This is a genomic window from Marinomonas pontica, assembly GCF_026191375.1.
Taxonomy (GTDB): Bacteria; Pseudomonadota; Gammaproteobacteria; order Pseudomonadales; family Marinomonadaceae; genus Marinomonas; species Marinomonas pontica.
The window spans coordinates 115,344-156,229 of record NZ_JAODTL010000033.1 but is presented as its reverse complement, the minus strand read 5'-3'; the positions used below and the strand labels follow the sequence as shown (position 1 = coordinate 156,229).

Sequence of the window (40,886 nt, the reverse complement as noted above, 5' to 3'; positions counted from 1 at the left end):
ACGGCGTATGTGGGGGACGATGTGATAGACCTTCAGGTAATGCCTAAAGTGGGGCTAGCATTGTGCCCATCGGATGCACATATTTTAGTGCAGCGACACTGCTCGATTACGCTCAAAAAAACCGCTGGAGAAGGCGTTGCTCGAGAAGTTGCCGATATGGTATTGGCTTCTCGCATGACCTTGGAGAGTGCGTACGAATTAGCTCAAAAACCGGAGTTTGAGAAATAATGATGATTCAATCTTTACCTGAGTTTCACATCGTAATCCCTGCTCGCTACGCTTCTCAGCGATTTCCGCAAAAGCTGATGGCCGATTTAGGTGGTAAGCCAGTATTGCAATGGGTATATGAGTTAGCACTAAAAGCGGGTGCTAAGTCGGTTATCGTGGCAACGGATCATGAAATAATCCAAAAAGCCGCGTTAGAGTTTGGTGCGACGGTTGTGATGACACGCGACGACCATGAAAATGGTACAGAACGTCTTGCTGAAGTCGCTGCAAAAATGGGGTGGCAGAGCGATGAAATCGTGGTCAACGTACAAGGTGACGAGCCGTTTCTTCCTGTCGATTTAATCCATTCGGCCGTTATGGCGCTTAGCCGAGATCAGGATGCTGAAATGGCCACCGTCGCGTGCCCTATTGAGCAGCTTGAAGACTTTTTTAACCCAAACGTGGTGAAGGTCATTTGTGACGAAAAGCAGCGTGCGCTGTATTTTAGTCGTTCACCAATGCCTTGGGACAGAGATGGTTTTGCCAGTAACTCAGATCGTATAGGCGTGTTGCCAGCAGACTTTCCAGCGCTTCGTCATATTGGCTTGTATGTGTATCGTGCTAGTTTATTGGCTCGATACGCAGATCTGCCAATGTCACCCATGGAACGGTGGGAAAAACTGGAGCAGCTCCGTTTCCTGCATCAAGGGATAAAAGTCCAAGTGGCAATGGCGGAGGGCTTACCGACTCACGGAGTGGATACCCCTGAGGATTTGGAAAAACTTCGTCACCAACTTTCCTTGGCTTGCATGTAGCTTTTTATAAAGATCTTGCCTGCATTATAAAAGCGACCAATCGTCACTGATTAGGTCGTTTTTTTGTGCTTTTTATTTTTACAATTTGGCCTTCTACCTCATTTAGGGTAGGAAAAATGTAAGTAATGCGTATACAATTAATACAAAGGTGATTGTTTTTTGCTATTTGCTTACATTTCGGTTTTCGAAGGACAAAATCATGAAAAAACTTATACTCGTTTCAAGCAGCTTATTCAGTACCGCTGTACTAGCGGCAATGCCAGTAAATCAGCCTGTTGGGTCTAGCTTTACCCTGAGTAGCGCCCCAAATCAGCGCGCCTTGGCCACTGCATTGGCTAACCCAGCAGCACCATTTCTCATGGTCAACCAAGAAGATGACGATAATTTCCGCTTTGGTATTGTCGGTCCTCTCGGTATTGGTATCGAGATGGGAGATGTTAGTGATTTGGATGATCAGGTCGAAGATTTGGAAGATATTCTTGATGCGACTTATGTAGATACAGCAGCAGCAAATACTGGTTTAGCTGAAGCAAATGAGATTTTGGGTGATATTGGTGATTCGGCCTATGTGAAAACATCGTTAAGCATGCAAGTGCCGTTTATGCCTTTGATTTATAAAACAGACAATAATGCTGCTTTTACTCTAGATGCAAGTATTTCTGCTGTAGCGAAAGGAAGCCTGTTGGCTGGAACTGTTTCGGTTAATGGATCTGATGAATTAGAAACAGACACTTCTTTTTATGCGCAAACAGCGACAGACCTTAAGATTGGTTTTGGCTATAGCCAAGCAATGTGGCAGAACTCCCATGGTATGTTGATCGGTGGCGCAAAAGCGAATCTTCATGATATTTCTTTAGGCCGTGCTTTAGTTGAATTAGATGATGAAGATGTTGATGCGGGCGATGCTATTTCGGATTCGATTTCAGATGATGCTGTTAGCAGTACTGGTGTTGGGATCGATTTAGGCGCTGTTTGGGTTTCTCACTATTATCAAGTAGGTGTGACTTTTGCCAATATTAATGAACCAGAGTTCGATGGTGCTGCCGTTACGACTAACACTGCTTCGGATGATTACGGCATTACTGCATCAGATAAATACGTTATGGAAATGCAAACTACCATCGATGCGGCTGTATCGACAAAAGGTAAGCAAGTCACTTTGGGTTTATCCTATGATACAAATGCCGTAAAAGATGCGGTGGGCGATGAATACCAGTGGGCAGCAGCGTCCTTGTCTTATTACGGTGATTCTCATTTCTTACCAGGCATTCGTATCGGCTACCGTCAAAACATAGCAGGTACAGAGCTAAGCTACGCTTCTCTTGGTCTAACGATGTTTAAGCGTTTAAATATCGATTTGGCTGTAGCGCTGGATACGGTAGAAGATGAGGATGGTGATGAGCTACCTCGCGGCGGTTACTTCTCAATCGGTTATGACACTGCATTCTAAAAGTGTAAAGATTTAATAAAAAAAGCCGATAACCTAACAAGGTTTCGGCTTTTTTTATTAATAGGGCTGTTACAAAAGTCCTTTGGTTTATAAGAGCGAATGAATGAACAAGTTTTTGGCGACTTTATGCATCAGTATTGCAAGCTCTTCTGCTGTGGCGAGTATGGCAATTTATCAACCTATAGGGTCTAGCACCGTATTAGGTGGGTATGGAAATCGTCATGCTTTATCCACGTCATTAAGCAATCCCGCTGCCGCGTATTTAATGGCTAATTTGCAAGGTTTTCGTGTCAATTTTCTGGGGCCATTAAGTATTGGACTTGAGGCGGGGGCTGGACCTGATTTGGGGGATAGAGTTGATGCGCTAGAAGCTACCGTTGATGGGGATTTTCCATCTGGATTAGATACCATTGAAGCGGATGCTGAAGCGGTTGCATTAGACGCAATTTATAATTCGACAGAAACGTATGCAGACGCTTATGTTGCCGGAGGGGGCAGTGTTTCTCTTCAAGATTACAATGGTGTGAATTACCGTCTTCCTGATGACAGCTCCGCCGCGTTAAATGCCGCAATTGCTCAGGCAGAGGCTGACGCGACGGCTGCCACCGATGAGTTTGTGGTGGATAAAGTTGCTGAGGTTAAAGCCGAAATAGAGGACCTTATTGATCAAACTAACTCATTGCTCGATGAAGTTGGTGAAACAACTTTTGTGAAATTTTCCACTTCCGTACAAGCGCCTTTTTACCGTTAATTTATAAAACGCGTCGTCGTGGTGTTTTTATGATCGACGCGAGTGCGTCTATAGTCGGTCGGGCCAGTATTTTAGCGGATGACTTAACGGTAACTGGGCTGGATGATTTGGATAGCATAACATCCGCCGAAGATTTAGCAGACTTTGATATTGATGGGCTTGATTACTCATCTGATATGTCTGTGTACATGAAGCGAGCAAGCGATTACCACTTTAGTATCGGCTACAGTGAGATGGTGTCTCGTACGGAAAACAGTGCAGTGATTTATGGCGGGCGTTTAAACTTTCATAAACTGTCGTTAGATCGAAAGCTTACCGTGCTGACAGAAGATGGAGATTCCAGTGTGTCTTACGGTGATTATTTCCTGAGTAGAGACGTCGTAGAAGAGAATATTGGTTTAGATTTAGGGGTTATCTTAGCCAGCAAGTACTATCAAATGGGCGCCACAATTTCCAACATCAATGAGCCTGAATTTGACTATATACCATTGGGGGATTGTACTGGCTTATCTGGAACCGATTTAAATACCTGTAACGCCGCCATAAGGCTAGCGGACAAAGGGTATTTGTCACTAAAAGAATCGTACAAAATGAAAGCTCAGATGACGTTGGATTTTGCCCTTAAGTCAAAAGATCAGGCGTTCTCTCTCGCTACTTCGTTTGATGCGAATTCTATAAAAGACCCTTTAGGTGATAAATATCAATGGGCGACCGCATCGATCTCATTTTTTAGTCCGACCGCGCTTTTTCCAGGAATTCGAGCAGGCTACCGTAAAAACATGGTGGGCTCGGAGTTAAGTTATATCACTGCTGGGGTTACGATTGGGCGACGTCTGGACATCGATATTGCTTATGCCGCTGAAAACGACCAAGGGGCCAGTGGTACATACTTCTCCATTGGCTATGGCTTTATGTTTTAGTGAAAGGTGTGTCGGTTAAATAAACAGCGTTTTTGTTGGCGTAATTATCGCTTCCAATGGCACGTCCCAACCTTCAACAGGTAGGCTTTTTACTTCTTGGCAATCGTGTGCAAGGCCTATTAGGCGCGGTTTCTCTGTGGTTTTTTTATTAGCAAACGTCCTATCGTAAAAGCCTCCCCCCATACCAAGGCGTCCACCTTTTGAGTCAAACCCAACTAATGGCAACAGCACTAAATCTAGCTCTTCACCGGAAACATAGTCCATCGTGACGGGTTCTTTGATGCCGAAGATATTTTCTTGCCAGACTGTTTCTGAGCTATAGCGTGCAAATGTTAGATGCTTGCCTTGCACCACAGGAAGGTAAGTCTCAATGCCTTGTTCCCAAAAATCAGCACACAATACATGAGGTGAAATTTCACCATCATTCGTTAAGTACAAGGCAACACGTTTACCACTTGTGAGATGGAAGTGGTCAGCATGTTCTTTGAAACGAGAAGATAATTGTAGGGCGGCAGACTGTTGCTCTTGCGAAGATAAATTTCGTCTTGTTTGACGTAATTGGCGGCGTAGGATTTGTCTTGGATCAAGATGAGACGTCATAAAAGGGTTTCCCGAGTTGCCGTTTCGGCTATTGGCCTTGAACCCAGTGGTTCAAGGTGGAAAGAACTGTGACTCTTTAGGCTTTCCGACGCACGGACATGCACACCAAACCAACAGGCTCTTTCCGGGGTATTACTCATAGGCTCAAGGGCGTTAAGCCGCTTCGAACAACCCAGGAAACGAAGTGAAGTATAGAGTAATCTAAGGTAGAAATCACGCCATGTACGATTTCGTTTTCTGGACTGTATGAAGAAAATTCGTGTTATATCCTTGCAATCAAAAAAGTAGATCAAAGAATAAACCAACAATGATTATTCATTGACCAACTTTGTTTGATGCGTCAATGCAGCATCCAGCTGAGAGGTCAGTTCTCGCAACTGTTGTTCGTTCGAACGCGCGTATTTTCGGCCAGAAAGCATATCGTGAGTAATATTCAACGCGGCCAATACCGCAATCTTTTCTAGACCGATGATCTTTCCACTGGCTTTGATCTCACGCATCTGACCATTTAAGTATTCTGCCGCTTCTTTCAAATCGGCTTCGTGCCCTTTAGGGCAATTAATCTTGTAATTTTGTCCCAGTATGTCGACTGAAACGGTTGGCTTATCCATATTGACTCCATTTGATAGCAAGGCCCACAAAAAATGGTCTGTTTTTCCATCATTGGGTAGCGAATGGCATTTTATGCTGCGAGTAAATTCGTTACAATTCCGAATTAACTTTATCCACACTGTTTATAGCAAATTGACGCCAATATGGAAATAAACCCGATACTTTCTAAGATAAAAGACCTCTCTGCCCGTGCTTTAACCCTTCGGGGGTATCTTTGACTATGAGTCAAAGAAAGAACGCTTAGAGGAAGTTAACCGTGAACTGGAAGATCCAGCCATTTGGAATGATCCAGAATACGCCCAAAAACTCGGCAAAGAGCGAGCAGCGCTTGAAGCCGTGGTTGAAACACTAGACAGCATGGAATCGGGTGTAAACGATTCTAAAGAGCTGTTAGACATTGCCGTAGAAGAAAACGACGAAGATTCTGTTGAAGCGGTCGAACTCGAACTGGAAGAGCTAGAAAGCTTATTAGCCAAGTTAGAGTTTCGTCGCATGTTTTCCAAAGAAATGGACGAAAACAGTGCTTTCTTGGACATTCAATCTGGTTCTGGCGGCACTGAAGCTCAAGATTGGGCCAACATTCTATTGCGCATGTATTTGCGTTGGGGTGAAGACAAAGGCTTCAAAGTCGAACTGATGGAAGTATCGGCTGGTGATGTGGCGGGTATCAAATCTGCGACGATTCGCTTTGAAGGTGAATACGCTTTTGGTTGGCTACGAACGGAAACGGGTGTACACCGTTTGGTTCGTAAGTCGCCCTTTGACTCAGGTAACCGTCGTCATACTTCCTTTGCGTCTGTCTTTGTGTCCCCTGAGATCGATGACAACGTTGAGATTGAAATCAATCCGGCCGACATTCGTACCGATACTTACCGTTCTTCTGGAGCGGGCGGTCAGCACGTAAATACGACCGATTCTGCGGTACGTATTACTCACGTTCCGACGGGCATAGTGGTGCAGTGTCAGAATCAGCGTTCACAACACGCCAACCGTGATTTCGCTATGAAACAACTTCGTGCCAAATTGTACGAATTTGAAATGTTGAAGCGTACAGAAGCGGCGCAAGCGGTTGAAGACAGCAAATCTGATATCGGTTGGGGCAGCCAGATTCGTTCTTATGTATTGGACGCATCACGCATTAAAGATTTGCGTACGGGCGTAGAAACGTCAAATACGGGTGCTGTGCTAGATGGCAATTTAGACCAGTTTATCGTGGCAAGTTTAAAACAAGGCCTATAAACGCCGTTCCTAATTTAGATAATTTAAAAAGAGTAGATAGCAAATCATGGCTAACGAAAATATTACAGAATCCACAGCACAATCCGATGACAATCGCTTAGTAGCAGAACGCCGCGGTAAATTGTCGGCCATTCGTGCCGAGCGCAATGCTTACCCAAATACCTTTCGTCCAAACGCATACGCTGCGGATCTACAAGCAGAATTTGGTGAATTAGAAAAAGCCGAGTTAGAAGAAAAAGACCATAAAGTGAGTATTGCTGGTCGTATTATTCGTAACCGCGGTGCTTTCATGTTGTTGCAAGACATGACGGGACAAATCCAAGCGTATGTCAACCGCAAAGCCTTGTCTCCTGAATTGCTTGCTGATCAAAAAACGTGGGATTTGGGCGATATTATCGGTATTTCAGGTCCAGTACACAAATCTGGCAAAGGCGACTTGTACATTGATATGCAAGAAGCGCAATTGCTAACCAAATCTCTACGTCCATTGCCAGATAAGCACCACGGTTTATCTGACATGGAAATGCGTTACCGTCAGCGTTACGTTGATTTGATCGTAAACGAAGAGTCTCGCGAGACGTTCCAAATGCGTTCAAAAATCATCTCTACGATTCGTCGCTTCCTAGAAGACCGCCGTTTCATGGAAGTTGAAACGCCAATGCTGCAAACGATTCCAGGTGGTGCGTCAGCGCGTCCGTTTGTTACCCATCACAATGCGATGGACATGAGCATGTACTTGCGTATCGCGCCAGAGCTTTATTTGAAGCGTTTGGTGGTTGGTGGTTTCGAGCGTGTATTCGAGATTAACCGTAACTTCCGTAACGAAGGTACATCGACTCGCCACAATCCAGAATTCACCATGATCGAATTCTACCAAGCGTACGCAGACTACAAAGATCTTATGGATCTAACGGAAGACATGCTTCGCACAGTAGCAGAAAAAGTTCTTGGTACGACGAAAGTGACGTACCAAGGTTCTGAATACGACTTTGGTGCGCCGTTTGTTCGCATGAGCATGTTGGATTCGATTCTGCACTACAACCCAGAATTGACAGCGGTAGACCTAGAAACCGTTGAAGGCGCGACAGCGGTTGCGAAGAAACTAAAAATCGACGTGAAACCAATCTGGGGCTTGGGTAAACTTTGGACAGAAATCTTCGAAGAAACCGCAGAGCACAAATTGGACCAACCGACTTTCATTACCGAATACCCAGCGGAAGTATCACCTCTGGCGCGTCGTAACGATGACAATGATTTCATTACCGACCGTTTTGAATTCTTTGTTGGTGGTCGTGAAATCGCTAATGGTTTCTCGGAGCTTAACGATCCAGAAGACCAAGCCGAGCGTTTCATGCGTCAGGTTGCAGAGAAAGACGCGGGTGATGACGAAGCCATGCATTACGATGCAGACTACATCAATGCACTAGAGTACGGCCTACCACCCACCGCTGGTGAAGGTATTGGTATCGACCGTTTGGTGATGTTGTTTACTAATGCGCCTTCGATCCGTGACGTATTGTTGTTCCCACATATGAAGCCTCAGGACTGATCCTAGGCCGGACAGTGACTGACAAATTCTAATGTATTTATAAGGCCTCAAATGAGGCCTTATTTTGTTTCTATTAAAAGTATTAAAGGGGTCAGATCCCATTAATAGAAACAAAATTTGCCTTATCTAATATCTACTTTTAAAGGGCTCTGACCCCTTTATAAAAAGTAATGGAGAGTTATATGAGTCGTTTTTGGACAGATAAAATTGCTTCTCTTGACCCTTATGTGCCAGGCGAACAACCGCAAGACAAAAAGTACATCAAGCTAAACACCAATGAAAGCCCCTATTCACCGTCGCCTAAAGCCTTAGAGGCAATGGCGCTTGAGGTCAGTGAGCGTTTACGTTTATATCCAGATCCAAACTGCGTGACCTTGAAAAACGCTTTAGCAAAAAGCTACCAATTAGAGGCGAACCAAGTGTTTGTAGGGAATGGCTCGGACGAAGTGTTGGCGTTGGCGTTCATGGGGTATTTTGCTGGTGGCAAACCATTGGCTTTCGCTGACATCACTTATAGCTTCTATAAAGTGTACGCTGGTTTATACAGTATCGAACCAAAGCTAATCCCGCTTAACGAAAGTTTTGATATCGTACCTGCGGATTACAATAACCTAGATGTATCCGGTGTGGTGATCACCAACCCGAACGCGCCAACGGGCAAAGCGTTACCTTTGGTGGATATTGAGACCATTCTAAAAGCGAATCCAGATGTGGTTGTGCTGGTAGACGAAGCCTACGTGGACTTCGGCGCACAAAGTGCTGTGTCTTTGATCAATCAATATCCGAATTTATTAGTGGTGCAAACCTTGTCGAAATCCCGTGCCTTGGCTGGGATTCGTGTTGGCTACGCATTGGGTCATCCTGATTTGATCGAAGGCTTGGAGCGATTGAAGAACTCCTTCAACTCCTACCCAATCGATCGCGTTGCTTTGGCAGGTGCGACAGCGGCTGTACTAGATGAAGCCTACCTAAAAGAGATTTGTGATAAAACCATTGCCACTCGCGAGCAATCTGTTAAAGATCTGGAAGCGTTGGGATTCAGTATTATTCCGTCTGCGACCAACTTTGTATTTGCCACTCATCCAGACAAGGACGCCGAGCAAATTTACTTGGCTCTAAAGGAGCGGGGCATCCTTGTTCGCTTCTTTGGCAGCAACAAAGCACGAATTGGGAACTACCTTCGTATTACGATCGGCACGGACGACGAAATGGCTTCGCTTACGGCTGCGTTGAAAACACTGTAATTGCCTATTTAAAGCTTCTACTAAAAGCTGTATCTAAAAACCGCTCCTTGATGAGCGGTTTTTTATTGGCTTTAGTGAGTTTGTTGTTTTTAAATAATGCGAAACGCTTCGAGTGCGCTTAAAGAAAATAGCGCTTAAATGGTTCATTGAGGTTATGCTTTCTTGGATTGGGTTTGGTTAAAAATAGTGCAATACTGGTACTCTATGAAATGGATACTTAACCGATGCGAGCCTTATGACGTCACCTTTATTATCGGAACAACCCACTACAGAATCCCTCGCAAATTTGCTTATTCGCGTGGCAAAAGAAGATCGTCTTGCCTTTTCTGAATTGTATGAGGCTACCCATCGGAAACTTTTTGGCATTGTTTATCGTATCTTGAAGAATCAAGCGGTATCCGAAGAGGTGCTGCAAGAGGTTTATCTTAGAATATGGGATAAAGCATCTAGCTTTGATGCGAACGTCGCGTCTCCCATTACTTGGATGGCAACGATTGCGCGAAACCGTACGATCGATGAGATACGGAAAAATACGCTGCCAGACAGTGAGGTCGATGTGGATTTTGATTTAATCGCTGACGACTCTATGACGCCAGATGACTCATTTGCTAAAAGCCGAGATTTATTAAAACTGGAAGCGTGTTTAGATGGCCTTGAATCGCCTCGTGCAGAAATGATTAAAGCGGCGTATCTGGACGGGTTTTCTCGTCAAGAACTTGCAGAACGTTTTGGGCAGCCGTTGGGCACCATTAAAACTTGGCTTCATCGCAGCATTAAGCAGCTGCAAGGTTGTATGAATTTATGAATAACGACGAAGAAACATCCATTCAAACAGTGGCGGCCGAGTACGTACTCGGTACCTTGGATAAAGACGAGCGCGACGCGGTAGAAGCTCGCCGTGTGAATGAGCCTTTGCTTGAGCGAGCCATTGTACAATGGCAGGCTCATTTTTCTGGGTTGAACGATTATGTGCAAGATGCAGAACCAAGAGCAGGCTTGTTTGACGAGGTTTTGGCCAAACTCGATCAGCAAACGAATAATAACCCCCTGAGTAAGAAGGCACTAAACTCAGCAACCTCCTCTGTTGTGGTTGAAATGGAAGCGATGCGAGTCAAGTTGAAACGTTGGCGATTTGGTGCGTTTGGCGCATCGGCTATGGCGGCTTGTCTTGCCATCGTTATGGTGGTTAAAGCACCCGTCGCGCCAGTGGCTCAGGCTAATGCGCCTTTTGTTGCCGTGTTTCAAGCAGATGATAAGCAGCCAGCTTTTATTATGTCGCTGGATATAGAAACTCGACAACTTACTGTTCGACCAATTACCGCACAAGGGCAAGAAGCAGGTAAAACGTATCAGTTGTGGATTAAAGCAGATGAGATTGGCCCAGTGCCACGTTCTTTAGGGTTATTGGCGAATGTTTCTGCACCCATTCAAAAGCAAATCAATTATGACCCAGCGGTGATTCGTCATGCGACGTTTGGTATCAGTGTGGAACCCGCTGGCGGTTCTCCAACCGGTGTGCCAACTGGTCCTGCTATTCATGGTCGACTCTACTCTACGTCTTTATAATTTAGACATCATGATCGTCAAAGCCAATCTAAACAGGTTGGCTTTTTTATGTTTTAACCCTTATTTTGAGGTTTTAGAAAAATAATTAAAAAAACATTTATTTGCTGAAACCTTTTTTAATTGTGCTCGTAGCTATGAGTGTAAAAGGAAAATATTACTCAATAAGACACAATGTAGAGGTTTATTATGAAAAATACATTTTCACGTATTGCGCTTGGTTTAGGTATTTTGACAATGACTGGTGCTGCGTTAGCGGGTGGAATGAGCGGTAAACTTGCGGTTAAAGGCAGTGATCAGGATGTTTCGGGTGGAACCGTCAGTGCTGATATGGTTATGGCTGATAGCAACGGTTGGTTAGTTGTACATCGTACGGATAAGGCGATGAAGCCCGGTCCTGTGGTGGCTTACGCGCCACTTAAAAAAGGCGAAAATCATGATGTGGCAGCAATTCTTACCGAATCTGTTAAGCCTGGTGAAATGCTAATGCTGATGTTGCATGGCGAAGCTGGTGGCATGAAAACGGGTATTTTTGAATATACCTTAGGTGCGAAAGAAGATGGGCCGATCAAGGTGGACGGCAAGCTAGTGATGGATGTGATTATAGCAAAATAATATAGAAGATTATTCATTAAGGGGTCGATGAATTTTTCTCGCCCCCTTATTTTTATGTTTTTTGTTTATCCCAGTAAGGGTGTGAACGGCCAAAAAAGTCAGACATAAAGTCGAGAAAATACACAACTTTTGATGACTTCATCCGATTTCCAGGATAGAGGGCGTAAATACTTTGTTGAGTATCTTTTTCTGAGCCTTCCCAGTTCTCTAGCAAGGCGACCAATTCCCCAGACGCCAAATATTGAAATACCAACCAGCGTGGAAATAAGATAACTCCTTGGCCAGCTAAAGCGGCTTGTACCAATATATCCGCGTTATTGCTGCATAAGTTTCCGGTGACTTCAATACATTCGAATAAAGTTTTGTCTTCTTGGCGAAAGTACCAATTACGCCGTCCGTTATTGCCCTTATAAACCAAACAATTTAAGTCGAGCAGTTGCTTGGGTTGGGACAGATGGCCGATTTTATCTTTTATGCTTTCAAGATAACTGGGTGCTGCACACAGTACGAATTGCTCATCTGCAATGGCTTGGTAATTTAAGCTAGAGTCTTCAAAACCACCAATTCTAATAACAATATCAGAGCCATTCGCTACGGGATCAACATAGGCATCGGTAAGCATCAGCTCGACGTTGATGTCTGGGTAGCGCTGTTGGAATTGACAGATTAATTTTGACAAGTGTAAACGGCCAAATGAAACAGGTGCATTAATGTTTAAGTTGCCTTGTGGTGTTAGAAGAGAGCCTTTGGCGTGCTCTGTCGCTAAATCTAAACTTGTTAATGCCTCTCTTACTTCGGCGAAATAATAGGTGCCCACTTCTGTAAGTTTTACTGCGCGGGTGTTCCTATAAAATAGGCGCTGGCCAAGGTCTTCTTCCAAGGATGAAATGTATCGAGAGATAGAAGAGGGCGGTAAATCCAACTCGCGTGCTGCAGCAACAAAGCTACCTGTTTTGACAACGGAAAGAAAAACCCTAAGAGGTTTGATGCTCATAATGCAATTATCACTTGTTATCTGTGTTATTGATTTAATTTAAGCACTAATGAAGAATGCCCGCAACGTAAACGAGTGGAATAAAACGTATGCAAATAATTATTTATCTCTTGGTGTTAGCAGCGGGCATGGGATTGTCTATTGAGGCTGGACTCTTAGGGCCTTTAGGTGAGTTGGTCGGGCACTTTTCAGCCACCCTAGCGATTTTTATGATTGGGTCGATATTGCTGTCATTGATTATGATTTTCTTTGCCAAGCCTAATTTGCCTGAGTTATTCAAACAGCCTAAATGGTTACTCACTGGTGGCGTCTTAGGCCCTGTTTATGTGGTATTCCTCACCATAGCCACACCGATTATTGGTGTCGGTATGACAATGACCAGTGTTTTATTAGGGCAAATCGGCATGAGTCTGGTGATTGATCATTATGGTTTGTTGGGCAGTGAAAAACGCGGTATTGATCCGTATCGAATTTTGGCCGTGGTGATGATTGTTGTCGCCCTTTGGCTTTTGAGTTAGGAGCAAATAGTATGAGCGTATTTTTCGCTGTTTTTATGTTGATATTGGGCGGTGTTGCCCTGTCTGTGCAATCTTCCATTAATGGACGTCTTGGTAATAGTGTTGGCGTGATAGCCAGTGCTTGGCTGACTTTTGTGATTGGTTTCGCTATCTCGTTCTTATTGTTTTTCTTCTTTGAACCAAATCATGAAGTCACTCTTTTTAGTGCGCCTAAATGGCAGATTATCGGGGCCTTATTTGGCGTAATGTACATGTTGATCGTGGTATTTGCTGTGCCTAGAATCGGTATCGCAGCGGCGACAGTGTGTACCATTTCTGGTCAGTTGATCATGAGTTTGATCATCGATCATTTTGGTTGGTTAGAAAACAATATTATTTCATTAGACAGTAATCGATATGTTGCCATTTTATTATTAATTGGTGCCATCACAATGATTTATCTGAGCAATAAACGCATCGCAAAAGTCGCTTAATAAACCATCATTTCATTTTTAATGGCCTAGTCGATCTGTAATAAATAGATTGGCTAGGCCATTTTTGTCTTTACTCTTCAAATACAACCGTCTCAATAGAATTGTCTCGAGAAAAGTCACTGAACAACGTTCTGTATTGTTCACTTTGCTTGTAAACTGACCTTTTTTGGTAAAATACAGTCGACTTTATAGTTAGTACTTATGGAATAGAAATGGAGATTCAGAAAGTTGATTTTACGGATTTAGACGATGCTAAGCGCTTTGTTAGCCAAGTGTCTGAAGTAGATGTGTTGCCTCATTTTAATGATCAGGGAAAAGCTGAATACAAGGCGCGAGTCTTGGCAGATATCGTAACAACGTTTGATATAGAACGTTTTCAGACTATTAAAGCCGTTTGTGCAGGAAAAATTGTTGGTTTTGGTGCGTTACGCGATGGCAATTATCTTACTCACTTATTTGTGTCTAAATCGCTGCAACGCCAGGGAATAGGAAAGCGACTCCTTAGTGCTTTATTAAATATGACAGAAGCTAATGAAATCAGCCTGCGCTCGTCGGTGAATGCGATTGGCTTTTATGAATCTTACGGGTTTAAAGCAACAGGGAGTGAGGCTGATTTTAATGGCATCCGCTTTGTGTCTATGTGTTTAACGCGTTGATTAAATTATTAGAAGGAAAGTTCTTTTGCCTGAGTTAAAAACAATAGGTCTTTTTATGGTGACAGCACTGGCAGAAATTGTCGGCTGTTATCTACCTTACCTTTGGCTGCGTGAGGACAAAACAATCTGGTTGTTAGTACCAGCGGCGTTAAGTTTAGCTGTATTTGCATGGCTGCTGACTTTGCATCCAACGGCATCAGGCAGAGTGTATGCGGCTTATGGCGGTGTTTATATCTTCGTGGCGGTTTTGTGGTTATGGGTTGTTGACGGTATTCGTCCAAGCACTTGGGATATAGTTGGTTCGGCGGTGGCTATTATGGGGATGGCCATAATCATGTTTGCGCCAAGAGAATCATAAATCGAAAGGCTCGGTGGTTGAATGTCATCGAGCCATCAATAGGTCGCTTAACTCAAAGCCTGTTAATAAGCCCCTTCACTGTATATCAATTCATAACTGTGACTGTAAATTTCTAAGATATTACCAAATGGGTCTTCCATGTAAATCATGCGATAAGGCTTGCTGCCCGGATAATAGTAGCGTGGTTCTTTCATGCGCTTTTTCCCACCGGCGGCGACAATTTTTTCTGCCAGCTCTTCTACATTTGGATCTTGTACGCAAAAGTGGAATATTCCTGTTTTCCAGTATTCGAAATTATTTTCTGGGTTCTCTTGTCCTTTAAATTCGAATATTTCCACCCCAATTCGATCACCTGTTGATAGGTGTGCAATGCGAAATTTCTCCCAGCCTTCACCAAAAACGTCGGTACACATTTCACCAATTGGGCTATTGTCTTCAACGATGTCGGTGGGTTTCATAATTAAATACCAACCCATGACCTGAGTGTAAAACTCGACTGCTTTGTCTAAGTCGGGTACGGAAATGCCAATGTGTGAAAAATTGCGTGGGTAAACATTACTCATAATTTCTTCCAATGTTGAGGTTTTAAGTAGGTTACAAACCCACAATCATTAAGTAAAATTATCATTTGAAATATTTATGAGTATATTTTGTAATGATTAATCCTCATTGGCTGCGCAGCTTTTGTTCTTTAGTGGAAATAGCGCATTTTACTCGAACTGCTGAGCAACTAAACATGACGCAATCGGGTGTGAGTCAGCACATTCGAAAGCTCGAAGAGCAGCTTGGGAAGCCGTTGTTAATCCGTCATGGAAAGCAGTTCACTTTGACAGATGCCGGTGAGTGCTTGTATCAAGAGGGGCGGCATGTTCTTAACAGCCTAGAGCAGCTTGAAAAACAAGTGGGTGAGGATTCGGCATTTGAAGGCGTGGTGCGAGTGGTGTCGCCAGGCAGTGTTGGTCTTAAGTTGTATCGCCAGCTGTTACTTCTGCAAAAAAAACACCCTAATCTGATCATCGATTATCGTTTTGCGCCCAATCGAGAAGTGGAGCGGTTTATTTTAGAGCACAAAGCCGATATTGGTTTTATGACCAGCTCGTCTGTAATGAATGATGTTCATATGCAAGCCATCGCGGAAGAAGAATTGCTTTTGGTGACGCCCAATACCCTTCAGTCGCCGAGTTGGCGGGAATTGCAGGCGCTGGGTTTTATTGATCATCCAGATGGTGCCTACCATGCTGGATTGTTGCTGGGGGCGAATTACCCTGAGTTTGAAGCGGGTCAAACCTTTAGAAAATCGGGTTTTTCGAACCAGATTAGTTTGATTTTAGAACCGGTTGCTATGGGGCTAGGATTTACCGTATTACCACGTCACGCGATTTCTGCGTTTAATAATCCAGATCGCATTTTTGTCAATTCCTTGGCGAATTCGGTGTCAGAGACTCTTTATCTCGGTGTTCATCGTCACAAGCGTTTGTCGAACCGAATGCACACTGTGATCGAAGAGGCGAAGCGTTGCTTGCGATAAAAAAGCCACGTAGATGGTATTAAACTGCGTGGCTTTGCATACGTTGCTTTCTACAAAGAGGGTAATATTAGAGACTGTTTTGCTTTTTTTCGATGCTTTGCAAAATCCCTTCCGCATCCAATCCAACGCGTTTTAGCATAGCTGCATGACTAGCGTGTTCTTCATATTGATCCGGTAAACCTAGGTGAAGCGTTGGGATGGTGATGTTGTTCGCCAATAAAAATTCGCTTACTGCGGAACCCGCACCGCCCATGATGGCGTTCTCTTCAATGGTCACGATCAGTTTTGCACTGCGCTGAGCCAGTAACGCCTCTTCATCAATCGGTTTCACAAAGCGCATATCGAGCAAAGTAGCGTCTAACTTATCTGCCGCTTGCAATGCATCGTAAGTAGGGCGGCCAAAACCACAGATAACAATACCTGATTGCCCCGTTCGTAGTGTGCGAGATTTACCGATTACAAGGGAGCTTAAGTTCGACTCAATGTCCACACCTTGACCCGTTCCACGCGGGTAACGCACTGCTGCAGGGCCTTGGTATTCGTAGCCTGTTTGCAGCATTTTACGACATTCGTCTTCGTCCGATGGGGCCATCACTACCATGTTGGGAATGCAACGCAGGTAACTTAAATCGTAAACACCTGCGTGTGTTGGACCGTCTTCGCCCACTAACCCAGCTCGGTCAATGGCGAATAAAACATCAAGGTTTTGCAGTGCCACATCGTGAATAAGCTGGTCATAAGCACGTTGCAGAAACGTAGAGTAGATAGCAACTACTGGTTTGATGCCATCGCATGCCATGCCTGCGGCTAGCGTTACGGCATGTTGTTCGGCGATCGCGACATCGAAATATCGAGTTGGGAAACGATCCGCAAAATCAATTAGGTCAGAACCTTCTTTCATGGCTGGCGTAATCGCAACCAGTCTGTCGTCTTGTTCTGCGGCATCGCAAACCCATTTCCCAAAGACATTGCAGTATTTTGGTCGTTTGCTTTTTTCTGTATTGGGTTTCGGGTCTGGTTCGATCTTGTTAATGGCATGATAGCCAATAGGATCCCCTTCGGCGGGTTCAAAGCCTTTGCCTTTTTTCGTGATAACGTGCAAAAACTGCGGTCCAGAGCGGTCTTTTAAGTTTGAAATGGTGGTGAGCAAGTGGTCTATGTCATGACCATCAATGGGACCAATGTAGTTAAACCCTAGCTCTTCAAACATCATGCCTGGTGAAACCATGCCTTTCATGTGCTCTTCGGCTTTGCGCGCTAATTCAAGAGCAGAGGGCAGTCCAGAAAAGACTTTTTGGCCACTTTTACGAATATTGTCGTACGTTTTGCTGGCCCAAATGCGGGCAAAATAACTGGATAACGCACCGACAGGTTTTGAAATCGACATTTCATTGTCATTCAAAATAACCAACATATCTGCTTTAACGTCGCCTGCATGGTTAAGGGCTTCGAATGCCATGCCTGCTGACATTGCGCCGTCACCGATAATCGCTACCGCTTTACGCCCAGTGTTCAGTTGTCGTGCTGCGAGAGACATACCCAATGCTGCGCCAATAGACGTACTAGAGTGACCAACGCCAAACGTGTCGTAATCGCTTTCGTCCCGTTTTGGGAAGCCTGAGATACCGTTTTCTTGGCGAATATTTAACAGGGCATCACGACGTCCAGTTAAAATTTTATGAGGGTAAGCTTGATGACCTACGTCCCAAACAATGCGGTCTTCAGGCGTATTGTACAAATAATGAAGCGCAACGGTGAGTTCTACAACACCCAGTCCGGCACCAAAATGTCCGCCTGTTTGCCCGACACTGTAGAGCATGAATTCTCGGAGTTCGCGGACGAGCGCTGGCAATTGCTCTTTTTTAAAGGCACGCAAGTCAGCAGGAGAGTTGACTTGATCAAGTAGCGGTGTGTTAGGTCGCGCTGTTGGTATCTCTTCGAACATGGGCACAGGTTTAGTCACATTTGGTTAATCTAAAAAGCGGGTAAGTATATCAGTGGTTGCGGTCAATAATATAGTTCGCAAGCTCAACTAACGGTTGTGCCGCATCACCAAAGGGCGAAATGGCAGCAAGCGCTTGCTGACGAAGCGTTTGAGCGAGTGCTTGAGCCCCTTCTAAACCGAGCAGTTTAGGGTACGTCGGCTTATTTGCTTCTTCGTCCGAAAATTGTGTTTTACCAAGAGTGGCGGTGTCACTGGTGATGTCAATGATGTCGTCTTGTACCTGAAAAGCAAGGCCTATTGCTGCGGCATAAGCATCTAATGCCGACAGATCTTGTTCGCTTATTGCACCAGTGCTGATGGCACCCATACGAACACTTGCCCGAATGAGTGCGCCAGTTTTATGTTGGTGCATTTGCTCTAGCGCTTCGATGTTTATTTGTTTGCCTACGTTGGCAAGGTCGATCATTTGGCCTGTTACCATGCCATATCGGCCAGACGCATGTACTAATTCTTGAATGAGTTGCAGTTGCGTTGCTGTATTTTTGTGTTTAGGGTGGCTCAATAATTCAAAAGCAAAGGTTTGCAGTGCGTCGCCAGCAAGAATAGCGGTCGCTTCATCGTATTGAATATGGCAAGTGGGTTTGCCTCTTCGCAAATCGTCATCGTCCATGGCTGGAAGGTCGTCGTGTATTAATGAGTAAGCATGAATTGATTCGATTGCTGCCGCGCTGGCGTCGGTAAGTTCGTTGACCTCGCCAAATAAAGAGGCCGATGCGTACGTCAGCATGGGGCGAACGCGTTTGCCTCCATTGAATAGGCTATAGGTCATTGCATCCTGTAAATGACGAGCAGGCTGATACTGGCCTAAATTTTGCGTAAGATAGTCATCGACTCGGTGACGAGCGTATTGAGAGAAATCATCTAAAGTCACGAATTTAATTCCGGATCAAAAGTTTCTAGGTGTTCACCATCTTGTTTTTCTAACAAAATTTGAACTTTTTGTTCAGCTTGGGTGAGAACAGATTGACAATCTTGGCTCAGTTTTACACCTTTCTCGAAGGCCTTTAAGGCTTCTTCAAGAGAAAGCTGATTTGACTCAAGCTGAGTGACAAGGGTGTCTAATTCGGTGAGATTTTCTTCAAAATGACGGACGGTTGTTTTTCGGGACATGATGACTACTCTTAGTTTAACCCACGTTTTGTAACAGAAAATGCGCTACTGTTCGAGGGCGTGTTAATGAAAATTACAAAAATCATGTAAGAAGATGTCATTCTTAGTCTTTGTTTCGTATAGAATCACAGGAATGTATCGATAACATTATAGCTTTTTTGTTAGGAGACGTGTGTGGATATCGCAACGTTAATAGGACTCATTGGGTCATTTATAGTAATTATCTCAGCCATTTTTGTTGGTGGTTCGGCGGGGATGTTCATAGACACCGCATCCACACTGATCGTGTTAGTTGGGTCTTTGCTTGTTCTTTTAATGACTTATCCTCTCAGTCAGTTTCTTGGTGCCATTAAAGTCGCTGCGAAAGCGTTCATGTTCAAAAGTATCCCGCTAGATACATTGATAGATGAAATTTATGGTTTAGCGGACGAAGCGCGTAAGGGAGGATTGCTGTCTTTGGAAGGCAAAGAGGTGAGCCACCCGTTTTTGTCGAAAGGGATTCAGATGCTCGTTGATGGGCATGATGGAACCGTTGTGAGAAATTTGCTCTCGAAAGATATGAATCAATCCTATTACCGCCACAGTAGTGGCGCGAAAGTGTTTAAAACATTAGGTGACATCGGCCCCGCCATGGGGATGATCGGTACCTTGGTTGGTCTGGTACAGATGTTGGCAAACATGTCCGACCCAAAAGCCATTGGCCCTGCAATGGCGGTGGCATTGTTGACCACTTTGTATGGCGCCATGTTAGCGAATATGGTGTGTTTGCCTATTTCAGCCAAGCTAAACACTCGAGCAGACGAAGAGCTTACTTGTCAGAAATTGATTCTTGATGCTTTGCTGGCGATTCAATCTGGACAAAACCCTCGCATTCTGGATGGTGCATTGAAAACCTACCTACCAGAAGGCAAGCGTGTTGAGCGTGAATAACATTACAGTTTAAACGGATTCGATAATGAGTGATGAAGAAGAGCAAGATTGTCCGGAATGTGTAGAAGGTTTGCCCGCTTACATGGGAACCTTTGCGGACCTTATGTCCTTGCTGATGTGCTTTTTTGTGCTGTTGTTGTCCTTTGCCGAAATGGACGTCATCAAATTCAAACAAATTGCAGGCTCCTTAAAAGTGGCGTTTGGTGTACAGCGAGAGGTGGAAGCGGAATCCATTCCAATGGGCACCTCGGTTATTGCCCAGGAGTTTAGCCCCGGCAGACCGGAGCCTACGCCGATTAATGAAGTAAAACAGAAGGCAGACACAACCCCTGAAAATACCTTGGAAGTGATTTGTAAGCCCGGCGATGCGGCATTAAAAGAGCAAAGCAACTCGGGTTCGCCTTCGCCGGTCACCTTTGTGGATAAATCCCATGCGGATCTGGATCGTGAGAAAAAAATCCAAGAAACCGAAGGCGATGCACAGATGATTGCCTCGGTCATGCGTGAAGAAGTGTCGAAAGGTTTGGTGGAAATTGAAACGCAAGAAGAGACCATAACGATTCGAATTAAAGATCAGGGGTCATTTGAATCGGGCTCGGCAGAATTGAACTACGATTTTATTCCGGTGATCGATGCCATTCGTGATGTTTTGGTGGGAATACAAGGGACTATTTCGGTTGAGGGGAATACTGACAATATTCCAATAGTAAGCGGTCGTTTCCGGTCAAATTGGCAGCTGTCTTCAGCGCGGGCGATTTCGGTAGCGGAAGAGCTTTTTGCGACAGGGCAACTTGATCAAAGTCGATTTGCCGTTACGGGCTATGCTGATACGCGACCTTTGGTGCCGAATGATACACCAGCGCATCGAGCAACCAATAGACGAGTAGAGATCGTCATTAAGCAAAACGACACGTCTCGCCCTAAAATGCGTAATACAGTGGACGAAATTCCTACCGATGGTGTGATTGAGTTCGACCGAGATGCGGTGGATGAGCTTAAACCGGATGAGATTTTTAAAAATCTTTAATACGTTAGAAAAAGAGAGCCTCGGCTCTCTTTTTTGTGTTTGGTCTTTAGCGTTGTGCATTTTTAATGCTGAGATTCAGGTGAATTTTTGCTATGGTTTGCGCAGACCAAATTGAGGAAGAAGTGATAATGCGAGTAGCAGTTATTGGCGCGTCCGGGCGCATGGGGAAAAAATTTGATTACCGCCATTCATGATGCCAGTGGCGTTACCTTGGGTGCGGCTATTTTAAAGCCAGGCAGCAGCTTGATTGGTGCCGATGCTGGTGAGATCGCAGGTGTTGGTAAACTGGGGGTGGCCGCTGTTGCCTCTCTGGCTGATTGTGTTAATGATTTTGATGTATTGATCGATTTCACCACGCCTGTATTAACGTTAGAAAATGCGGCTTTTTGCGCAAAATATCAAAAGGCCATTGTGGTGGGCACAACCGGTTTGAACGACGCAGAGAAATCGGCGTTGGCTGAGTTTGCAACACAATCCCCCGTTGTTTTTGCACCAAACATGAGTGTTGGTGTGAACTTGACACTGAAGCTATTGGCAACGGCTGCTCAGATCTTGGGTGACGATTACGATGTGGAAATTGTCGAAGCGCATCATCGCCATAAAGTAGACTCTCCTTCCGGTACGGCATTGCGAATGGGTGAAGTGGTTGCCGAAGCCTTGGGTCGTGATTTAAAAGAGTGTGCTGTTTACGGGCGTGAGGGACAGACGGGCGCTCGTACGCAAAAAGAGATCGGGTTTGAAACTATCCGTGCAGGTGACGTCGTTGGCGAGCACAGTGTTTGGTTTGCTACTGAAGGTGAGCGTATTGAGATTGTTCATAAAGCAAGCAGCCGTATGACTTTTGCGAAAGGCGCAGTGCGTGCAGCGGGCTGGTTACAAGGTAAAGCCGCTGGTATGTATGATATGCAAGATGTTCTCGACTTAAAATAACGGCATGATACTGAAAATATGAGTTAAAAAATGGCCGCTAATCTGCGGCCATTTTTTATGCGCTAAGGTGTAACAGAGAGTGCTAAAGTTAGGGGAGAGCACCTTGGCAAGTTTGCTTGATTCCAATCGTCCTTTCAGCTCGCCTTTCTTATTGATTACTGGTAAGTCGAACTGGGTGTTTAAGCACATCGGGATGACTTTTTGCAGTAGATTTGTTTGCCGTACGGGTTCTACATACGTAAGAACAGGTTCTAATAGGTCGTCGTCTTTTAGCTGACAGAATTGTCGCTTCGTTAGAACGCCTTGATAATTGCCATCATGGAATACAAAAGCATAATCTTTGTCCATAGGGAATTGGTCTTTGACGTCGTTTGCTGTAAGGCCTTCGACTTTGTCTGTATCCGTTGTCATCACCGTATGAACGGTCAGTGCTCGTGCGCGGTTCACGTCTTTTGCAAAGGCTTTGACATAGTCGTCGGCAGGATTAAGTACGATGTCCACAGGACTGCCCACTTGCACCAATTTGCCATCTTTTAGAACCGCAATGCGATCCCCGAGTCTAAGGGCTTCATCTAAATCATGAGTAATGAAAATGATGGTTTTCTGAAGGTTCTCTTGCAGCTCCATTAGTTGCTCTTGCATCTCGCTTCGAATCAGAGGGTCAAGCGCAGAAAAGGCTTCGTCCATCAACAGTATCTCGGCATCGGTACAAAGCGCTCGAGCCAGCCCAACGCGCTGTTGTTGTCCGCCTGATAGCTGGGAGGGAAATTGGTCTTCGTAACCCGCGAGACCGACAGTTTCTAACCATGACACCGCCTTGGGTTTCCATTCAGCACGTTTTTCACCTTTGATCAGAAGACCATAGCCTACATTGTCCAGCACGCAGCGATGGGGCATGAGCCCAAAGTGCTGAAAGACCATGGCCATTTTATGACGTCTAAACGTGATCAAATCCTTTGGCGATAGCGCCATGATATTTTCGCCATCCACTTTTATTTTACCTGCCGTTGGGTCTATAAGGCGGTTAAAATGGCGTATCAGTGTGGACTTTCCTGAGCCTGATAACCCCATGATGACAAAAATTTCACCGCGTTTAACGCTTAAGTTAATGTCTTGCAGGCCAATGGTATGACTGGTTTCGGCGAGTATGTCTTCTTTCGAAGCACCGGCTTTGACTTTGGGCAAAACCTCTTCAGCTTTGGGGCCAAAAATTTGGTACAGACCTTCAATTTCAATGAGTGTTTCGCGTGGATTATCCATTCTCTGTCCCCTCAAGGTGTTTTTGTGCTCGTTTTGCGTAGCTTTGAGAGACACGATCAAAAATAATGGCCAGTGCGACAATGGCCAGACCGTTTAATAAACCCAGTGTAAAATATTGATTAGTAATGGATTTCAATACAGGTTGTCCCAAACCTTTAACGCCGATCATTGACGCCACAACAACCATAGCGAGCGCCATCATAATGGTTTGGTTAATGCCTGCCATGATAGTTGGCATAGCAAGGGGGATTTGTACGCCAAACAATCGCTGGGTGGGCGTTGCGCCATAAGCCGTTGCTGCTTCCAAGGTTTCGCGATTGACTAGTCGAATGCCTAAATTGGTCAAACGGATGACGGGCGGAATAGCGTAAATGACCACGGCGATAACGCCTGGAATTCGTCCAATACCTAGCAGCATAACAACAGGAATCAAGTAAACAAAAGCGGGCATGGTCTGCATAATATCAAGCAATGGCGTGATGATGGACTTAGCTCGGTCGGATCTTGCCATCAAGATACCGATGGGGATGCCAATACAAATAGATAAGATGGTACACACGGTAATGATGCTTAGCGTCCGCATCGTGTCTTCCCACATGCCAAAATAACCGATGGCCAGAAAAGACACCAAAACGCCAGCACAGAGCTTCCAAGAGCGTGTAGCGGCGTAAACAAGTCCTATGATGATGGACAGAACAATCCACCAAGGTGTTTGTATTAGAAGGTTTTCAAACCAGATTAAAAAATGCAAAAGGGGATTGAAGAAGTTTTCTATGGATTCGCCATAGGCGCGTGAAAAGGAACGATAAGCGCCGTCTAGCGTTTGTCGAATCGCAAGTAAATCTCGACGACTCATGTCCGGAAATTCAGTTAACCAAGAGGTGTCTGACATAAATGAGTTCTCAAAGAGTAAAGCAAAGGAATAGTCGCCGCGCAGGAGGTGTTCGTTGCGCGGCTCGAAAAGTGAAACGTTTTTAAAGCGACTTATAGGTTATCAAGAGCTTTTTCTATGTTTGCTTTTACGTCCTTGCTGACCCATTTCGACCACACATCCTCGTGATTAAACATGAAATTTTCTGCCGCGTATTGACCGTCTGCTTGGTTGTCTTCCATCCAAGCCAATAACGCGTTCATTTGCGCATTTGTAAAGGCACGCTTTTCTGTATAGGCATACGCTTCAGGCGCTCTTTTCTTGAAGTCTGCGGTGGTCACTGTGAATACTGGGGAAGGTGGGTACATGGTCACTTTTGGGTTCAAACAGCTGTCTTCGGCAATGCATTTGATATAGTGCTCGGTGTCGACACCGGTACCAAAGTCGACTTTTACCATTTCGTATTTTCCTAAAATGGCGGTAGGAGCCCAGTAGTAACCGAACCACGCTTCCTCACGCTCGTAGGCGCGGCTAAGTGAGCCAGAAAGCCCTGCCGAAGAACCTGGGTCAATCAATTCGAAACCCGCATCTTTAAGATTCAACGCCTTAAATAAATTACCGGCTGTGATCTGACAGCCCCAGCCTGCAGGGCAACCATAAAATGCAGAAACAGAAGGGTCTTCGGAGCTAGGGAAGTCTTTAGCGTGTTTTATGACACCTTGAATCGTTGCAAGTGAAGGGTCTTTGTCGACCATGTATTTCGGCACCCAAAAGCCTTCTTCACCACCGTCGGACAGGGATTTGCCTGCAATGCTTAAACGCCCGTCTGCTACGCCACGATCAATCAGTGCTTTGACGGCATTGGTCCACATTTCTGGTGCGATATCTGGCTGGCCTTTTTCTGCCATGGAAGTACTGGTTGGCATGGTATCGCCGGGTATTAGCTCGGCATCGCAGCCATAGCCGTGCTCTAAGATAAACTTATCGATATTGGCCATTAAAGACGCAGAATTCCAGTTCATGTCGGCGATTTCAACCTTGCCACAACTTTGAGTTGCTGCAAATGATGACGTGGCTGTGAGCGTTAAAAGCCCAGCTAAGATGCTTTTTTTATACATTGGTGTGTTCCTTTTATGTTTTGAGTTATAAATTTTATATCCTTTTAGTTTACACATCTAATTAGTTATATCAAATCCGGCTTTGTTTCTTTCTTTTTGTTTTTTTAAAAATATATACAAAACAATAACTTGCATTTTATTTTTTGTGTTTGTTATGAGATTTTGGTTTTTTATTGTATTTAGATGTAACTATTAATTTGCGAGTGCAAGTTGAGAGCAATAAAAAACCCGACGGTCACTGGTGTGAACGTCGGGTTTTGAATAGGAAGCTGTCTAAGGAAAGAGTTAAATATTTGGTGAGTTGATGTCGAGCATGGGAGCAGCATCAATGTGTTCCGCGTCCATCATCATGGCAATACGTTGTAGCGACGCCAAAATTTGCGTTTGCTCCCAACCTTCTAAAGACTCGAATTCGCCGACAAATTTTTCATGCAACAAAGGCGGTGCTGTGTTTAATATGGTTCGACCTTCAGGGGTCAGTCTTGCGTTTACAATGCGTTTGTCTTTTTGTGCTCGAACTCGCTCTACCAGCTTGCGATCTTCCAAGCGATTAAGAATGGTGGTGACGGTGGCTTGGCTTAAAGAGACACTGTCTGAAATCTTACGGACAGTGACGTCGCCAAGTTCTTCAATAGAGCGAAGTACCATGATTTGCGGGATGGTTAAACCACAGGCTTTTACCACACGTTTGGATTGTAAATCAGTCGCACGAATGATGCGTCGTAAATGAACAAGAACATCGTGCAGGTGTTGTGGTGAGTTAGGCATAGCAATATGAGATCCAAGAAATTTTTGAATTATATGATTTTGTTGGAGCCTGTAAAAGCGAAGATTAAAAAAATATTACAGTTCAAACTATAGCGGTTGTTTGCGATTTATGCCGAAAAAGAAACAACCGCGTATCTGGCGTTATCGTCCTTTTAATTCATCAAACGCTGCAATGGCCGCCAGTCGTGCTGGTTTATAGTCAATAATGGGGGCTGGATATTTGCAGAGTTTTCTCTGTTCCGGTTTGGGGTCATGAATGGATTTAGCGTCCAACTTGCTCAGCTCTGGTACAAAACGCCGGATAAAATCGCCATTCTTATCGTAGGTTTCCGATTGGCGTGTTGGATTAAATACGCGGAAATAGGGTGCTGCGTCACAGCCTGTTGAAGCGCTCCATTGCCAGCCGCCATTGTTGGCAGCGAATTCGCCATCAATTAACTTGCTCATAAAATAGGCTTCGCCTTTTCGCCAATCAGCAAACATGAGTTTGGTAAAGAAGCTGGCGACGATCATTCGCAAACGGTTGTGCATCCAACCGGTTTGGTTCAGTTGTCGCATGGCGGCGTCCACAATTGGGAATCCGGTTCTCCCCTCGCACCAAGCTTGAAATTCGGCGTTGTTATGTCGCCAAATCAGGGCGTCAGTTTCAGGTTTAAAAGGACGATTCATGCACAGAGCGGGAAAGTGAGCCATTAATTGACGATAAAAATCTCGCCACGCGAGCTCTTTCAGCCAAATGCTGTCTTGCCAGCGTCGTTCTTCTTGGTTACAAGTATAGAAAATGGCTTCTAGGCATTGTCTTGGTCCAAGCGCACCCAAAGCAAGGTATGGCGAAAGCGTGCTGGTGGCAGGCTCAATCGGGTAATCTCTGCCTTCTTCATAATGACGCTCTTTGTGATGGCAAAATTGCCAGAGTTTTTGTTTGGCTATGTCTTGGTCAGCGGGCCATAAATCGTCACGGTAGGGCTTTGCCCAAGGTAAATCTAGGGGTTTGACCGTGAGTGCGTCTGCTTGCTTTTCTGGAGCAGGAAATGGGGTGATGTCTTGCTCAGCCAGAAGCGTAATCCAGCGATTAAAAAAAGGCGTGAATACTTTAAATGGTGTTCCTTGCTGGCTTAGTACATCCCGAGGAACAATCAGGTCGGTTGCCTGTACATGGCAGCTGATATCGAGTGACTTTAATGTTTCACAGACAGCTTGATCTCTTTGCTGTTCGTGGATGGGCAGATCTCGATTGAACCAAAAATGTTTGATGTTGTTTGAGGTGCAGAATTGCGCGATCAATTCGGGCAGTGTTTCGAACGTTTCTGTATTTAGGCAATGCAATGGGATACCCAATTGGGCGAGCGTGCCAGACAGGGTATTTATCAGACCGGCACGAAGTCCAGTTTTGGCATCCGATTCGTTATGTTTCGCCCATTGTTTGGGCGTTGGCGTGACCAACACGGCAATGCCTTCTTGAAGCGAACTCGCTTCAAGAAAGGCGAAATGCAGTGCCGGATTGTCCTGACATCTAAGGTCGTTTCGTAACCAAACGAGGTGCGTAATTTTCATTTTTCAGCGCTGCCTTAAACCGTGTTACGGATGCCAAGTGGTGATGGGTAGGGGATGAAATAACTTTGTGAATTAATGTATTCGCTGCCGTAATGCTTTAAATAGTGATGCAGCAAGGTAACAGGTGTTGCTAGGTTTACTTCGCCACGACGGTATTGTTCAACCACGTCTAGAATGTCTTTTCTGACCGAAACATCCACCGCATGCTTCAAATAACCTACTAGGTGCATCAACACGTTGCAGTGGTTTTTACGTGCAGCGGGTTTAGATAAGGTGGTCATGAGTATGTCAAAGTAGGCGGTTTTTAATTCGTTAAACGGACGTTTATCGTTGCCAGATAACATGCGACCCAGTTTGCGATAAATAGGTTGTGAGTGCGCCATGACCATATATTTGTAGCGGCTGTGGAAGGCAATGAGGTCTTTCATTTTGGCGTCTTCTCCCAGGCTGTGGCGAAAGTCATGATGGGTAAATACGCGCAATAAAAAGTTTTCTCGTAACGCTGGGTCATTGAGTCGACCGTCTTCTTCAACGGGAAGTAGTGGATAACGTTGCTGCAATGCCTTGGTAAAAAGTCCTGCACTACGTTGCATGTGGGGATGGCCATTTTCTTGATATACCTTGATGCGTTCCATGCCACAGCTTGGGGATTTCTTCATCAAGATATAGCCATCCAAGTGCGATAAGTTCTCTAGGTATTTATTCGAGGCCGCCATGAATACGTCTGAAACATCTTCTTCGGAATTCTTACTGAAAACCATTCGTGGATTATCGGGGTTGCCTTCTAGACGCAGTGTTGGACGTGGTGTACCAAATCCGGCGGCAACTTCCGGGCAAAATTTTTGATAGTCAAAATAGTGACTGAGTATTTTGTCGCAATAATCAGAATGACTGTGTCCACCGTTGTAGCGTACATTTTCACCCAGTAAGCAGGCGCTGATTCCGACAGGGATTTTGTGCGTTAACTGATCTGGTGATGGTTGAGAATGTGGCATAATTACGTCCTCCAAAAGTCTGTAATGGCGCTTTTAATTTAAGTCTTTTAAGTGTTTGGTTAAGGACATTGCGCTGAGCAATGCGCCTTCGGCATCACCTTGGCAAAGCCAATCGCCAATTAATCCAACCTGATGTTCTGGTGACCACACGAAAGGACGATTTGCTTTGTGCTCGGTAAATCGACTTAAAAACCAACGATGTGGGTCGCCATGTTTTAGCACTCTGTGTTCGGTTATTTCAGAGAAAGCCTGCAGTAATGCATCCGCAATCCAGCCTTTGTCGGTATCGAGGTGGTGTTTCGTCCAACTTGGGTCTGTTTGAATGACCCAGCGGTCTACGTTTTCTAATGGACGCATGGGTTTGTGGTTGTCTTTGATCATTCGCTTGATCGGTGAACCTTTTGGTTCAATCAAGGCACCAAGGTCACAAGGCTCTGTTTCTAGCCACATGGCCCACTGGGATTCATAGTTTTCGCACGCTCGATTGGCTCTTAGTAGTGGCACCGCTAATTTGTCGTGAGTGGCGAGCAAAGAGGCCGCTTGTTGCGCAGGGGTGGCGATAATGAGGCTTTTTGCGATGACAACCGGTTTGTATTTATCGTCTCTTAATAGCCAAGTGGGTTGTTCACTGTCGTTGTTTAACTGATCCAAATGGTGAATTCGAGTGTTGGTGACCAATGTTGCCGCTTCAAGCCAGTGGCGAGTCAATGTGCTCATTTTTGGAACGCCCACAAAAGCTTTTCCCTCTTGATCGTTGCCTTGCTGCCAGGGGGCGATGATATGGTCTTGTGTGAGCGGCTGAAAAAGCGCCAGAGTGTCTAGGTGTTTAGCGAGAATATAGGGGGTTCCTAAATCACAACTGATTTCGTTTTCTAATCGTTTACTGCCTGCGCGCCCGCCACTGCCGCGGCTCTTTTCGATGACACAAACCGATTGACCTGATTGAGCGAGTAAATGCGCACACAAACTTCCAGATAAGCCAGCCCCAATAATAGCCACATCAAAAATGGGTGTGGTTGTCTGATCTAAAATGGATGTGTCCATGGTTTTTACTCTCTTGTTGATGTCTTTCTTATACAATATAGAATCTTGTACAAGAAATGCAACAGTCTTATACAAAAAAAATATTTGTATAGCTTTTTTGTTCTCTGTTAAGTTTAGAACACATCAACTGAATAATTTCACTTTACTAATGATTTTTGGAAAATTTGCATGAGTCAGTCGAGTACATCAAAAAAGACATCCGCCCCAAAGAAAACCGAACTTTTAGATGACATGGTCTTGTTAGACGATGCGTCTTATTTTCCTATCCGAGAGCTGTCGTTAAAAACGGGGGTAAATTCGGTCACGTTGCGAGCGTGGGAGCGTCGTTATGGTTTATTAAAGCCAAAACGAACGGGAAAGGGGCATCGACTTTATGATCAGGGCGATGTGCAGCGTGTTGACGCTATATTACGATGGATTCAGCAAGGTGTGGCGGTCGGTAAGGTTCGGGCTTTGTTGGATCAAGGCGCGTTAGCTGACGAGGCCGTATTGTCCAACGAGTGGCTAGAATGGCAGACATCATTAGTAAACGCAGCGAAAGCCTTTCAAGCTGACAAAATTGAGCAAATGTATCAGCAAATTTTTTCTCAATATCCCGCACAAATCGCGGTGAAGGATTGGTTGCTTCCAAGCTTTGAGCAATTGGGTAAGAGTGCGGCTCTCGCGTTTTGTGAGTCGATTATGTTGGGGGGATTGGTCGCTAGGGTTAACCAAGTTAAAGCTCAACAAAAGTCGCGTTCAAACGTACTTATTACAGGGTTAATGGGGCAGCGGAGTCTTTGGTGTTATATGGCAGCCGCGCTTTTGATGGACAAAGGCTTATCTTGTCGAGTGGTCGCAAATGTTCAGCACAGTGATGATTGGTCAGAGCTGGTCGCTGGTACCAAAGCGTCGTCGGTGCTGGCATTTTGTGAACAGGATGTGGCGAGCAAAACCACTGATTTACTCAATAGTATGCAGCAATGGGAGCGGCCTGTGGGGGTGGTTGGTGCCAGTGTTTGGTTGGCAGCTCATGAAGCCGGTGCGACAACGATCAATGGCGTTAAAGTCTATTCAGACCCTTTCGATGGCGTAATGGATTTTATGAACCAAGTGATTGCGGTACAACAGTAAGGAAAAAACTATTGATTGGATTTATATAATATATTTTTGCAATTTGATGCGGTCATTTATTATCTCTATTAATTAAGTAAAGGAGATAAAAAATGGCTAAGACAATGACTTTCGCAGTAATGCACTTTTCAATTGCGTTTTCGGTCGCGTATCTCATCACTGGCAGTCTATTGGTGGGTGGTTTAGTGGCCATTGTAGAACCGGCAATCAACACCGTTGCTTTTTATTTCCATGAGATTATTTGGAATAAAGTACAGCAATCGGACGTTGCATCAGAATTGAGTAGTACACTTCGTACTGCTGGTGAAAACTACGCTCTGAGATCCATGTGATGTCAGTAAAGTGTGTTGCGCATACAAAAAATAACCCCACTGAAGCATCAGCACCAGTGGGGTTTTTTATATCGTAAACCGATTAGGTTTAAGACATTGGATTGATCAAGAAATACAGTACTACCGCCACAGCGATTGGTGCAGTGAACTTCATGGAAAAATTCCACAGCGTGTACACTGTGCTTGGAAGCTGAAGCTCTTCTTGAGCGAATTTGTCTTTCACTACCCAGCCGGCAAACAAAGCAATAAGGATGCCGCCCAATGGCAACATAATATTGGCTGTGATGTAGTCTAAGAAGTCGAATGTATTCTTGCCGAATAACGTGACATCAGACATGAAGCTGAATGAGCCTAGGCACGCAATTCCCAGTCCCCAAACAACAATTCCTAAACCAATAGAAGCGGTGATTCGTTTCATTTTGAAACGCTCTACCAAGAAGGCCACTGTTGGCTCTAGCAAAGAAATCGCAGAGGTCCATGCCGCAACACCGACTAGAACAAAGAACAAGATGCCAAATAGTTGTCCGAATGGCATTTGTCCAAAGGCAACTGGCAAAGAGATAAACATCAAGCCAGGACCAGCCGCAGGATCCATTCCGTTAGAGAAGATAATAGGGAAGATAGCCAAACCTGCAACCAATGCTACCAGCGTATCCAATGCACCAATTGCCAATACCGTTTTACCGATAGACGCTTTTTGAGTCATGTATGAGCCATAAGCCATGATGGTTCCCATACCCAATGATAGGGTAAAGAACGAGTGACCTAATGCAATTAGCGCTGCGTTCCACGTAAGTTTGCTGAAATCAAACTCGAACATGAAGTTCCAACCCTGAGCAAAACCATCGGTTGTCATGGCATAGCCAAGTAAGATGATCAAAAGAACAAACAACGCAGGCATCATGATGCGAGTGGCTGTTTCAATGCCTTTATTTATACCAGCGGCAACGACGGCAACTGTCATGATGCTGAAGAGTGTGTGCCAACCCAGCAACGTGGCCGGATCCGCCAATAACGCACCAAATGTAGCGCCGGCCGCATCAGATGTTACGCCTAGCATTTCGCCCGTTACCATGGCCTTGATGTAATGTAATACCCAGCCACCCACAACAGAATAGAATGAGAAAATCAAAACGCCAGACAGCATTCCCATGAAGCCAATGATGCCCCAAGAGCGGCTACCTTCTGATTCTTCTGCGACATCGCTTAAGGCGTTGATGGGGTTTTTACGAGCGCGACGGCCAATGAATACTTCGGCCATCATGATTGGGATACCCACCAATAATATGCAAGCCAAATACACTAATACAAAAGCCCCACCACCGTTTTCACCTGTGATGTAAGGAAATTTCCAGATATTACCTAAACCAACAGCGGAACCTGTTGCCGCTAAAATGAAAATCCATCGGCTCGCCCATGAGCCTTGGATTGATGTTTTATTTGTCATAGTTATCTCTAAATGATTGATAGCAATATATAAACAGCGTTCGGAGCTGGTTTCATAGCCAAACCATTGCTTCCCACTTTTACCAGTTTGTTAAGAAACTGGTAAGCAAAGCTCCGAATAGGGGCAGGATTTTCCGAATTTCAGTGCGTTTATGCAACAAAAAAAGACTTTTTTATTCTATTTGCTTCTATTAAGTGCATTTTTTTGAATTTGGTGCGGTATAAATATGAGAAATGTTAGTTATGTAATGATTAGATCTCTAAATAAATGCTGGCCAGGGATTTGTTTTTAAGTATAATGTTTAGACATCAAATCAATTGCTTTCTTTTTCTTGCGACTAAGATGGCAAACATGAGAGAACGACTCAGTTTTGAGAGACGTTAAATACTTTGATTTCTAATGGATAAAGGTATGAATTCAAAAAAAATAGTGTTTTCAGCACCGAGTGCAGCAGATGGAATGGCGATTCACCAGTTAGTGGCATCGTGCCCTCCACTGGACACCAATTCCGTTTATTGCAACTTACTGCAAGCAAGCCATTTTAGTGACACTTCGATAGCAGCGCGTTTAGTAGATGGTGAGTTGGTGGGTTTTGTTTCTGGCTATGTGATCCCTAACCGACCAGACACGTTATTTGTTTGGCAGGTGGCCGTAAGTGAAAAAGCACGTGGTCAGGGACTGGCAAAGAAAATGGTTTCATCACTGCTTGAACGATCTAGCTGTTCTGGCGTGCGTTTCATCGAAACCAGTATTACCGCAACAAATGATGGCTCTTGGGCATTGTTCCGCCGCCTTGCCGATCAACTTAGTACCTCGTTAGAAGAATCTATCCTGTTTGATAAGCAGGATCATTTTAAAGGGCAACACGATACCGAGCATCTCGTTCGAATCGGTCCAATAACCGTGTGATTTAGAAGCCGAGACGCTGGAAAGCTAGGCTTTCGCTCTCGACGTTGTTTTCTAAATACAGCTACTATTTAATTAATTTAAAGGATGATAACAATATGAAAATTTTTGACGAAATTGAATCAGAAGTACAATCTTACGCTCGCTCTTTCCCTCGTGTTTTTCACCGTGCACTGGGTGCGCATTTGTACGACCAAGAAGGCAACCAATACCTCGACTTCTTAGCGGGTGCGGGTACTTTGAACTACGGTCATAACAATCCAGTTTTTAAGAAAAAATTGGTTGAATACATCATGGAAGACGGCATTACACATGGCCTTGATATGCATACAAAGGCCAAAGGCGAGTTTCTGGAAACGTTCAAAAAATACATTTTAGAGCCTCGTGGCCTTGAATACATGATGCAGTTCACCGGTCCAACAGGGACGAATGCGGTTGAAGCCGCATTAAAATTAGCGCGCAACGTTACTGGCCGTGAAAATGTTATTAGTTTCACTAATGGTTTCCATGGCTGTAGTTTGGGGGCGTTATCTGTCACGGGTAACTCCCATCACCGTGGCGCGGCAGGTACAAGTTTGGGTGCTGGTGTTTCAACCGTTCCGTTTGATGGCTATTTGGGCGAGGGTATTGAGACGACAGAATACCTAGACAAAGTGTTGTCTGACTCCAGTAGTGGTGTTGATACACCAGCCGCAGTGATTGTTGAAACTGTGCAAGGTGAAGGTGGCATTAATGCCGCGAGCTTTGGCTGGTTACAAAACTTAGAAGCTGTATGTAAAAAACACGGCGTGCTATTGATTGTCGATGATATTCAGGCAGGTTGTGGTCGTACGGGTACTTTCTTTAGTTTTGAAGACGCTGGTATTAAACCTGACATTGTTACAATGTCTAAATCATTGAGCGGTTATGGTCTTCCGTTTGCGGTTGTTCTAATGCGTCCAGAATTAGATGAATGGAAGCCGGGCGAACATAACGGTACGTTCCGTGGTAATAACCTAGCGTTTGTTACCGCTAAAGTGGCGATTGAAACTTACTGGAAAGACGACGCATTTGAAAAAGAAATCAAGCGCAAAGGTGAGTACATTCATGAGCGTACACAAGCCATCGTTAATGAGTTTGGAGAAGGTAACTTTACCCTTCAAGGTCGAGGTATGATGCGTGGTATCAACTGTGTTAGCGGTGAGTTGGCGGGCAAGATTACCAAGAAATGTTTCCAGAATGGTCTGATGATTGAAACATCAGGTGCTGATGACCAGGTGGTTAAATTCCTTTGCCCTCTAATTATCAGCGATGAAGAACTAAAACAAGGTATTGATATTCTAGAGCGCGCTATTCGTGATGTGTGTGCTAAGGAAGACGACATGCCAGAAGCCAAGAGCTACTTCGATGAGAACTATGACATTGCTGTCTAGTTCCTCTTCTCATGGAACCGCTGCGTTATTTTAACGGTGGTTCCAGTCCCTCACTTGAGTGAAGTAAATAGTAAGTTCGAAACCTCAAGTTTCTTTCGGTACTGATACCGGCATTTAATCGATCTTCGGATCATAAGGAGAAAAGAATGTTTGCACGTGATTTAGCAGAATGTGAAAAAACCGACCGCCGCGTAGTGTCACCAGATGGCAATTGGGAAAGCACACGTTTGTTGTTGAAAGAAGACAACATGGGTTTTTCTTTTCATATTACGACGATTTATGAAGGCAAAGATTTTGATATGCATTATCAAAATCACCTTGAATCTGTGTACTGCATCTCTGGCGAAGGCGAAGTAGAAAGCCGCGAAACAGGCCAAAAACATCATATTAAACCGGGTGTTGTGTATGTCTTAGATAAGCATGATGCGCATACCTTGAGAGCCTTCAAAGAACTGAAATTGGCTTGTGTTTTTAACCCACCAATCACGGGTAAAGAAGTGCATAACTCTGAAGGCGCTTACGAGTTAATTGATTAAGCGTATGTTTTGACGCGAACTCTTTTTAGTTTGCATTGTATTGTGAGCGTTATGCGTCTTTGACTAGTGCGCATAACGTTATACATATTCACTTTTCTGCTGCATCTTATTGTCCTTTATTGTGATTCTGTTTCGTTCAGAAAACATAAATCATAAAGCCTTGTTAGATCACGCTTTGTCTATGGATTACTGTGCTTAAAAAATGCGATTAATGCTTAAATTTTCCGCAACCTTATGACAATATAGCGGCAGTTTTTGACTCCGGTCGAAGTTTGCTTTCGACCCCTAGATAAATTGGGTAAATAATGGGACAACATACAGTTGAAAAAATTGGCGGTACGTCCATGAGTGACTACCGTTCGGTTCGAGATAATATTATTTTCAAGCCAACTCAAGCGAACAACATGTACCAGCGTATTTTTGTTGTTTCTGCTTATGCTGGTATGACAGATAAGCTGTTAGAACACAAAAAAACTGGCGACGCTGGTGTGTTTGCTTTGTTCGCCCAAGAACGTAAGCAAAATAATTGGTTCCCTGCGTTGCAAGACGTACGCGCCGCAATGTTGGAAATAAACCACACCTTGTTTGAAGCGGGTGAGCTGCGTGAAAAAGCCGACGCATTTTTAAATAGCCGTTTGAAAGACGCGCAAGAATGTTTGGAAGACTTACATCGTCTTTGCCAGCATGGTCATTTCTCAATCAGCGAACATCTAGCTACCGTGCGTGAAATGTTAGCCAGTATCGGTGAAGCACACAGTGCTTGGAATACGGCTCATTTATTACAGCGTGATGGCGTAAATGCGGTATTTGTCGATCTAACTGGCTGGAATAGTCCAAGCCATATGTCGCTTGATGAGCGTATTCTTGACGCATTTAAGGGCGTTGATTTGAGCAAAGAGCTACCAATCGCTACGGGTTATGCGCACAGTGAAACGGGTCTAATGTCTACTTTTGACCGTGGTTACAGTGAAATGACCTTTAGCCGAATTGCGGTTTTGACGGAAGCCCGTGAAGCGGTTATCCACAAAGAATTCCATTTGAGCAGTGCTGATCCTCGTTTAGTGGGTGAAAGCAAGGCGGTGCCGATTGGTCGTACGAATTATGACGTGGCGGATCAACTTGCCAACCTTGGAATGGAAGCCATCCACCCGAAAGCGGCGAAAGGCTTACGTCAAAGTGGCATTTCACTGCGCGTGAAAAACACGTTTGAACCAGATCATACAGGTACTTTGATCACGGGTGACTATGTCAGTGACGCACCTTGTGTAGAAATTATCGCGGGTTGTCGTGGTGTATTTGCCGTTGAGCTGTTTGACCAAGACATGGCGGGTGACATTGATAAGTTTGATGTTGCCATTCTAAAAGTACTGAATCAGTTTCATGCTCATATCATTGCGAAAGACATTAATGCCAATACCATTACGCATTATTTAGCGATCAACTTGAAAACCCTAAAGCGTGTTATGCGAGTGTTGCATGAGCGTTTTGAAGACGCAGAAATTACACAGCGTAAAGTGGCGATTGTGTCTGCAATTGGCAGTGACATGAAGACGACGGGTATGCTTGCTAAAGCCGTAAAAGCCATTGCTGAACAAGATGTTAACGTGTTGGCGATGCACCAATCTATGCGTCAGGTAGATATGCAGTTTGTCGTTGATGAAGAAGACTACGAAAAAGCAATTTGCAGCTTACACAAAGAATTGGTAGAAGTGCATAACCATGGCCGCGCCATTTGTTTAGCTTCGTAATCTACCTGTCTCCTCAGTGATCTTAGCGTGTCTTATTAAGGCATTATTCGTATCATTAGCAGATCAAAAAAACCAAGTATGAAAAATACTTGGTTTTTTTATGTCTGCAGGATTTGTTTTTAAGCGTGAATATTGACGTCGAGTACGACTAAATGTCGTTATGTACAATTGGCCCGGCTTGGTTAAATTCATCAACAGTGATGGCTTTACTGACATAGTAGCCTTGGCCAAAGTCGCACTGAAATGACACCAACATTTTCCATTGTTCTCTGGTTTCTATCCCTTCTGCGAGCACTTTGATATTCAATTTGTGCGCCATGGCGATAATGGCCTCGACAATTTTTCTATCATCCGCATCATTCTCTAAATCCATGATAAAGCTGCGATCAATTTTCAGCAGATTAACAGGGAGGTTCTTTAGTTGAGAAAGTGATGAATAGCCTGTACCAAAGTCGTCAATAGCAATGCAAATCCCCATGTCCTTAAAGGTTTGCAGTAAGCCTCTTGCTAGGTGAATGTCTTCTAAGATGGACGTTTCGGTAATCTCAAAACCAATTAAATGGGCAGGGACGTCGTATTCTTTTAACAGCCTTTGTACCACCTCGACAAAGTGCGGATCAGACAACTGACGTGAGGCGAGGTTAATATGCAGTAACAGATCCACTCGACCTTCTTGCTTTCGTTTAGCCAGGTAAGCAATGCTGCTTTCGACAATCCAATAGCCTAACTCAATGATTTTTCCGGTACTTTCGGCCAATGGAATAAAGCTATCAGGAAAGATGAGCCCTTTTTCTGGGTGATTCCAACGAATTAATGCTTCCGCACCAAAAACATGATTTGTGCGAAGGTCGAACTGAGGCTGATAATACATTTCAAATTCGTTTCTCAACAAAGCAAGAGTAAGGTCATCTTCTGCTTTGATGAGGTTATGGGTGCTGATTTTCATGGTTTCTGTATAAAAAGCGAACTGGTTTTTCCCCTGCAATTTGGCTTGATACAGTGCCATGTCAGCATTTTGCATGATGGTCACAAGATCTTGTCCATGTTCTGGGATCATTGCGATACCTAAGGAAGTACTTAGTACATACTCTCGATTGTCTAATTTTGCGGGTGCTCTAATGCCTTGTAGAATTCGGTTGGCGTAGTCTTCTGCTTCTTGTTCGTTATGAATATTTCCTAAGAAAATACCAAATTCGTCACCGCCCAATCGTGCCACAAAGTCCGATTTGTTTTTTAAGGTGTTTAATCGCTCACCGACGATCATTAACACTTGGTCACCAACATCGTGACCTATGGTGTCGTTAATGCGTTTAAAATTGTCCAGATCAAAATAAATAAACGCGGAAATACGGCGATATTTCACATTGCTGGATAATATTTTGGGTAAGTTGTCTTGTAGGAAGCGGCGATTAGGTAATTTAGTGAGAGGGTCTTTGTAGGCTAATTCTTCAAGTTCTGCTGTTTTTTCTTTCACTAGATTTCTTAGCTTTAAGGGCTGAACTAAAATCGCATACAAGGCAATAGACAATAACAGTGCAACCAGTAAGCTGAAGCCGTATCCGGTGACACTTCTCTCTTTCAGCTGACCGTCAAGTGCTTTGCTTATTTTAAGATTCCAAGTGCCAACGGGTAAAATGAGATCGGTTGACGCTTGTATGTCTGTCAATGGGCTTAATGAGGAGGACAAGACAATCGTTTTTCTACTCGTGGCGTGTTGTCTTGATAAACTGTATTGATAGCCTTCACTTTCCAATCGCTTTAGTTGCGTGGCTTCTAGTAAGTTATCTAAATAAATAACCGCTGAAGCAAACCCCCAAAAAAGTTCTCGTTGTGTGTCTTTATGCAAAAAAATGGGCGCACGACTGATGACTGCCACACCCCCTTGTACTAAAGCAACAGGCCCGATGACAAACATGCGATGATTGGAAATGGACAGCATGGCTTCTTGTTTAAATCTGTCGGTGGTTAAAATGTCTAAGCCGATTGCCGCCTCATTGCCTTCCATTGGGTAAATGTCTGAAATAATACCGTCAGGGGCTAATTGCAAATTTTCAATACCACCGATGGAGTCGATCAACTTATTGGCATAACTAGGGAACCATTCGCCAGCGCCATTATTTTGTTCGACTTCATAGGCTAGGATTTGAGCAGAGGTGAACGCAGAAGACAGTCGTCTTTCTAATACAGAGGCTTGAGTGCGAGAGACGCCGCTTAGCAAGGATTGCTGTTGATTAACAATGGATTGGTTTGTTGACTGAGTCCAATAACCTCCAAAGGATGCAATGGCAAAGAAAGCAATCAATGAAATAATTAAGGCGGAAGGCTGCTTAAATTCGGCTTTCTTCAACTAACTGTCCTTTACTGGTAATGGATGAAACATATGAAGATTATATCGGTCGGTGTGTATCGACTTGATGACATATCTCATCAATAAATACGGCCATTAATTGTACGAATTATAATCTAAATTCCGTGTAATGTTTTTAATTTTTTGTCGTGTTAATTGAAAGTTTATGTCCCTTTTTGCTGTCATTTGGCATCACCACGTTGCCCTAAAAACAACGTGGCTTGCTTTAAAAAACTAAGCTAGTGCAAGGAATAAACCTGCAATGGCAATAACGCTGCCTGTTACGCGAGTTACAATAGGCGCTTGGAAGCGAGCAATAACAGCCCCAAAACCAATGCCCACAACATGCAACAACGCAGTCGCGACCGCAAAGCCCAATGCGTATTCCGCGCCGTTAGCATTCAGTGGCATTTCTAAGCCGTGAGCGGCGCCGTGGAAAATAGCAAACAACCCAGCAATACCGGCACAAGTAACAACAGAGAAGCGTGCAGCGCCAAGAAGCAATGCGCCCATCAGAATCACTGACAAGACAATACCTTGCTCAATGAAAGGAACCTGTACGCCAGCAACGGCCAAAGCGCCACCAACCAACATAGTCCCAACAAATGCAGCCGGTACAGCCCACAAAGCACGGCCGCCAAGGCTCGCAGCCCAAAGGCCAATGGCTAACATCGCTAATAAATGATCTAAACCACCCATAGGGTGCATAAAGCCAGTCATAAAACTCGTAGTGTGTTCGTGTCCAGGATGAGCCAATGCAAGAGCTGGTATTGCCGCAACCAGTGCCGCCAATCCCATTTTAAGCGTAGATAAACGCATGGTGTTGTCTCCAAAAAAATATATAAATAAAAGACCTTATAAAATAGTCTTCCCTAACCACCGCTCTTGCGGCTGGAAGTGAAGATTCTAACATACCTAATGACATGATAAGTTGAATGATGTCACTGAGCTCTAACGATTTTTTCAGTTTGTCGTGTCTAAACGATAAGGCTATAGTCTTGCGAATAAGAAAAAGGATAACAAGAGGGACACAGATGGCAAGTGGTTGGGCGCAAGATGGCGCGGTACAAGATCAAATAGACGCAACGGTTGATTCCGAAGTGGAACGCGCAAAAAACAGCATGCCAAAAGGCGAGAGCCTGACTCATTGTGAAGAATGCGATGCAGTGATTCCTGAGCCGCGTCGCAAAGCGATTCAAGGTGTACGTTTGTGTATCCAATGCCAGTCTGAGCAAGAGAAGAAAGGCCGTTCTGCTTTGTACAATCGAGCTGGCAGTAAAGACAGCCAACTAAGATAATGATTTATCTCATTGGTTAACGAGAATTTCCCCTGCTTGAATG

General features: G+C 44.5%; 41 protein-coding genes, 1 other RNA gene and 2 pseudogenes. 26 read left to right on the top strand and 18 right to left on the bottom strand.

The features are described 5' to 3' along the window. The 5 genes and pseudogenes from N5P32_RS08135 to traF (N5P32_RS08115) all read left to right on the top strand — a co-directional run. Positions 1-228: pseudogene (locus N5P32_RS08135) on the top strand (KdsC family phosphatase); the annotation flags it as partial. Then, positions 228-1,022, top strand: coding sequence for a 3-deoxy-manno-octulosonate cytidylyltransferase (gene kdsB, locus N5P32_RS08130; protein WP_265728592.1), 795 nt, complete (start codon positions 228-230; stop codon positions 1,020-1,022). The pseudogene N5P32_RS08135 and the gene kdsB, both read left to right, overlap by 1 nt. 199 nt (positions 1,023-1,221) lie before the next feature. Next, positions 1,222-2,472 (top strand): conjugal transfer protein TraF, encoded by a 1,251-nt coding sequence (traF, locus tag N5P32_RS08125; RefSeq protein ID WP_265728591.1) that lies wholly within the window; start codon positions 1,222-1,224, stop codon positions 2,470-2,472. A 103-nt stretch (positions 2,473-2,575) separates the two neighbouring features. After that, a complete protein-coding gene (locus N5P32_RS08120) occupies positions 2,576-3,223 on the top strand; it encodes a conjugal transfer protein TraF (RefSeq protein WP_265728590.1) in 648 nt (215 codons plus the stop codon). Between the two features lie 29 nt (positions 3,224-3,252). Further along, the gene (gene traF, locus N5P32_RS08115; RefSeq protein WP_265728589.1) at positions 3,253-4,143 is read left to right on the top strand and encodes a conjugal transfer protein TraF; all 891 of its coding nucleotides are present in this window, start codon (positions 3,253-3,255) and stop codon (positions 4,141-4,143) included. 15 nt (positions 4,144-4,158) lie between these two features. Here the strand turns inward: traF (N5P32_RS08115) and N5P32_RS08110 are convergent, their stop codons facing one another. The 3 genes from N5P32_RS08110 to N5P32_RS08100 form a co-directional block, all read right to left on the bottom strand. Further along, complete coding sequence (locus N5P32_RS08110) at positions 4,159-4,743, bottom strand: 5-formyltetrahydrofolate cyclo-ligase (protein WP_265728588.1); 585 nt, start codon at positions 4,741-4,743, stop codon at positions 4,159-4,161. A 4-nt stretch (positions 4,744-4,747) separates the two neighbouring features. Further along, positions 4,748-4,925, bottom strand: a non-coding RNA gene (ssrS, locus tag N5P32_RS08105) — 6S RNA. Between the two features lie 129 nt (positions 4,926-5,054). Further along, positions 5,055-5,354: a cell division protein ZapA gene (locus tag N5P32_RS08100; protein ID WP_265728587.1), complete on the bottom strand. Its 300-nt coding sequence runs from the start codon at positions 5,352-5,354 to the stop codon at positions 5,055-5,057. 144 nt (positions 5,355-5,498) lie between these two features. On the opposite strand from N5P32_RS08100, the gene prfB reads away from it, so the two are divergent. From prfB to N5P32_RS08070, 6 genes are all read left to right on the top strand, one after another. After that, positions 5,499-6,594, top strand: a protein-coding gene (gene prfB, locus N5P32_RS08095) for a peptide chain release factor 2 (protein ID WP_265728586.1) whose coding sequence is annotated in 2 segments (ribosomal slippage) — positions 5,499-5,570 and positions 5,572-6,594 — 1,095 coding nt in all. Because the reading frame shifts where the segments join, the coding sequence is not laid out codon by codon here. Positions 6,595-6,640: 46 nt separating this feature from the next. Then, positions 6,641-8,143, top strand: coding sequence for a lysine--tRNA ligase (gene lysS / locus N5P32_RS08090; protein ID WP_265728585.1), 1,503 nt, complete (start codon positions 6,641-6,643; stop codon positions 8,141-8,143). Between the two features lie 182 nt (positions 8,144-8,325). Then, entirely contained in the window at positions 8,326-9,387 is a 1,062-nt protein-coding gene (hisC, locus tag N5P32_RS08085; protein ID WP_265728584.1) for a histidinol-phosphate transaminase, read from the top strand. Between the two features lie 235 nt (positions 9,388-9,622). After that, positions 9,623-10,192: a sigma-70 family RNA polymerase sigma factor gene (locus N5P32_RS08080; RefSeq protein WP_265728583.1), complete on the top strand. Its 570-nt coding sequence runs from the start codon at positions 9,623-9,625 to the stop codon at positions 10,190-10,192. Continuing rightward, the gene (locus tag N5P32_RS08075; RefSeq protein WP_265728582.1) at positions 10,189-10,953 is read left to right on the top strand and encodes an anti-sigma factor; all 765 of its coding nucleotides are present in this window, start codon (positions 10,189-10,191) and stop codon (positions 10,951-10,953) included. The genes N5P32_RS08080 and N5P32_RS08075 overlap by 4 nt, the downstream gene beginning before the upstream one ends. Before the next feature lie 186 nt (positions 10,954-11,139). Continuing rightward, a complete protein-coding gene (locus N5P32_RS08070; RefSeq protein WP_265728581.1) occupies positions 11,140-11,565 on the top strand; it encodes a DUF7282 domain-containing protein in 426 nt (141 codons plus the stop codon). A gap of 52 nt (positions 11,566-11,617) precedes the next feature. Here the strand turns inward: N5P32_RS08070 and N5P32_RS08065 are convergent, their stop codons facing one another. Next, a complete protein-coding gene (locus tag N5P32_RS08065) occupies positions 11,618-12,559 on the bottom strand; it encodes a LysR family transcriptional regulator (RefSeq protein ID WP_265728580.1) in 942 nt (313 codons plus the stop codon). An 89-nt stretch (positions 12,560-12,648) separates the two neighbouring features. On the opposite strand from N5P32_RS08065, the gene N5P32_RS08060 reads away from it, so the two are divergent. From N5P32_RS08060 to N5P32_RS08045, 4 genes are all read left to right on the top strand, one after another. After that, positions 12,649-13,077, top strand: a complete 429-nt coding sequence (locus tag N5P32_RS08060) for a DMT family transporter (protein ID WP_265728579.1) — start codon at positions 12,649-12,651, stop codon at positions 13,075-13,077. A gap of 11 nt (positions 13,078-13,088) precedes the next feature. Then, complete coding sequence (locus tag N5P32_RS08055; protein ID WP_265728578.1) at positions 13,089-13,550, top strand: DMT family transporter; 462 nt, start codon at positions 13,089-13,091, stop codon at positions 13,548-13,550. Positions 13,551-13,762: 212 nt separating this feature from the next. Continuing rightward, positions 13,763-14,206: a GNAT family N-acetyltransferase gene (locus N5P32_RS08050; RefSeq protein ID WP_265728577.1), complete on the top strand. Its 444-nt coding sequence runs from the start codon at positions 13,763-13,765 to the stop codon at positions 14,204-14,206. Positions 14,207-14,231: 25 nt separating this feature from the next. Beyond that, complete coding sequence (locus tag N5P32_RS08045) at positions 14,232-14,564, top strand: YnfA family protein (protein ID WP_265728576.1); 333 nt, start codon at positions 14,232-14,234, stop codon at positions 14,562-14,564. Positions 14,565-14,626: 62 nt separating this feature from the next. Here N5P32_RS08045 and N5P32_RS08040 read toward each other — a convergent pair whose 3' ends face one another. Beyond that, positions 14,627-15,127, bottom strand: a complete 501-nt coding sequence (locus N5P32_RS08040) for a lactoylglutathione lyase family protein (RefSeq protein ID WP_265728575.1) — start codon at positions 15,125-15,127, stop codon at positions 14,627-14,629. Between the two features lie 92 nt (positions 15,128-15,219). On the opposite strand from N5P32_RS08040, the gene N5P32_RS08035 reads away from it, so the two are divergent. Further along, on the top strand, positions 15,220-16,092 hold the full coding sequence (locus N5P32_RS08035; RefSeq protein WP_265728574.1) for a LysR family transcriptional regulator: 873 nt from the start codon (positions 15,220-15,222) through the stop codon (positions 16,090-16,092). Positions 16,093-16,159: 67 nt separating this feature from the next. Here N5P32_RS08035 and dxs read toward each other — a convergent pair whose 3' ends face one another. The 3 genes from dxs to N5P32_RS08020 are packed head-to-tail and all read right to left on the bottom strand — an operon-like array spanning position 16,160 to position 19,207. Continuing rightward, a complete protein-coding gene (dxs, locus tag N5P32_RS08030) occupies positions 16,160-18,037 on the bottom strand; it encodes a 1-deoxy-D-xylulose-5-phosphate synthase (protein WP_265728595.1) in 1,878 nt (625 codons plus the stop codon). Positions 18,038-18,086: 49 nt separating this feature from the next. Continuing rightward, positions 18,087-18,968, bottom strand: a complete 882-nt coding sequence (gene ispA / locus N5P32_RS08025) for a (2E,6E)-farnesyl diphosphate synthase (protein WP_265728573.1) — start codon at positions 18,966-18,968, stop codon at positions 18,087-18,089. Beyond that, positions 18,965-19,207: an exodeoxyribonuclease VII small subunit gene (locus tag N5P32_RS08020; protein ID WP_265728572.1), complete on the bottom strand. Its 243-nt coding sequence runs from the start codon at positions 19,205-19,207 to the stop codon at positions 18,965-18,967. The genes ispA and N5P32_RS08020 overlap by 4 nt, the downstream gene beginning before the upstream one ends. 174 nt (positions 19,208-19,381) lie before the next feature. On the opposite strand from N5P32_RS08020, the gene pomA reads away from it, so the two are divergent. The 3 genes and pseudogenes from pomA to dapB all read left to right on the top strand — a co-directional run bounded on the left by pomA (position 19,382) and on the right by dapB (position 22,094). Further along, positions 19,382-20,137, top strand: coding sequence for a flagellar motor protein PomA (pomA, locus tag N5P32_RS08015; protein ID WP_265728571.1), 756 nt, complete (start codon positions 19,382-19,384; stop codon positions 20,135-20,137). 25 nt (positions 20,138-20,162) lie between these two features. Next, complete coding sequence (locus tag N5P32_RS08010) at positions 20,163-21,164, top strand: flagellar motor protein MotB (protein ID WP_265728570.1); 1,002 nt, start codon at positions 20,163-20,165, stop codon at positions 21,162-21,164. Between the two features lie 128 nt (positions 21,165-21,292). Continuing rightward, positions 21,293-22,094, top strand: a pseudogene (gene dapB / locus N5P32_RS08005) (4-hydroxy-tetrahydrodipicolinate reductase). Here dapB and N5P32_RS08000 read toward each other — a convergent pair. From N5P32_RS08000 to N5P32_RS07970, 7 genes are all read right to left on the bottom strand, one after another. Continuing rightward, positions 22,086-23,354, bottom strand: a complete 1,269-nt coding sequence (locus tag N5P32_RS08000) for a quaternary amine ABC transporter ATP-binding protein (protein WP_265728569.1) — start codon at positions 23,352-23,354, stop codon at positions 22,086-22,088. The pseudogene dapB and the gene N5P32_RS08000 overlap by 9 nt on opposite strands. Next, a complete protein-coding gene (locus N5P32_RS07995; RefSeq protein ID WP_265728568.1) occupies positions 23,347-24,246 on the bottom strand; it encodes an ABC transporter permease in 900 nt (299 codons plus the stop codon). The genes N5P32_RS08000 and N5P32_RS07995 overlap by 8 nt, the downstream gene beginning before the upstream one ends. Positions 24,247-24,338: 92 nt before the next feature. Further along, on the bottom strand, positions 24,339-25,343 hold the full coding sequence (locus N5P32_RS07990; RefSeq protein WP_265728567.1) for an ABC transporter substrate-binding protein: 1,005 nt from the start codon (positions 25,341-25,343) through the stop codon (positions 24,339-24,341). A gap of 285 nt (positions 25,344-25,628) precedes the next feature. Beyond that, positions 25,629-26,111 carry a MarR family winged helix-turn-helix transcriptional regulator gene (locus tag N5P32_RS07985; protein ID WP_265728566.1) on the bottom strand — a complete coding sequence of 161 codons (483 nt, stop codon included), beginning with the start codon at positions 26,109-26,111 and terminating at the stop codon, positions 25,629-25,631. Between the two features lie 141 nt (positions 26,112-26,252). Continuing rightward, complete coding sequence (gene phrB / locus N5P32_RS07980) at positions 26,253-27,665, bottom strand: deoxyribodipyrimidine photo-lyase (protein ID WP_265728565.1); 1,413 nt, start codon at positions 27,663-27,665, stop codon at positions 26,253-26,255. 14 nt (positions 27,666-27,679) lie between these two features. Further along, entirely contained in the window at positions 27,680-28,660 is a 981-nt protein-coding gene (locus tag N5P32_RS07975) for a YbgA family protein (protein ID WP_265728564.1), read from the bottom strand. A 33-nt stretch (positions 28,661-28,693) separates the two neighbouring features. Continuing rightward, entirely contained in the window at positions 28,694-29,704 is a 1,011-nt protein-coding gene (locus N5P32_RS07970; protein WP_265728563.1) for an NAD(P)/FAD-dependent oxidoreductase, read from the bottom strand. 168 nt (positions 29,705-29,872) lie between these two features. On the opposite strand from N5P32_RS07970, the gene N5P32_RS07965 reads away from it, so the two are divergent. Together N5P32_RS07965 and N5P32_RS07960 are read left to right on the top strand one after the other, a co-directional pair. After that, positions 29,873-30,817: a MerR family transcriptional regulator gene (locus tag N5P32_RS07965; protein WP_265728562.1), complete on the top strand. Its 945-nt coding sequence runs from the start codon at positions 29,873-29,875 to the stop codon at positions 30,815-30,817. 92 nt (positions 30,818-30,909) lie between these two features. Continuing rightward, positions 30,910-31,149: a DUF2061 domain-containing protein gene (locus tag N5P32_RS07960; RefSeq protein WP_265728561.1), complete on the top strand. Its 240-nt coding sequence runs from the start codon at positions 30,910-30,912 to the stop codon at positions 31,147-31,149. An 88-nt stretch (positions 31,150-31,237) separates the two neighbouring features. On the opposite strand, the gene N5P32_RS07955 is transcribed toward N5P32_RS07960, so the two are convergent. Continuing rightward, complete coding sequence (locus N5P32_RS07955) at positions 31,238-32,596, bottom strand: sodium-dependent transporter (RefSeq protein WP_265728560.1); 1,359 nt, start codon at positions 32,594-32,596, stop codon at positions 31,238-31,240. A gap of 411 nt (positions 32,597-33,007) precedes the next feature. On the opposite strand from N5P32_RS07955, the gene ectA reads away from it, so the two are divergent. From ectA to N5P32_RS07935, 4 genes are all read left to right on the top strand, one after another. Continuing rightward, a complete protein-coding gene (gene ectA, locus N5P32_RS07950) occupies positions 33,008-33,505 on the top strand; it encodes a diaminobutyrate acetyltransferase (RefSeq protein WP_265728559.1) in 498 nt (165 codons plus the stop codon). A gap of 95 nt (positions 33,506-33,600) precedes the next feature. Continuing rightward, a complete protein-coding gene (gene ectB / locus N5P32_RS07945) occupies positions 33,601-34,914 on the top strand; it encodes a diaminobutyrate--2-oxoglutarate transaminase (protein WP_265728558.1) in 1,314 nt (437 codons plus the stop codon). A 146-nt stretch (positions 34,915-35,060) separates the two neighbouring features. After that, positions 35,061-35,450, top strand: coding sequence for an ectoine synthase (locus tag N5P32_RS07940; protein WP_265728557.1), 390 nt, complete (start codon positions 35,061-35,063; stop codon positions 35,448-35,450). Positions 35,451-35,755: 305 nt separating this feature from the next. After that, positions 35,756-37,198, top strand: coding sequence for an aspartate kinase (locus N5P32_RS07935; protein WP_265728556.1), 1,443 nt, complete (start codon positions 35,756-35,758; stop codon positions 37,196-37,198). 148 nt (positions 37,199-37,346) lie between these two features. Here N5P32_RS07935 and N5P32_RS07930 read toward each other — a convergent pair whose 3' ends face one another. Then, complete coding sequence (locus N5P32_RS07930) at positions 37,347-39,545, bottom strand: putative bifunctional diguanylate cyclase/phosphodiesterase (protein WP_265728555.1); 2,199 nt, start codon at positions 39,543-39,545, stop codon at positions 37,347-37,349. A 234-nt stretch (positions 39,546-39,779) separates the two neighbouring features. Continuing rightward, positions 39,780-40,364: a HupE/UreJ family protein gene (locus tag N5P32_RS07925; RefSeq protein ID WP_265728554.1), complete on the bottom strand. Its 585-nt coding sequence runs from the start codon at positions 40,362-40,364 to the stop codon at positions 39,780-39,782. A 215-nt stretch (positions 40,365-40,579) separates the two neighbouring features. Here N5P32_RS07925 and N5P32_RS07920 point away from each other — a divergent pair, with 215 nt between their 5' ends. After that, positions 40,580-40,843 (top strand): DksA/TraR family C4-type zinc finger protein, encoded by a 264-nt coding sequence (locus N5P32_RS07920; RefSeq protein ID WP_100185968.1) that lies wholly within the window; start codon positions 40,580-40,582, stop codon positions 40,841-40,843. The last annotated feature ends 43 nt before the right edge of the window (positions 40,844-40,886 follow it).

Bases quoted from the DNA above. Each gene is read 5' to 3' on its own strand.
- kdsB (WP_265728592.1), top strand. From the start codon at position 228: ATGATGATTCAATCTTTACCTGAGTTTCACATCGTAATCCCTGCTCGC.
- traF (WP_265728591.1), top strand. From the start codon at position 1,222: ATGAAAAAACTTATACTCGTTTCAAGCAGCTTATTCAGTACCGCTGTA.
- N5P32_RS08120 (WP_265728590.1), top strand. From the start codon at position 2,576: ATGAACAAGTTTTTGGCGACTTTATGCATCAGTATTGCAAGCTCTTCT.
- traF (WP_265728589.1), top strand. From the start codon at position 3,253: ATGATCGACGCGAGTGCGTCTATAGTCGGTCGGGCCAGTATTTTAGCG.
- N5P32_RS08110 (WP_265728588.1), bottom strand. From the start codon at position 4,743: ATGACGTCTCATCTTGATCCAAGACAAATCCTACGCCGCCAATTACGT.
- N5P32_RS08100 (WP_265728587.1), bottom strand. From the start codon at position 5,354: ATGGATAAGCCAACCGTTTCAGTCGACATACTGGGACAAAATTACAAG.
- lysS (WP_265728585.1), top strand. From the start codon at position 6,641: ATGGCTAACGAAAATATTACAGAATCCACAGCACAATCCGATGACAAT.
- hisC (WP_265728584.1), top strand. From the start codon at position 8,326: ATGAGTCGTTTTTGGACAGATAAAATTGCTTCTCTTGACCCTTATGTG.
- N5P32_RS08080 (WP_265728583.1), top strand. From the start codon at position 9,623: ATGACGTCACCTTTATTATCGGAACAACCCACTACAGAATCCCTCGCA.
- N5P32_RS08075 (WP_265728582.1), top strand. From the start codon at position 10,189: ATGAATAACGACGAAGAAACATCCATTCAAACAGTGGCGGCCGAGTAC.
- N5P32_RS08070 (WP_265728581.1), top strand. From the start codon at position 11,140: ATGAAAAATACATTTTCACGTATTGCGCTTGGTTTAGGTATTTTGACA.
- N5P32_RS08065 (WP_265728580.1), bottom strand. From the start codon at position 12,559: ATGAGCATCAAACCTCTTAGGGTTTTTCTTTCCGTTGTCAAAACAGGT.
- N5P32_RS08060 (WP_265728579.1), top strand. From the start codon at position 12,649: ATGCAAATAATTATTTATCTCTTGGTGTTAGCAGCGGGCATGGGATTG.
- N5P32_RS08055 (WP_265728578.1), top strand. From the start codon at position 13,089: ATGAGCGTATTTTTCGCTGTTTTTATGTTGATATTGGGCGGTGTTGCC.
- N5P32_RS08050 (WP_265728577.1), top strand. From the start codon at position 13,763: ATGGAGATTCAGAAAGTTGATTTTACGGATTTAGACGATGCTAAGCGC.
- N5P32_RS08040 (WP_265728575.1), bottom strand. From the start codon at position 15,127: ATGAGTAATGTTTACCCACGCAATTTTTCACACATTGGCATTTCCGTA.
- N5P32_RS08035 (WP_265728574.1), top strand. From the start codon at position 15,220: ATGATTAATCCTCATTGGCTGCGCAGCTTTTGTTCTTTAGTGGAAATA.
- dxs (WP_265728595.1), bottom strand. From the start codon at position 18,037: ATGTTCGAAGAGATACCAACAGCGCGACCTAACACACCGCTACTTGAT.
- N5P32_RS08020 (WP_265728572.1), bottom strand. From the start codon at position 19,207: ATGTCCCGAAAAACAACCGTCCGTCATTTTGAAGAAAATCTCACCGAA.
- N5P32_RS08010 (WP_265728570.1), top strand. From the start codon at position 20,163: ATGAGTGATGAAGAAGAGCAAGATTGTCCGGAATGTGTAGAAGGTTTG.
- N5P32_RS08000 (WP_265728569.1), bottom strand. From the start codon at position 23,354: ATGGATAATCCACGCGAAACACTCATTGAAATTGAAGGTCTGTACCAA.
- N5P32_RS07995 (WP_265728568.1), bottom strand. From the start codon at position 24,246: ATGTCAGACACCTCTTGGTTAACTGAATTTCCGGACATGAGTCGTCGA.
- N5P32_RS07990 (WP_265728567.1), bottom strand. From the start codon at position 25,343: ATGTATAAAAAAAGCATCTTAGCTGGGCTTTTAACGCTCACAGCCACG.
- N5P32_RS07985 (WP_265728566.1), bottom strand. From the start codon at position 26,111: ATGCCTAACTCACCACAACACCTGCACGATGTTCTTGTTCATTTACGA.
- phrB (WP_265728565.1), bottom strand. From the start codon at position 27,665: ATGAAAATTACGCACCTCGTTTGGTTACGAAACGACCTTAGATGTCAG.
- N5P32_RS07975 (WP_265728564.1), bottom strand. From the start codon at position 28,660: ATGCCACATTCTCAACCATCACCAGATCAGTTAACGCACAAAATCCCT.
- N5P32_RS07970 (WP_265728563.1), bottom strand. From the start codon at position 29,704: ATGGACACATCCATTTTAGATCAGACAACCACACCCATTTTTGATGTG.
- N5P32_RS07965 (WP_265728562.1), top strand. From the start codon at position 29,873: ATGAGTCAGTCGAGTACATCAAAAAAGACATCCGCCCCAAAGAAAACC.
- N5P32_RS07960 (WP_265728561.1), top strand. From the start codon at position 30,910: ATGGCTAAGACAATGACTTTCGCAGTAATGCACTTTTCAATTGCGTTT.
- N5P32_RS07955 (WP_265728560.1), bottom strand. From the start codon at position 32,596: ATGACAAATAAAACATCAATCCAAGGCTCATGGGCGAGCCGATGGATT.
- ectA (WP_265728559.1), top strand. From the start codon at position 33,008: ATGAATTCAAAAAAAATAGTGTTTTCAGCACCGAGTGCAGCAGATGGA.
- ectB (WP_265728558.1), top strand. From the start codon at position 33,601: ATGAAAATTTTTGACGAAATTGAATCAGAAGTACAATCTTACGCTCGC.
- N5P32_RS07940 (WP_265728557.1), top strand. From the start codon at position 35,061: ATGTTTGCACGTGATTTAGCAGAATGTGAAAAAACCGACCGCCGCGTA.
- N5P32_RS07935 (WP_265728556.1), top strand. From the start codon at position 35,756: ATGGGACAACATACAGTTGAAAAAATTGGCGGTACGTCCATGAGTGAC.
- N5P32_RS07925 (WP_265728554.1), bottom strand. From the start codon at position 40,364: ATGCGTTTATCTACGCTTAAAATGGGATTGGCGGCACTGGTTGCGGCA.
- N5P32_RS07920 (WP_100185968.1), top strand. From the start codon at position 40,580: ATGGCAAGTGGTTGGGCGCAAGATGGCGCGGTACAAGATCAAATAGAC.